This window comes from Piscibacillus salipiscarius JCM 13188 (assembly GCF_001311865.1).
Taxonomy (GTDB): Bacteria; Bacillota; Bacilli; order Bacillales; family Alkalibacillaceae; genus Piscibacillus; species Piscibacillus salipiscarius.
Genome location: NZ_BBCD01000009.1, coordinates 56,777 through 103,784, shown reverse-complemented (window position 1 = coordinate 103,784; position 47,008 = coordinate 56,777). Strand labels below are relative to the sequence as shown.

49 protein-coding genes and 11 pseudogenes (1 of these 60 only partly in view) are annotated in these 47,008 nt (G+C 36.9%); 50 read left to right on the top strand and 10 right to left on the bottom strand.

Features of this window, described 5'->3' with window-relative positions:
* Positions 1–354 precede the first annotated feature (354 nt).
* Complete coding sequence (gene rlmD, locus JCM13188_RS08225) at positions 355–1,740, top strand: 23S rRNA (uracil(1939)-C(5))-methyltransferase RlmD (RefSeq protein ID WP_054753379.1); 1,386 nt, start codon at positions 355–357, stop codon at positions 1,738–1,740.
* A gap of 177 nt (positions 1,741–1,917) precedes the next feature.
* Here rlmD and JCM13188_RS08220 read toward each other — a convergent pair whose 3' ends face one another.
* Both JCM13188_RS08220 and cudC read right to left on the bottom strand, forming a co-directional pair.
* Positions 1,918–2,658, bottom strand: a complete 741-nt coding sequence (locus JCM13188_RS08220; protein ID WP_279401579.1) for a Uma2 family endonuclease — start codon at positions 2,656–2,658, stop codon at positions 1,918–1,920.
* Positions 2,659–2,726: 68 nt separating this feature from the next.
* Positions 2,727–3,298 (bottom strand): annotated as a pseudogene (gene cudC, locus JCM13188_RS08215) (choline uptake/conversion transcriptional regulator CudC).
* Between the two features lie 258 nt (positions 3,299–3,556).
* On the opposite strand from cudC, the gene JCM13188_RS18555 reads away from it, so the two are divergent.
* The 3 genes and pseudogenes from JCM13188_RS18555 to betA all read left to right on the top strand — a co-directional run bounded on the left by JCM13188_RS18555 (position 3,557) and on the right by betA (position 6,700).
* Positions 3,557–4,069 carry an aldehyde dehydrogenase family protein gene (locus tag JCM13188_RS18555; protein ID WP_279401578.1) on the top strand — a complete coding sequence of 171 codons (513 nt, stop codon included), beginning with the start codon at positions 3,557–3,559 and terminating at the stop codon, positions 4,067–4,069.
* A pseudogene (locus tag JCM13188_RS20715) lies at positions 4,032–4,984 on the top strand (aldehyde dehydrogenase family protein). Before JCM13188_RS18555 ends, JCM13188_RS20715 begins: the two are co-directional and overlap by 38 nt.
* Before the next feature lie 30 nt (positions 4,985–5,014).
* On the top strand, positions 5,015–6,700 hold the full coding sequence (gene betA, locus JCM13188_RS08205) for a choline dehydrogenase (protein WP_054753375.1): 1,686 nt from the start codon (positions 5,015–5,017) through the stop codon (positions 6,698–6,700).
* Positions 6,701–7,074: 374 nt separating this feature from the next.
* On the opposite strand, the gene JCM13188_RS08200 is transcribed toward betA, so the two are convergent.
* Positions 7,075–7,293: a hypothetical protein gene (locus tag JCM13188_RS08200; RefSeq protein ID WP_054753374.1), complete on the bottom strand. Its 219-nt coding sequence runs from the start codon at positions 7,291–7,293 to the stop codon at positions 7,075–7,077.
* A 169-nt stretch (positions 7,294–7,462) separates the two neighbouring features.
* Between JCM13188_RS08200 and JCM13188_RS18540 the strand changes: the two genes are divergently transcribed.
* The 5 genes and pseudogenes from JCM13188_RS18540 to JCM13188_RS08180 all read left to right on the top strand — a co-directional run bounded on the left by JCM13188_RS18540 (position 7,463) and on the right by JCM13188_RS08180 (position 10,027).
* Complete coding sequence (locus tag JCM13188_RS18540) at positions 7,463–7,609, top strand: hypothetical protein (protein ID WP_279401577.1); 147 nt, start codon at positions 7,463–7,465, stop codon at positions 7,607–7,609.
* Between the two features lie 336 nt (positions 7,610–7,945).
* Positions 7,946–8,680, top strand: a complete 735-nt coding sequence (locus tag JCM13188_RS08190; RefSeq protein WP_369404897.1) for a DUF899 domain-containing protein — start codon at positions 7,946–7,948, stop codon at positions 8,678–8,680.
* A 278-nt stretch (positions 8,681–8,958) separates the two neighbouring features.
* A pseudogene (locus tag JCM13188_RS08185) lies at positions 8,959–9,369 on the top strand (penicillin-binding protein); the annotation flags it as partial.
* Between the two features lie 17 nt (positions 9,370–9,386).
* Positions 9,387–9,668, top strand: coding sequence for an HAD hydrolase-like protein (locus JCM13188_RS21780; RefSeq protein WP_439646622.1), 282 nt, complete (start codon positions 9,387–9,389; stop codon positions 9,666–9,668).
* A complete protein-coding gene (locus JCM13188_RS08180; RefSeq protein ID WP_439646621.1) occupies positions 9,581–10,027 on the top strand; it encodes an HAD family hydrolase in 447 nt (148 codons plus the stop codon). The genes JCM13188_RS21780 and JCM13188_RS08180 overlap by 88 nt, the downstream gene beginning before the upstream one ends.
* A gap of 54 nt (positions 10,028–10,081) precedes the next feature.
* Here the strand turns inward: JCM13188_RS08180 and JCM13188_RS08175 are convergent.
* Positions 10,082–10,799 (bottom strand): annotated as a pseudogene (locus JCM13188_RS08175) (glycine betaine ABC transporter substrate-binding protein).
* A 708-nt stretch (positions 10,800–11,507) separates the two neighbouring features.
* On the opposite strand from JCM13188_RS08175, the gene JCM13188_RS08170 reads away from it, so the two are divergent.
* The 13 genes and pseudogenes from JCM13188_RS08170 to JCM13188_RS08115 all read left to right on the top strand — a co-directional run bounded on the left by JCM13188_RS08170 (position 11,508) and on the right by JCM13188_RS08115 (position 19,760).
* Positions 11,508–12,074 (top strand): TMEM164-related integral membrane acyltransferase, encoded by a 567-nt coding sequence (locus JCM13188_RS08170; RefSeq protein WP_369404904.1) that lies wholly within the window; start codon positions 11,508–11,510, stop codon positions 12,072–12,074.
* Between the two features lie 48 nt (positions 12,075–12,122).
* Entirely contained in the window at positions 12,123–12,341 is a 219-nt protein-coding gene (locus JCM13188_RS08165; RefSeq protein WP_054753368.1) for a hypothetical protein, read from the top strand.
* A 6-nt stretch (positions 12,342–12,347) separates the two neighbouring features.
* A complete protein-coding gene (locus JCM13188_RS08160) occupies positions 12,348–12,686 on the top strand; it encodes a hypothetical protein (protein WP_279401576.1) in 339 nt (112 codons plus the stop codon).
* Positions 12,680–12,841: a hypothetical protein gene (locus tag JCM13188_RS18535; RefSeq protein ID WP_279401575.1), complete on the top strand. Its 162-nt coding sequence runs from the start codon at positions 12,680–12,682 to the stop codon at positions 12,839–12,841. The genes JCM13188_RS08160 and JCM13188_RS18535 overlap by 7 nt, the downstream gene beginning before the upstream one ends.
* 63 nt (positions 12,842–12,904) lie before the next feature.
* Entirely contained in the window at positions 12,905–13,600 is a 696-nt protein-coding gene (locus JCM13188_RS08155) for a response regulator transcription factor (RefSeq protein WP_054753366.1), read from the top strand.
* Between the two features lie 2 nt (positions 13,601–13,602).
* Positions 13,603–14,538 carry a sensor histidine kinase gene (locus JCM13188_RS08150; RefSeq protein ID WP_054753364.1) on the top strand — a complete coding sequence of 312 codons (936 nt, stop codon included), beginning with the start codon at positions 13,603–13,605 and terminating at the stop codon, positions 14,536–14,538.
* A gap of 142 nt (positions 14,539–14,680) precedes the next feature.
* Positions 14,681–15,600 (top strand): annotated as a pseudogene (locus JCM13188_RS08145) (ATP-binding cassette domain-containing protein).
* Complete coding sequence (locus JCM13188_RS08140) at positions 15,593–16,267, top strand: ABC transporter permease (protein WP_054753362.1); 675 nt, start codon at positions 15,593–15,595, stop codon at positions 16,265–16,267. The pseudogene JCM13188_RS08145 and the gene JCM13188_RS08140 overlap by 8 nt, the downstream one beginning before the upstream one ends.
* Positions 16,268–16,426: 159 nt before the next feature.
* Positions 16,427–17,344, top strand: coding sequence for a class I SAM-dependent methyltransferase (locus JCM13188_RS08135; RefSeq protein WP_054753360.1), 918 nt, complete (start codon positions 16,427–16,429; stop codon positions 17,342–17,344).
* 28 nt (positions 17,345–17,372) lie between these two features.
* Positions 17,373–17,813, top strand: a complete 441-nt coding sequence (locus JCM13188_RS08130; protein ID WP_054753358.1) for a pyridoxamine 5'-phosphate oxidase family protein — start codon at positions 17,373–17,375, stop codon at positions 17,811–17,813.
* Between the two features lie 73 nt (positions 17,814–17,886).
* Positions 17,887–18,346: pseudogene (locus JCM13188_RS08125) on the top strand (DinB family protein).
* Positions 18,347–18,475: 129 nt separating this feature from the next.
* Positions 18,476–18,799, top strand: a complete 324-nt coding sequence (locus JCM13188_RS08120; RefSeq protein WP_054753356.1) for an ArsR/SmtB family transcription factor — start codon at positions 18,476–18,478, stop codon at positions 18,797–18,799.
* A gap of 13 nt (positions 18,800–18,812) precedes the next feature.
* Positions 18,813–19,760, top strand: a pseudogene (locus JCM13188_RS08115) (cation diffusion facilitator family transporter).
* A 46-nt stretch (positions 19,761–19,806) separates the two neighbouring features.
* Here the strand turns inward: JCM13188_RS08115 and JCM13188_RS08110 are convergent.
* Positions 19,807–20,247: a cell wall hydrolase gene (locus JCM13188_RS08110; protein ID WP_054753354.1), complete on the bottom strand. Its 441-nt coding sequence runs from the start codon at positions 20,245–20,247 to the stop codon at positions 19,807–19,809.
* 251 nt (positions 20,248–20,498) lie between these two features.
* Between JCM13188_RS08110 and JCM13188_RS08105 the strand changes: the two genes are divergently transcribed.
* The 13 genes and pseudogenes from JCM13188_RS08105 to JCM13188_RS08060 all read left to right on the top strand — a co-directional run bounded on the left by JCM13188_RS08105 (position 20,499) and on the right by JCM13188_RS08060 (position 30,973).
* Complete coding sequence (locus JCM13188_RS08105) at positions 20,499–20,708, top strand: hypothetical protein (protein WP_054753352.1); 210 nt, start codon at positions 20,499–20,501, stop codon at positions 20,706–20,708.
* Complete coding sequence (locus JCM13188_RS08100) at positions 20,677–21,030, top strand: hypothetical protein (RefSeq protein ID WP_054753350.1); 354 nt, start codon at positions 20,677–20,679, stop codon at positions 21,028–21,030. Before JCM13188_RS08105 ends, JCM13188_RS08100 begins: the two co-directional genes overlap by 32 nt.
* 455 nt (positions 21,031–21,485) lie before the next feature.
* Complete coding sequence (locus JCM13188_RS08095) at positions 21,486–21,797, top strand: hypothetical protein (RefSeq protein ID WP_054753348.1); 312 nt, start codon at positions 21,486–21,488, stop codon at positions 21,795–21,797.
* 93 nt (positions 21,798–21,890) lie between these two features.
* Positions 21,891–22,205 (top strand): DUF6361 family protein, encoded by a 315-nt coding sequence (locus JCM13188_RS08090; RefSeq protein ID WP_054753346.1) that lies wholly within the window; start codon positions 21,891–21,893, stop codon positions 22,203–22,205.
* On the top strand, positions 22,202–23,086 hold the full coding sequence (locus JCM13188_RS08085; protein WP_054753344.1) for a hypothetical protein: 885 nt from the start codon (positions 22,202–22,204) through the stop codon (positions 23,084–23,086). The genes JCM13188_RS08090 and JCM13188_RS08085 overlap by 4 nt, the downstream gene beginning before the upstream one ends.
* Positions 23,079–24,716, top strand: a complete 1,638-nt coding sequence (locus JCM13188_RS08080; RefSeq protein ID WP_054753342.1) for a phospholipase D-like domain-containing protein — start codon at positions 23,079–23,081, stop codon at positions 24,714–24,716. The genes JCM13188_RS08085 and JCM13188_RS08080 overlap by 8 nt, the downstream gene beginning before the upstream one ends.
* Before the next feature lie 126 nt (positions 24,717–24,842).
* The gene (locus JCM13188_RS18530) at positions 24,843–24,968 is read left to right on the top strand and encodes a hypothetical protein (protein ID WP_279401574.1); all 126 of its coding nucleotides are present in this window, start codon (positions 24,843–24,845) and stop codon (positions 24,966–24,968) included.
* A gap of 17 nt (positions 24,969–24,985) precedes the next feature.
* Positions 24,986–25,405 (top strand): hypothetical protein, encoded by a 420-nt coding sequence (locus JCM13188_RS18525; protein WP_279401573.1) that lies wholly within the window; start codon positions 24,986–24,988, stop codon positions 25,403–25,405.
* Positions 25,353–26,336 (top strand): hypothetical protein, encoded by a 984-nt coding sequence (locus tag JCM13188_RS18520; protein WP_279401572.1) that lies wholly within the window; start codon positions 25,353–25,355, stop codon positions 26,334–26,336. Before JCM13188_RS18525 ends, JCM13188_RS18520 begins: the two co-directional genes overlap by 53 nt.
* 31 nt (positions 26,337–26,367) lie before the next feature.
* Positions 26,368–28,104: a helicase C-terminal domain-containing protein gene (locus tag JCM13188_RS18515; RefSeq protein ID WP_279401571.1), complete on the top strand. Its 1,737-nt coding sequence runs from the start codon at positions 26,368–26,370 to the stop codon at positions 28,102–28,104.
* Between the two features lie 62 nt (positions 28,105–28,166).
* Positions 28,167–28,661 carry a hypothetical protein gene (locus JCM13188_RS08070; protein WP_054753340.1) on the top strand — a complete coding sequence of 165 codons (495 nt, stop codon included), beginning with the start codon at positions 28,167–28,169 and terminating at the stop codon, positions 28,659–28,661.
* Positions 28,662–28,745: 84 nt separating this feature from the next.
* Positions 28,746–30,681 (top strand): annotated as a pseudogene (locus JCM13188_RS08065) (DNA/RNA helicase domain-containing protein).
* A complete protein-coding gene (locus tag JCM13188_RS08060; RefSeq protein WP_054753338.1) occupies positions 30,635–30,973 on the top strand; it encodes an NUMOD4 domain-containing protein in 339 nt (112 codons plus the stop codon). Before JCM13188_RS08065 ends, JCM13188_RS08060 begins: the two are co-directional and overlap by 47 nt.
* A 60-nt stretch (positions 30,974–31,033) precedes the next feature.
* Here JCM13188_RS08060 and JCM13188_RS08055 read toward each other — a convergent pair whose 3' ends face one another.
* The 5 genes from JCM13188_RS08055 to JCM13188_RS08035 are packed head-to-tail and all read right to left on the bottom strand — an operon-like array spanning position 31,034 to position 34,684.
* Positions 31,034–31,918, bottom strand: a complete 885-nt coding sequence (locus JCM13188_RS08055) for a fumarylacetoacetate hydrolase family protein (RefSeq protein WP_054753336.1) — start codon at positions 31,916–31,918, stop codon at positions 31,034–31,036.
* 23 nt (positions 31,919–31,941) lie between these two features.
* Complete coding sequence (locus tag JCM13188_RS08050) at positions 31,942–32,385, bottom strand: hypothetical protein (RefSeq protein WP_054753335.1); 444 nt, start codon at positions 32,383–32,385, stop codon at positions 31,942–31,944.
* Positions 32,386–32,402: 17 nt separating this feature from the next.
* Positions 32,403–33,158: a sodium:solute symporter family transporter gene (locus JCM13188_RS08045; RefSeq protein ID WP_054753332.1), complete on the bottom strand. Its 756-nt coding sequence runs from the start codon at positions 33,156–33,158 to the stop codon at positions 32,403–32,405.
* Positions 33,106–33,906, bottom strand: coding sequence for a sodium:solute symporter family transporter (locus tag JCM13188_RS08040; RefSeq protein WP_054753331.1), 801 nt, complete (start codon positions 33,904–33,906; stop codon positions 33,106–33,108). The genes JCM13188_RS08045 and JCM13188_RS08040 overlap by 53 nt, the downstream gene beginning before the upstream one ends.
* A 1-nt stretch (position 33,907) precedes the next feature.
* The gene (locus JCM13188_RS08035; protein WP_054753329.1) at positions 33,908–34,684 is read right to left on the bottom strand and encodes a cyclase family protein; all 777 of its coding nucleotides are present in this window, start codon (positions 34,682–34,684) and stop codon (positions 33,908–33,910) included.
* Between the two features lie 28 nt (positions 34,685–34,712).
* Between JCM13188_RS08035 and JCM13188_RS18510 the strand changes: the two genes are divergently transcribed.
* From JCM13188_RS18510 to JCM13188_RS07965, 15 genes and pseudogenes are all read left to right on the top strand, one after another.
* Positions 34,713–35,045 carry a hypothetical protein gene (locus JCM13188_RS18510; RefSeq protein WP_279401570.1) on the top strand — a complete coding sequence of 111 codons (333 nt, stop codon included), beginning with the start codon at positions 34,713–34,715 and terminating at the stop codon, positions 35,043–35,045.
* A complete protein-coding gene (locus JCM13188_RS08030; protein WP_279401569.1) occupies positions 35,018–35,521 on the top strand; it encodes a YybI family spore inner coat protein in 504 nt (167 codons plus the stop codon). Before JCM13188_RS18510 ends, JCM13188_RS08030 begins: the two co-directional genes overlap by 28 nt.
* Before the next feature lie 86 nt (positions 35,522–35,607).
* Positions 35,608–36,183 carry a TetR/AcrR family transcriptional regulator gene (locus tag JCM13188_RS08025; RefSeq protein WP_279401568.1) on the top strand — a complete coding sequence of 192 codons (576 nt, stop codon included), beginning with the start codon at positions 35,608–35,610 and terminating at the stop codon, positions 36,181–36,183.
* 160 nt (positions 36,184–36,343) lie between these two features.
* Entirely contained in the window at positions 36,344–37,507 is a 1,164-nt protein-coding gene (locus tag JCM13188_RS08020; protein ID WP_279401567.1) for an MFS transporter, read from the top strand.
* 388 nt (positions 37,508–37,895) lie between these two features.
* Positions 37,896–38,431, top strand: a pseudogene (locus JCM13188_RS08015) (glycerol-3-phosphate responsive antiterminator).
* 261 nt (positions 38,432–38,692) lie between these two features.
* A complete protein-coding gene (locus tag JCM13188_RS18505) occupies positions 38,693–39,949 on the top strand; it encodes an alpha/beta fold hydrolase (RefSeq protein ID WP_279401566.1) in 1,257 nt (418 codons plus the stop codon).
* A 28-nt stretch (positions 39,950–39,977) separates the two neighbouring features.
* Entirely contained in the window at positions 39,978–40,712 is a 735-nt protein-coding gene (locus tag JCM13188_RS18500; protein WP_279401565.1) for a hypothetical protein, read from the top strand.
* Positions 40,713–40,775: 63 nt separating this feature from the next.
* Positions 40,776–42,264 (top strand): annotated as a pseudogene (gene glpK, locus JCM13188_RS08005) (glycerol kinase GlpK).
* Positions 42,265–42,432: 168 nt separating this feature from the next.
* Positions 42,433–44,074 (top strand): annotated as a pseudogene (locus JCM13188_RS08000) (glycerol-3-phosphate dehydrogenase/oxidase).
* Between the two features lie 77 nt (positions 44,075–44,151).
* Positions 44,152–45,267 carry an MBL fold metallo-hydrolase gene (locus tag JCM13188_RS07995; RefSeq protein WP_054753327.1) on the top strand — a complete coding sequence of 372 codons (1,116 nt, stop codon included), beginning with the start codon at positions 44,152–44,154 and terminating at the stop codon, positions 45,265–45,267.
* Between the two features lie 136 nt (positions 45,268–45,403).
* Positions 45,404–45,883, top strand: coding sequence for a GNAT family N-acetyltransferase (locus tag JCM13188_RS07990; RefSeq protein ID WP_054753325.1), 480 nt, complete (start codon positions 45,404–45,406; stop codon positions 45,881–45,883).
* A gap of 53 nt (positions 45,884–45,936) precedes the next feature.
* A complete protein-coding gene (locus tag JCM13188_RS07985) occupies positions 45,937–46,197 on the top strand; it encodes a hypothetical protein (protein ID WP_054753323.1) in 261 nt (86 codons plus the stop codon).
* Between the two features lie 322 nt (positions 46,198–46,519).
* Positions 46,520–46,717: a hypothetical protein gene (locus tag JCM13188_RS07975; RefSeq protein WP_279401564.1), complete on the top strand. Its 198-nt coding sequence runs from the start codon at positions 46,520–46,522 to the stop codon at positions 46,715–46,717.
* 16 nt (positions 46,718–46,733) lie between these two features.
* Positions 46,734–46,976 (top strand): hypothetical protein, encoded by a 243-nt coding sequence (locus tag JCM13188_RS07970; RefSeq protein ID WP_054753316.1) that lies wholly within the window; start codon positions 46,734–46,736, stop codon positions 46,974–46,976.
* Positions 46,977–46,997: 21 nt separating this feature from the next.
* A protein-coding gene (locus tag JCM13188_RS07965; RefSeq protein WP_054753314.1) for a phosphotransferase family protein crosses the window boundary here: on the top strand, positions 46,998–47,008 show its 5' portion. It continues 865 nt past the right edge of the window; 11 of the gene's 876 nt are visible here — the first part of the coding sequence; the start codon lies at positions 46,998–47,000; its stop codon lies off the right edge, out of view.

Genomic DNA, 47,008 nt, shown 5'->3' with positions numbered 1-47,008 from the left:
CAAGTCTAGTAGCTTTTTCTTTTGTTTAATCTATTTATTTTTGATAGAACGACCAAGATAGCATTAAAGTATTATTTATCTTTAGGACTGATTGATTGTCGATAGGAACAGAGTGAATGTAGTTAGAAACATGCAAAATAACATTAGAGATCAAAAATAAGATGATTTTTTGTCATTAGTATTCTGAATCATGTACAAAAAATTTTAGCTCATTTATAATTGTAAGAATTGAGATAAGGAAGCTTTTGCGTGCGCGCAAAAGCATCTTTTTAATATCATCTAGAGTTGAAATATGGTATTTTCTATATGTACGATTGGAAAAGCTATTGGTGTGAAGTTAAGGAGGATTTACATATGTCCGATGAAAATAGAGAAGAGTATCAGGCTAAAATCGAAAGCTTAGACAGGAGAGGTTCTGGTCAAGCAGTGGTTTGGCGGGAAAATGAAAAAGGAAATCCGAAGAAATTAAAATTAGTCGTTCCGCAAACTATTCCTGGTGAAGAAGTGAAAGTGGACGCTTTGTATCCAACTAAAAAGTGGAGCAAAACAGAACTAAAAGAAGTGGTAGAAGCAAGTTCCGAACGTACGATTGCGCCGTGTCCTCATTTTGATATATGCGGCGGGTGTGTTTGGCAGCATTGGGAATACTCAGGACAGTTAAAGCATAAAACTGAATACGTTAAAAGAGCGATTGAGAGTCAAGGTTTTGATCCTGAACTCGTGAAACCAACGATCGGTATGGATCGTCCGTGGGATTACCGTAATAAGATGGAATTCACTTTCTCACCTGAAGGTAACATGGGCATGCATGAACAAGGTAATTTTAGAAATGTCTTTGACCTTGAAACCTGCTTAATCGCAAGTGATGATATGGTCAACGCATCGCTAGAAGTCTCCAAGTGGGCTAAAGACCATGACCTAAAAGGTTACGAGAAAGAAGCACACACTGGTTTATTACGACATTTAATGGTTCGCCAGTCCTTTACAACAGGTGAAATCATGCTAGCTTTAATTGCAACTCAGCCACCGAGCGGTGAACTTAAAGAAGCTGTAAACGACTTGGTTGATCGAATCAGTCCATATAAAAAAGTCAAAAGCTTAATGTGGTTAGAAAATACGCTTTGGGCTGACCGGGTTGATGCAGAAGCAATTCATGTGTTAGCAGGTCGTGATTTTATTTACGATGAAATTTATGGTTATCAGTATCGCTTATGGTACGATACATTCTTCCAAACAAATCCGACTCAAGCTAAGAAGTTAATCGACTTAGCATTAGAGATGGGACAACCTAAAGAGCATGAAACGATGATTGATTTATTTTGCGGAGTTGGGACGTTCTCATTACCATTTGCGAGCAGAGTTAAGAAACTTGCGGGTGTTGAAATCGTTGAAAGCTCTATTGAGTCGGCGAAACGAAATGCTGAAGAAAATGGCATTGATAATACTTATTTCTTGGCGCAAGATGCACGAAGAGGAATCGACCATGTATTAGAAGAATTCGGTCAGCCTGATATCTTATTATTAGATCCACCACGTTCAGGTGCAGGTGGAAAAGTTATGCGCCGAATTGGCCGTTCAAAGCCGAAACGAATTGTCTACGTGTCATGTAATCCAAGTTCATTTGCGGAAGATGCTGCTGAGTTAAGGCAGTTTAACTACGAACTAAAATCTGTGCAACCAGTAGATCTGTTTCCTCATACGGTGCATGTGGAATTAGTTAGCATTCTTGAATTAAAATAAATTATTTATTAGAGCATCATAGACGGATTAAGTCTATGATGTTTTTATATACGCGCAGGGTTTTATCATATTGAATTAAATCACTACAAGTGAGTTGATCAAGAATTTATGACAAAGAAAGACCAGAAGTCTTGAATAAGAACTATGCTGTTCTAAATATTTTAAGCAAATCTATTTCTAATCCTGTAAATATAAACGAACTAGCTTTCTCGTCATTTTTATATGTTTTGTATTTTTAATATTAAAATTGTCAAAATGATAAATCATAACTTCTTGGTTATCAGGGTTTACGATCCAATACTCTTTTACACCGCATGACATATAAAGGTTTAGTTTAAAGATTAAGTCTTTCTTTTGAGTTCTCTTTGAAAGTACCTCAACAATTAATGAGGGGACTCCTTTATAATAATCATCTTCTCCAACATGTTGATAAAGATCGCAAATCACCATTAAATCAGGCTGAACCATATTCTTTTCTTCTGTTGATTGCCTTTTGACTTCAATATCAAATGGCGCGACAAATGGTAAACATTCTCCATTATCAAAATAAACTGAGAACATCGTCAGTAATTGAGTAACTGTGTATTGATGAGCAACTTTAGGTGAGGCAAGTAAATAAATGTCACCATCAATATACTCATATCGTCTGTCAGAATCATGTCGAAGCTGTAAGAATTCCTCATATGTAGCTTTATGACCAACTCCATACAATGGTAAATTCTCGTGTACTATCCCTTCAAAATGAGACGATAGCCTTGCCACTTCAACGTCGTCTCGTGTAATAATCACGTCTTCTGTTGAAGCTAACTTTAAATACGTTATAAAGTTTTTCTGTAACTCTTCAACAGTCACTCTCATCACAGCACCTAATTTATTAAGATTAATTTTATTATACAAAGTTTTAATTGTAGCTACCATATTAAAGTACATACTAATTTTACTTAACGAAAAAACAGCCTCTCCACATCTGGAGGGGCTGTTTCGCATTACTCTTTCTTAGATTTTTCCTCATCAATCGGCAAGAACTCAAAAATTTCACCTGACTCAATGGAATCGGCCAGTCGTTCTAGCCAGTGGCAATATTTACGATAATCTTGAAGCTGTTTTAAATCGAGTTCGGCGCGTTTTTGACCTCATCATTGGCCTTCTCATCGTTAAGAACTTGATTAAGTTGATCTTCAGCATGATCAATAGCAGATAGGTTAATCTTAGCTTCGCGTTCCCACTTATCTCCGAAAAAATGCGAGAAGTACTGGAAGAAATCCTTCTCAGCAGTAAATAAATCCTTGCGAGAGCCTCGTTTCCAAACCTTCTTAACAATATTAATTTCCTGCAGCTTTCTTACAGCTGTACTCATACTTGGTTTACTCATGCCAAGATCATCTTTCATATCATCCAGCGTTTGTGGGTCGTGTTTGAAATACATCGTTGCATATAACCGTCCGATGGAAGGCGTCACTCCGTATAAGTCCATCGTCTCGGCGATCGCGTCAATGACAGCCCCTTCAGCTTCTTCAAGCAATTCTTCACTTCGATTGGTTTGATCGCTCAAAGTCATCCCTCTTTTCGTTATTATGTTTTCCAAGTTTTGTTCATTTAACATGTTAAATATAATTTTAAACTACTTTAATTGTAACTATAAACTGATTGTCAGTAAAAGTCAAAAATTAATTTTTATGCAAAAGTCGTTGGTTTACAAAGCATTTTTGCTATGGTATATTAAAATTATTAAATACGTTAAAAAATAATTTAACAAATAAATTTAGGAGGCTCATTCATGAAACAGATGTTTATTAATGGTGAATGGACGGACGCATTGAACGGAAAGACGAGAGAGATTATTAATCCATATAACCAAGAGGTAATTGAGGTAGTTGCTGAAGGCAATGAAGAAGACACCAAGCAAGCGATCAAAGCAGCTCGCGAAGCTTTTGACCATGGTGACTGGAAATCTACGACTGCTACGGAAAGAGGCGAGAAGGTACTTCATATTGCTCAGTTAATCGAACGTGATAAAGAGGAACTAGCCAAACTCGAATCACTAGATACAGGAAAAACATTGACAGAAAGCCGTGAAGATATGGACGATATCGCAGGGGTTTTCAGATACTTTGCAGGTCTTGCAGACAAAGATGGTGGAGAGATCATCGACTCGCCAATTCCGAATAGCCAAAGTAAAGTCGTTCGTGAGCCAGTGGGTGTATGCGGTCAGATCACACCTTGGAACTATCCACTGCTGCAAGCAGCATGGAAAAATTGCCCCAGCACTTGCAGCAGGGAACACGATCGTGATGAAGCCAAGCGAAATTACGCCACTTACAACGATTAAAGTAACAGAACTCATGGAGGAAGTTGGTTTTCCAAAAGGTGTTGTGAACTTAGTTCTAGGTGAAGGCGCAACTGTTGGTAACGAGCTAGCTGTGAGCCATGAGGTTGACCTGATTTCATTTACAGGCGGCATTGATACAGGTAAGAAAATTATGCAAAATGCAAGCGGCAATGTGAAGAAGATTGCGCTTGAACTAGGCGGTAAAAATCCAAACATCGTCTTTGCAGATGCTGACTTTGAAACAGCAGTGGACCAAGCGTTAAACGCCGTCTTCTTCCATGCTGGTCAAGTTTGTTCAGCAGGTGCGCGCTTACTTGTTGAAGATTCGATTCATGATGAGTTTGTCGAAGCGTTAGTTGAACGTACGAAGAACATTAAGTTAGGTAACGGTTTTGACGAAGATACGCAGTCAGGACCATTAATTTCAGCAGAACATCGTGCAAAAGTAGAAGAGTACGTTGAAATTGGCAAAAAGAAGGCGCCAAAGTCTTAGTTGGCGGCGCTCGCCCACAAGACCCTGAACTTCAGGATGGCTTTTTCTACTTGCCAACGATTATGACGAATTGCACATCGGACATGAGAATTGTGCAAGAAGAAGTGTTCGGTCCAGTTTTAACGGTTGAACGATTTAAAGATGAAGATGAAGCGGTTCGTCTTGCGAATGATACGATTTATGGTCTTGCAGGAGCTGTGTTCACAACGGATATCGATAAAGCAGAACGCGCAGCAGCTCAGCTACGTATGGGAACGGTTTGGATCAACGATTTCCACCCATACTTTGCGCAGGCTCCGTGGGGCGGATATAAACAGTCAGGTATTGGACGCGAGCTCGGTAAACCAGGGTTAGAAGAATATACAGAAACGAAGCATATTTTCAGAAATACAAAACCAGAGCCGATTCATTGGTTTAAATAAAAAGAAAAGCATTCAAGGAGGTTTCATAACATGACAGAAAAATTCGATTACGTCGTCATTGGTGGCGGGAGTGCCGGTTCGGTAATGGGTAACCGCCTCAGTGCATACGGAAAAAGCAGTGTATTAATTTTAGAAGCAGGACGTAGTGACTATTCATGGGATTTATTAATTCAAATGCCAGCAGCTTTACCATTCCCAGCTGGCAAGAGCTTATATGACTGGAAGTACGAGTCAGACCCTGAGCCGTATATGAACGGACGCCGCATTAAGCATGCCCGTGGTAAAGTGCTTGGCGGGTCAAGCTCAATTAACGGCATGATCTATCAGCGCGGAAACCCAATGGACTATGAACGCTGGGGTTCAGATAAAGGGATGGAAACGTGGAACTTTGCGCATGTTCTTCCGTATTTCAAACGTTTAGAAAATGCACTAGCTGCTGATTCAGATGATCCTTATCGCGGGTTAAATGGTCCAGTAAAACTTGAACGCGGTCCGGCTAAAAACCCGTTATTCCAAGCATTTTTCGATGCAGCCGTTGAAGCAGGATACAACCGCACGCCGGATGTTAATGGCTACCGCCAAGAAGGATTCGGTCCATTTGATAAACACGTTTACAAAGGGCGCCGCTTTTCAGCATCTCGTGCTTATTTAGATCCAGTTAGACATCGCCGTAATTTAACGATCCGCACACGTGCGTTCGTATCAGGAATCGAATTTACTGGAACGAAGGCAACAGCTGTTAATTACCGCCGAAATGGTAAAGATCATCAGGTTGAAGCAGGAGAAGTGGTGCTTGCAGGTGGCGCAATTAACACACCGCAGCTTCTTCAGTTATCTGGAGTCGGCGACGCTGAGCACTTGAAGTCACTTGGCATTGAGCCAGTAGTTGACCTTCCAGGTGTTGGTGAGAACTTACAAGACCACTTAGAAGCATATATTCAGTACTCATGCCCTGAACCAGTATCAATGCAACCAAGCTTAAACAAATTACGCATGCCTTGGATTGGCCTACAGTGGTTACTTGGACGTACAGGACCAGCCGCAACGAACCACTTCGAAGGCGGAGGGTTTATCCGTTCGAACGAAGATGTTGACTATCCAAACTTAATGTATCACTTCTTACCAGTAGCGGTACGTTATGACGGTCAAAAAGCTGACACGAAGCACGGCTTCCAAGTGCACGTAGGCCCAATGTATTCAGACGCACGCGGATCGCTTAAGATTCGTTCAAAAGACCCGAGGGAGCACCCAAGCATGGTGTACAACTACCTATCAACTGAACAAGACAGACGCGAATGGATCGAGGCTGTGCGCCTAACAAGAAACATTATGGCGCAACCAGCAATGAATCCTTATAACGCAGGCGAAATCTCGCCAGGCCCATCTGTTCAAACAGATGAAGAAATCTTAGAATGGGTAAAAAATGATGCCGAAACAGCACTACACCCATCTTGCACAGCGAAAATGGGACCAGCATCAGACCCAATGGCCGTGGTTGACCCGAACACCATGAAAGTCCACGGACTCGACAATGTCAGAGTCGTAGACGCATCAGCTATGCCATACGTCACAAACGGTAACATCCACGCACCTGTCTTAATGCTTGCCGAAAAAGCAGCAGACTTAATCTTAGAAAAAGAACCACTCGAAGCAGAACATGTTGATTATTACCGCCACGGCGTCGATTCACCAGACGCAGGCGTGGTGACAAACTAATTACCCCCTTATTTATATATAAAGATGAGCATCGATTAGCTAACGCTAGTCGATGCTCATTCTATTATATGGCGATTATCGGCCTCTTTTTGAGGTTATCGGTCACTTTTTGGAATTTATCGATCACTTTTCAAAATATATCGGTCATTTCTTAAAGTTTATCGGTCACTTACGAATCTATTAAATATTCACTACTTCAAAAATGCCACTCAATTATTATTCAGCTTAAACGTCTCACTCTCATCATCCCACTCAATAGTTATCTCAACTTCATCATTTTCATAAGTGACAGCACAACCTGAACACGAACTTAACTTTGAATTCAGAACACCTTGTTCCAATGTAGTATTGGTCCCCTCAGCCTCTCCTGAACTTTAAACAATTCGATAGTCGATGCGTTCTGGCGCCTCGCCCTCACCAATGTATTCGACATAAAGTCTATTCGTTTCTTGATCATCACCCTTAACGGTTGCTGTGTATTCTACTAACCAGTTGTCTGATTCATTTTGAAAAGTTAATTCCTTTGAATCTTCTATACAGGCAGTTAGAACCAATAACGTAAATAGTGCTAAGATTACCCCTTTTATCTTCAAGTTGATCCCCCTCTAAAATATAGTCCATATACAAGAAAAGAATCTATATTTCCTGCGTATATACTATGTTCAAAAGTTATTAGGAATAAATATGGTAAAATAAGTTAAAAGATGTTGTTCTTCTAATGGCAGTAATGTTGAATAAAGTTTATTAGATTGGAGGGTGAGTATGTTTGTAAAAGTTTATCAATATCATATTCAAAAGGATAAAGTGGATGAGTATTTAAGTATTCAAGAAAGAGCATCAGAGATTTATGGAAAGTATTTGGATTTTAATACTGTTTATCTTCAAAGCAAGGATGATAGTACGAAATGATTGGAAATTTCAAAATATAAGGATAAGGATGACTACCAAATAGCATTGACTTAATTAACACAGAGAAAGAAATACAAATATTATTTGGTGAATTTCAATCTTTATTAGTTAGTGAGAAACAGGAGATAATAGAGGAAAACTTTTTAGAAAAGAAAATAATAAATAATTATTAACAAATTCCCTTTTTACTGGGACAATAGTTGAACAACAAGATCAATAGTAAGCTCGTCTTTTTCTTAGTAAAAATATCTGAATATTATGTTAAAATTATTTAAAGAAGGTAAAGATTGGGTTAGTGCTTTGTGTATTCCTTACAATGAAAGGAGTAGATATTCTGTGGAGAATAGTAACAAAGGCGCAACCATGCCTAGAGTCGTTACTCGAGAGGAATGGGAGAAAGCACGCAAGGAACTCTTGGCAAAGGAAAAAGAACTCACTCGCGCAAGAGATGCACTAAATGCCGAGCGTCGTCGACTTCCAATGGTCGAACTTGATAAAGAGTACATCCTTGATGGAAAAGATGGCAAAGCAAAACTAATAGATTTATTTGAAGGGCATAGTCAGCTCATCGTTTATCACTTTATGTTCGATCCAAGTTGGGACAAAGGGTGTGAAGGCTGCTCAATGATTGTTGACAGCATGGGACACCTAGCTCATTTGCAAGCCCGTGATACTTCATTGATATTAGTATCCCAGGCTCCATTTTCCAAAATTGAACCGTTTAAGAAACAAATGGGTTGGAACGTACCGTGGTTTTCATCGTATGACAGCGATTTTAATTATGACTTTGAAGCGACATCTGATGGGGTACAGCATCAAGGGGTAAGTGTATTCTTACGTGATGGTGACAAAATTTATCATACTTATTCTACATATTTACGAGGTGTTGATATACTCTTTACTCCGTTCAACTATCTTGACCTGACACCATTTGGACGTCAAGAAACTTGGGAAGACTCGCCTGATGGTTATCCGCAGAAACCTCCTTATGAGTGGTGGCGCCATCATGACAATTATGATCATTTGCAACATCATCATTCTTGTTGTCATTCGCGAAAGGGAAATTCATAATATTTCCTATAAAAGGAATCAACCATCATATAGATTATAATGAAAAGTTGCTTCTAAAGAAAAAAAGTGATAAATAAGATTCGGGCTTGCCAATGTTTTCAATCATATGCCTACCACAAATACCGCGCGAGATAGTATAGAGAAATAATTTATAGAGATACCCTATTAAGATTCCTTTTTGTAGTTATACGTTGCTCAATTGGCAAACAGAAACTAATGATGCACTAGTGAAAGAAATTATTACTGCAAATGAAGAGGAATCATATAAGATAGGGCAAACGAATGATGGAACAGAATCAAACCTTCATACAACAGCTCGTGAATTTGCGGAATGGGGAAATTTACATCTAAATAAAGGGCTCGTGGAAGGTAAACAAATCGTTCCTAGGGAAGTAATAGAATTAGCTACTCAAATTAAGAGTCCGATCTATAAGAATATTAATCTGCCAAGAAATGGTCTGTTTTGGTACGCTCAAGGTACACCCAGCATTCAAAGTGAGATTGGTGAGAGAGTCCCTAAAGGGTCTTATCAAATCCTTGGAATAACAGGCCCGACTCTATTAGTGATTCCAAAATACAACCTTGTTGTAGCCAAAATGTATAATAAACGTTATAACTATGGAGGTGATCATTACCTACATTATTTAAGAGAGTTTAGTAATCTAGTGGCTGATATATTTAAACCTTAAAATTAAAGGGAAGTGTTATTATTAAAGCTATTATATTTGATTTTGATGGTACTTTAGCTGATACGCTACCGGTTTGTTATTATGCGTTTCAGGCAATATTTAAGGAATTCGATAATGTTGAACTTACATCTGAAGAAATAAAAGTATGTTTGGTCCATCTGAAACGGGAATCATTAGAGAGAATCTTGTTAATACAGATCATGACAAAGCAATTGAGCTCTATTATGAAAAATACAGTGAAAAACATCACGAACTTGTCTTTAAGAATGAAGAGATACAACTGTTGCTACATCAATTAAGTACACAAGGTTATAAATTAGGAATTGTAACTGGAAAAGCGAGAAGAAGCTTACTCATATCTTTAGATCATCTAAAAATGAATGATTTATTTGACGCCATTATCACAGGTGATGATGTTATTGATCCAAAGCCCCATCCAGAAGGGTTGAAAAAGGCATTAGCGTATCTAAACGTCGATCACACAGACGCCATGTTTATAGGAGATAGTGAAGCGGATATTTTAGCGGGGAAACAAGCTAACGTACATACAATTGGAGTGCAGTGGTTATCAACTTATCAAACACTAGAGTTTAGTACTAAGCCAGACCAGATATTTAATCGTGTGGGAGATTTTACTAAGTCAATTCAGAAGATATAATTCGAAGCGTATAAAAAACTGGCCTCACAGCACGTGAGGCCAGCTCTTTATCTATTACTCTTTAGTCCATTCATTAATTAACTCTTGGTTTTCGTTAACCCATTTTTCAGCACCTTTAATAGGTTTTTCTGCGTTTTCAACAGAGTTGATTAATTCACCGATTTGCTTGTCTGTCATTTTCCAGTTCTTGAAGTACTCGCTAACTTTTGGATATTCATCCGCAAAATCAGTTCTTGTTGCGTGGTGGATCTTCTCAACTCCACCGTATACTTTTTCGGATCTTCTAGGAACTTAAGGTCATATTCAGCGAAAATCCAGTGTGGACTCCAAAGTGGCGCAACAATTGGTTCTTTATTTTTAACTGCTTCACCAATTTGAGTGATCATTGCAGGCTCAGAGCTAGATGTTAACTCATAGTCAAGATTATAATCTTTAATTAATTCCTCTGTCACTTCCATCGTACCTGCACCAGGGTCAAAGCCGATAATTTGGCCATTAAACTTGTCTTTGTTTTGTTTAAGTCTTCAATGCTGTTAATATCTTCCATATAAGTTGGAACAACAAGTCCTACTTTAGCATTGTCATACCAAGTAGCGTCTGAGAAATTAACGGTATCTTGATATTCTTTTAAGTAATTCTTATCTTGAACAGGTAGCCAAACTTCTAAGCTTACATCTAAGTCGCCACTTTCTAACGCTTTCATCATCGTACCCATATCAAGTAATTGTAACTTCACGTTGTAGCCTTTTTCTTCTAGAATCACTTTCCACATGTTTGTAACAGCAATGTTCTCAGCCCAGTTAATTTGACCGATTGAAATCTCGTCCTGGTTTACTTCTGAACTAGACTCCTCACTGCTTCCGCCGCAAGCTGCTAATGTAACCACAACTAGCAATGCAATGCTAAGCCCAAGTATTTTCTTCCAACTATTCATAATTAAAAAACTCCCCTTTTTTTAATTTGTTGTTATTTATTTAAAATACTTCAAAACGTTAATTTGTTTAGAAATATTTTAATAAAAGTTTCAAATAAAAACTCATCTCTAACCAGAGATCAGTCACTCGTTACTATAGACATGACTTATCATGATGACTGATGTATGACACTTTAGTGTGAGTCATGCCTGAATCACATCTACTGATTATAATAGTGATTCGGCTTTAATTCAACATAACCAAACGTTTGGTAAGTTTGTTAAATTATTTTTAAACGTTTTTGTACAGTTTTTATGTTAACGTACTGAGATTTAATGTCAAGGGTTAGGATGAATTTAAATTCAGTATAAGTTCATATCAAAAAATACCGAAAATTATGATAAAGTTAACTTAAAATAGATTATATTAGAAGGAATGGTTAATTTGAGCCGTGGCGAATTTATTCCACTCTTTGGATTCGACCATCTCATTTATATAGCCGGGCTAATGTTAATAGGCTTTTGTCTGTTTTTCTTTCGCCATAAAATAAAAAGAAACGAACACTCATCACGATCATCATTCTCATCTTAAGTCTCACGCAGCAGGTGCTACTCTACGGTTCATACGCAGTCATCATGAATTTTGACCTATCCGAATCATTGCCACTACATATTAGCCGCATCAACACAATTTTAGGCATCATTTATTTAATCACCAAGAATGAAAAGTTATTCAAAGTCCTGTGCTTTTTTAGTTTGTATGCGTGGACCAGTTTTCTGTATCCAAGCCGGGTATACGGCATCAGTCATCCATTAGGTATAAGCTTCTTTGTCAATCATGTAATTACATTGTTATTACCTTTTTACGCCATGATTTCCTATCAAGCTAGAGTTAGGTTAAACGATAAATACCTCTCATTCTTATGGTTTATCGTTTATCTTATGGTCGTTTTAATGGTTAACCCATTAGTCGATGGCAATTATTTTTACTTAAAACATAAACCAGTTTTCCCTAATTTGACTGACTGGCTTTACATACCAGGCACACTAATTGTTACGTTCATCTTATTTGGGCTCGGGGAGAAGCTGTATTTGACTGTTCAAGACCGGTTAAAAATTCCTTCAAAGGAGTGATAAAATGAAGAATCTTAGTTTGATGTTTATTTTCTAGGCGTATTGTTAATGGCGCTTAGTGGATTAGAAAAAGTGATCATATTTGCATCATTTAACGGAGAAGTTCACGTGATGCAAGCTGTTAAAAATCTAACTCCAGACTATATCTGGAACATAACCAATATAACGTTTTGGTTAGGGCTGATTGGATTTTTAATTGGACTGATATCGTTTTTTCTGGAAAAGACATTGCGGAAAGGTGGAAGGAGTTTTAGTTACACTTATTGATAGGAGATGATCAATATTAAAAAGGTTGCATTAGTTCTTATCAGTCTTGCATGGATTGTGGTCGGATGCACTTCACAAGAATCAGAGATTCAATTACCTGAAGATGCACCTGAATTCGTAGAGAAGAGCCATTTTGAGGAAATCGATTGGGAGAATAAAGCTGTAAGATTTCAAGGCAATATCATCGGAAATAAAAATAAATCAGGAGTGATAGGTGTTGACATGCCGAGTGTTAATCAAGGTCAGAAGTGGATGTGGCACCTCTGGGGAATTGAAGAACCTCTAGCTGTTGATTTAACGGTGGTAGGTATGCACAAAGCAACAAAGAAGTACACCAAGTGCTGACAAATGGGTGGACGATTGGACTTGCGGGCGAGAATAATGGAGCGGATGCACATTCACCGTCGTCTGTTAATCTACCAGAAGCGGGAGTGTGGGCTATACTGCTTTATACAAACGGTGAACTATTCGATACGTTGATTTATGAGATAGAAAAGTAAATTTTTCTGATAAAGCACTTTATTAGGAGAAACAGTTCTGGACAAAAGGAGTCAAATTTAATTATGAAAAAGAAGATCTTAATAGTAGAAGACGACAAAGAAATAAGTGAACTTGTTACAAGCCATTTAGAACAAGAACATTTTACAGTGATGACTGCTTTTGACGGGGAAGAGGCGCTTCAACTTTTTCAAACTACACAAATTGACTTAGTACTACTTGATTTAATGCTCCCGAAGCTCAATGGCATGGAGTTTCTGAGAAAAATTAGAGAAACAAGCGTTGTTCCAGTACTTATTATTTCAGCAAAAGATAGTGAGTTCGATAAAACGTTAGGTCTCGGTTTTGGGGCGGATGATTATATCAGTAAACCATTTTCCGTAATTGAACTGACAGCAAGAGTTCAAGCTGCTATTCGAAGAGCAACACGCTATGTTTCTGCAGGTGGAAATTCATCTTCAAACATGATTCAATTCAAAGCCCTGACACTTAATTTAGAAACCTTTACTGCACAAGTAAACGGGAAAAATATACAGCTTACCTCTAAGGAATTTTATATCTTAAAGCTTTTTATGATGAATCAAAACAGAGTATTTACAAAAGAGCAACTATATGAGTTGATTTGGGAAGATGATTACTTTGGCAATGAGAATGTGATTAATGTTCACATTCGTAGATTACGAGAAAAAATTGAAGAAGATCCCTCAAAACCGAGTTACATTCAAACGGTTTGGGGGATTGGCTATAAATTAGGGGAGTAACTATGAATTTTTTACTATTTTCAATTATAGTAGTTTTGCTGATCATTATTGGTGCTCAATATTTATCAAATAAACAAACCAATATGCAGCTTATTCAAATACGCGATAATTTATCTCATATCGTTGAGAAGGAAACCTCTGAAAAAGTATTTCTTCAAACAAATAATCACTCTGTTCGAGACATGCTTATTCAAATTAATCGTCTGTTAAGCTATAACCAGAAGGTGGCTGCTGACTTCGCAAGAACAAACGAAAGTTTAAGAAAGATGATTTCAAATATGTCTCATGATTTAAAAACGCCTTTAACCGTTATTTTAGGATATGTCGAGAAATTAAAACATGATGACAACCTGTCAGAAGAAGAGCGAAGAGAACTCGTTGGTCGTCTTCATGACAAAATATTAAGTGTCATCGATTTAATGAACCAATTTTTTGACCTTGTCAAACTTGAGTCAGGTGATGTTGATTTTCCGATGAGTCGTTTATCGATTAACGAAATTTGCCGGAAGAACGTATTAGACTTTTATCATTTAGTGCAGTCAAAAGGTCTTCAAGTTAAGGTCGATATTCCAGAACAGGATTACTTTATTCTCGGTAATGAAAATGCGTTGAATCAGATTCTGAACAATTTAATATCTAACGCAATTCGTTACGGTAGTGATGGTGACGTGGTTGGGTTAACGATTCGAGAACAAGGCGAAAATATAGCTATTGATATTTGGGATCAAGGTAAAGGTATAGCTGAAAAACATCAGAACCGTGTGTTCGAAAGGCTATATACCCTAGATGATGCGAGAAATCCTGAATTTCAGGGTAGTGGTCTGGGCTTAAGTATTACGAAACGTTTAATAGAGGAGATGAACGGTGAGATTAAGCTAGTTAGTAAACCGTTCGAAAAAACGGTATTCACATGCATTTTTAAGCGGGTAACATATTAGAGGTCTCAAAGAGGTGTTCATAAAGAATTACCTCTTTTCTTTATGAATAAATAATAAACTTAAGGAATTTGTAAGGAACAAGTAAGAAAAAAGTTGTTTTTAACCATTATGATTAAGATAGCCGAATGAAAGGGATGAGATGATGGAATATGTCATTCAGACTAATAATCTAACGAAAAAGCCAAAGGGAAGGAACTTGTTTCAGATATAAATATTTTGATTAATAAAGGTGAAATTTACGGCCTTCTTGGTCAAAATGGTGCAGGTAAAACAACGATTATGAAGATGCTTACGGGACTAAACAATCCTTCAAAAGGGGAAATATTGCTATTTAATGAGAGGCTCACCAAAAACAAATTCCTTGCTAACTAAAGTTGGAAGTATTATTGATTATCCAGTATTTTTTGAGCATTTAACGGCATTCGATAATTTGAAGCTACATTGTGAGTATTTAGGATTTTATGATGAAAATGACATGAAACAAGCACTGCAATTGGTAAACTTAAAAGGAATTGAAGACAAAGTAGTAAAGGATTTTTCGCTTGGAATGAAGCAGCGGCTTGGAATTGCGAGAGCCATCATAACAAAGCCTGAATTAATTATTTTGGATGAACCGACAATGGGTTAGATCCAATTGGAATTAAAGATATGCGACACTTAATTCGGATGCTGAATAAGGAATATGGGATGACGTTTGTACTTTCGAGTCACATATTAGGAGAATTAGAGCAAATTGTTGATAGAGTAGGTATAATTCATCAAGGCAAATTACTAAACGAAATAACGATGACAGATGTTCGAAAAGCACGTTCTGACTATATTGAGCTTGAGGTCAGTGATGTCACGCGAGCCGTTTATTTATTAGAGAATGAACTTCATATTCACAACATGAAAGTCTTAGAAAAACGAAAAATTCGTATTTATGATATGACTTATACGCAAAGCGATATTTCAAAAATGCTTTTACTTCATGATTTAGAGATTGAAGAAATTCGGAGACACTCCAACTCGCTGGAAGACTATTTTTATCATCTTATTAATGGAGGTGATATAAATGATTAAATTAATGCAATTAGAGTGGAAGAAACTAAAACAAAAGTCAGTCATAAGTGAAGTGATTATCTATACTTTGATATTAATGTTCTTGCCAGTATTTTTTATAAAAGCTGTTAGTACTGATTTTGGTCAGAACTATGCTACCGTTATTGACTTGATCTCAGAAATTCAAAAAGGTTTTATCTTATTTGGAGCATCATTGATTACCCAGGTATTTATTGATGAATATAAGAATAAAACTATTTCTTTATCTTTTAGGTATCCAATAAGCAGGCAGAAATTATTTGCTGCGAAAATACTTTTTATAGCAACGTTTGTATTTCTTCTCACCATGGTTTCGTATTTGTTAACTGGAACAGTGACTTATTTAATTGATCAAGTTCAGCCAATAATTAAAGGGAATCTGACTCGTACAGACTTAACTACCTTTCTTAATCAGATGATTGTTCGTTCTCTAGTAATTACGTTAATTACTTTTATTCCGCTTTTTTACTTTGGGATTTGGAAAAGAATGACGATTCCAACTGTGATTTGTGCGATTGTCTTGATGCAAACACACTTTGCACAACTGATAAACCTTAATTATGATTTAGTCATTACAGTCCTATGTATAATGGGAGCTCTCAGTATATTTCTTTCAATTATTTCAGCGGATAAAATCGGGGAGATATAAATCTATTGTTAATAATTAGATATTACTTATCACGGTTATAATGAGAAGCGAAATATTTGACAAAATCTATTTATGCTATAATTTACAATTAAATAATAAAAGTATATAATAGGATTCTCCTGGCCAGGGGAATCCTATTTTTGTTTGAGGAGTGTGTCTATGAAAGAAAATAAGTCCAGTATGACCTCATTAATTTCTGCTTTTGGTAGAGCGTATCACAGCCGGTTTGACTCACTTAAAATCTTTGATGATTATGTCGTTAAGGATTTAATCACTCAAGAGGAGTTTAATAACATTAAGGAGAATATGTTACAAGGCGTTCAATTCTTCAACCCAGATATTGCGCAAAAACTAAAAGAGAACAAAGAAGAAATATTAAAATGGATTACTCAAGTTCAGCTTTCCCCAACACCTTTGGCTCGTGCGGCTTACGCAGAAAAAGTATTGCTCAATGAAGTTGATCTCGGCGTAGAACAATATGTAAATTTAGGGGCAGGCTTAGATACGTTTAGCTATCGGCATCCCGAACTGGAGACAACTCTAGACATCTTCGAGATAGATTACCCACCTACACAAGAATTCAAAAAGCATAGATTAAAAGAAGCAGGATTTAACATTCCAAGTCATCTTCACTTCATCCCAATGGATTTCACTAAAACGTTTTCTGATAAAGATCTAATTAATCAAGGATTTGATGTAAATAAAAAGACATTTTTTAGCCTTTTAGGAGTTTCTTATTATTTAACTAAAGAAGAGACCTCGAAATTAATTGCTCATCTGTTTAACAAAGTTCCTAATGGTAGTTCGATTGTATTTGATTATGGCGATGAAACGTTATTTACGGAAAAGGGATATTCTAATAGAGTCGAAAACATGGTTAAAATGGCAGCTGCAAGCGGGGAACCGATGAAAACTAGTTTTTCTTATACAGAATTAGAGAAATTTCTAGAAGCAGTCGGTTTGCTAATCTATGAACATCTTGAGCCGAGTAAAATAAATGAGCTATATTTTAGTAATAGAAACGACTACTTAAAGGCTTTTGAAACCATTCATTACGTTCATGCTGTGAAAAAGTGATGTTTGTTTGACTTGTAAGGGGGTTAAGATGAAAGTTATTAAAGATACTCGTAAAAGCTTTGATTTAGAAGAATTGCTTTCGAAACCTTTGGTGGCCCACTTATCTACAGTTGAAGAAGATACTCCTAAGGATTCACCAGTTTGGTTTTTGTGGTATAACAACAGATTATGGATAATCGGTACTGCTTCAGATACATTTCCAAAAAGGATTAGAAGAAATTCAAAATGTGCTATTGGTATTGTTGATTTTAATCAAGAGACAGGTTCGTTTTTACATGCAGGATTTAGAGGAAGAGCTACGGTAGAAACTTTTGATAGAAAAATTGCTAACCAGTTGCTAGCTCGATACTTGGGTCCAGAGATGGATCAGTGGGATAGACGTTTCAAAAGGTTTGACGAGGATAATGTATTAATCTGTTTTAATCCCGAAACTGTTGTGGTTCGAGACCAATCTTATAAACTATCATGAGTGATAAATATAATTACTTTTCATCTTTGAAAAACTTTTATGAAGCGTGGGCAACAATTAGGGGGTTAAGACAATGATTAAATTTCTTAAATATAACTGGCAGGTTCGAGATGAATGGTTTGATTGGTGCGAACAGCTGACCTTGGAAGAACTGTTAAAAACGAGGTAGGTGGAGTCGGCAGTATTTTGTACACACTTTTTCATATTATAGATGTGGAATACAGCTGGGTACGGGGCATTCAAGGTAAAGGCGATTTAGTCATTCACTTTGAAAATTATAAAACGCCAGAGAAATTAAAATCACTATCAGATGAGTTCCGAAAAGACATCAACGATTTTCTGGAAACAAATCTAGATGACTTAAAAGGTAAAGTAGTCACGGTGCCATGGGACGATGAAGCGTATACTGCTGATGAGATCGTTCACCATATCGTTGCCCATGAAATTCACCATATCGGCCAGCTATCGATCTGGTCAAGAGAACTTGGCCTTAAGCACCATCCGCTAATTTTATAGGAAGAAACATAACTTAAACTTAGAATGAACAGTCTCCTCGTGGGATTGTTCATTTTTTGTATTATTTGACTATTTCGACTATCATTTATAAAATATGAACATATACTAATATACACATATAAGGACCTTAACAGGAGGTTTTAAAAATGTCTAATGAAGACCAATCTGAGTTTGAGTATAACGATTTAGATGAAGAGACGTTATTTGTCGTCTCGCAAACGTTTAAAGCTCTTGGAGACCCGACCCGGGTTCGCATTCTTCATTTGCTTTTTGAAAATGAATATTCCGTGAATCAAATTGCGGAAACGCTCAGTTTAAGACAATCGACCGTTTCACATCAGCTTCGTTTCTTAAAAAATTTACGTCTAGTTAAATACCGAAGAGAAGGCACGACGCTTTATTATTCACATGATGATGAGCATGTGATGAATGTACTTGAACAAACGATTAAGCACGCATTGCACAGTTAAAGGAGGATAAATCATGGGACACGATCATGGTCATGATCATACACATGGTGCCAATAAAAAGCGTTAATGATTAGTTTTTTCATTATTACTGGTTTTATGATCGTTGAAGCGATTGGCGGTTTTATCACAAACAGTCTAGCCCTTTTATCAGATGCCGGGCACATGCTTAGTGACTCCATCTCTCTAGGGATTGGTTTACTTGCTTTTACGCTTGGAGAGAAAGTAGCGGACTATAGTAAAACGTATGGGTATAAACGATTTGAAATCTTAGCAGCTGTCTTTAATGGTGTGACGCTCGTTCTGATTTCGCTTTATATCTTCTATGAAGCTTATCAACGTTTTACAAATCCACCTGATGTTGCGTCAACAGGCATGTTGATCATTGCAACACTAGGTTTGTTAGTAAACATTCTGGTTGCATGGATCTTAATGAGGCAAGGAGATACAGAGGATAACTTAAACTTACGCGCTGCCTTCCTTCACGTATTAGGTGACTTACTTGGTTCTGTTGGGGCAATTACTGCTGCATTACTCATCATCTTCTTTAACTGGGGATGGGCGGATCCAGTTGCGAGCGTTATCGTTGCCATACTTGTCCTAATTAGTGGATGGCGTGTCACAAAGGAATCTATTCACGTGCTGATGGAGGGGACGCCTAAAAATATTGAGTTAGATGATGTGATTAAAACCATTGAAAATGTCAAAGGGATTATGGGCATTCACGACCTGCATGTGTGGAGCATTACAAGCGGGAAAAAACGCTTTATCTTGCCATGCTGTTGTCGACGGACAGTTGTCAATCTACGAGTGCCAAGACCTTCTAACAGAAGTTGAACTTGAACTTCAGCATAAAGATATTGGCCACGTCACGATCCAGTTAGAGTGCGAAGATCATCCTCATGACAGTTCAGTGATGTGTCAGAACAAAGATGAATCAACAGGACATGGTCATCAACATTAATTAAAATTTAACGGAGCAGTGTTTTAAGAACCTGCTCCTATTTAAATTAAAAGCGATAAACACTTGCGCATGTGCCTGCTTGTGGTTCGTAGTAACAATGTTCTTTATACTGCCCTGTAAATGGCTGACCGAACCACGTCGAAGGGCACTGACCATACGGGTTAAAATACCAAAGAGCATACTGAGCAGGGTGCTGTCTCCAGTAATCTAATACCTGCCGAGCCAATTTTTTCTCTGTCCCTCTAGCGCGATAATAAAACATATTCCCTTTTTGAACAGCTTCAAATGAGTAGTTCCCGCCTTGTACTTGATAGATGACATCCTCAATCGACCTTAAATCTTCAAAATCTAAACAATCCGCAGCAGTCCGGTTCACAATCACATTCCCGACCATGAGCATACCTAACCGGCCTTCACCAACAGCTTCAGCTCTCATCATTCTCGCAACTAAATTAACATCATTTTCATTATAAGCCACTCTTGCCAACTTCGATCACCTCAAAATAAAGTGTGTAATATAAAGATAAGAACATAATATTGTATGGTTTAAGATGTGGGGAGGTGAATGGAGAAGTATCGATACATAAATTTTAGACTGTTAGGAGCCTAATAAATAATAAAGGAAATATACATTTTTTGTCGAAGATTGAAAATGCAAGAAATTACATCTGATAAAAATTCGAAGAGTCACAATTTAAGTAATTCAAATAATGATAATCAATTTGGGGGGAGATAAAAATGTTTGAAATAGGTAAAGTTCTAAGTTCATTGTCATCACATAGACCTATTTTTCATTCTGAAGCGGATTTCCAACATGCTTTAGCATGGGAGATTAAACAATATTATCCTGATAGTGATTTGAGACTTGAAACTAAAGTTCACGGTAAAGACTCAAAGATTTATTTGGATTTATTAGTTGTCCATAATAAAGAAAAAAATTGCTATTGAGCTGAAATACAAGACTAAAGCGTTAATTCAAAATGTTAATAATGAAGAATATGTATTAAATCAACAAGGAGCTCATGATACTGGAAGATATGATGTATTAAAGGATTTTCAGAGAGTCGAGCATATGATTGAAAATGGTGTAGTTGATAAGGGGTATGTGATCTTTCTAACGAATGATCCATCCTATTATCAACCACCTAATTCTTATCGAAACACTGTAGACAAGGATTTCCGAATTCATTTTGGGCAAAAAGTTAACGGAGAGCTGAGTTGGGCTGATAACACTGGTGAAGGCACCAAAAGGAAGAGAAAAAGCTATTAGTTTATTAGGTGATTACGAGATGGAGTGGTCGACTTACAGCAAAGTCAATGAGTTTAATAATGGCCATTTCCGCTATATATGTATCCCTATGACTATTAACTCTGATATTGCTAAGTCTGCTTCAAAAATGACGAATCTAATATAAATAACTTTAATGAATTCTCGACTAATGTTCCTTGGTTTGATTCTTTTAAGGAGAAACAAGAAATTCCACAGTCCCAGAGAGATTTAAGAGACCGTTTGGCCAATCACCTTCGTTCATTAGGTTATCAAGTGAGAATAGATTATCCTATGCAAAACCATAAAGTTGATATATGGGCAGATAAAAATGGCCGTAAACTTCTTATTGAAATGAGATTTAGAACTTCTTTGCTTAAAACCATATATAACGGAAACCATATTCACCTAAAAAGCAAGGTGCTCTAGATGTTTCTAGATATGATTTTATTAAAGATGTGAAAAAACTAGAAGATATTACTAAGACAAGAGCTGACTACACTGGTTATGCCTTGTTAATTACAAACGAACATTTATATTGGAAGCCTTCTCCAAAGGGTGATGCAGTAGATAAGGATTTTCATATTCATCAAGATCGCATATTAACAGGTAATTGTTCTTGGGATGAAAAAGCATCAAAAGGAACAACTAATCGCCGAGAAGAGCCTATTCATCTAGTAAATCAATATCATTTAAAATGGAAAGATTATTTAACGCTTGGAACAAGTATAAATGAACAATTTAAAGCGTTGTTAATAGAGGTAAGATAATAAGTTATCTATAACTAATAGATTACAAGTTTGAAATATCTTACTATTCTTTGATTAAATAGAAATAGAGTTAATTTAATTGGGGGTACGACGTTGAATACAATAGAAATCGGTTGGATTGATTATTCAACAGATCATCGTAAAAAGGTTCTGTCTGTTTTACATGCTTTAAGTGAGCCAGGAGCAGTTGATGAGCTAGGAATAGGCATGATTCGTGATGGATTTGCAGATATATTATTTCCTGGAACTTCAACCCTACAAACGCGTGCTAAGTATTTCTTTATCGTTCCATATATCTTAATGGAACTAGAGAAGGAAAACTTAAGTGCTGTTAAATTACAAGAGAAATTAGAACGAACTGAAGTTGAGTTAATAGAGATACTTAAGAAAATAATAAACGTGGTGTGATCGGAGGCCGAGCTGGGACAAGCCTTAAAAGGAAGCCGTCCAGCATTTATTGGAATGGGCTTAGGACATTTGGCTTTTTAAAACATCAAGGGTTGTCTTTAAGTCATTACGCTAGAGCGGTTACCTCACTGAATAAAGATATGGAACTTCTGAAGTCATTAGGGAATGAAGAACAAGATGACTCTGGTTTCTCAAATGAGTTATCAGGGACTTTTTGGCGATGTCTTCTACCACCAAAGGATTGGAAAGAACATATTGATATGGATCTTACATATGAAGAAGCTTTATATCTGAAGCAGCGCATTATGACTTCTCCTCTTTCAAAAGATAGTCTATTCTCACACCTACTGCAATATGACGAGGAGTTCGTCAGACAATTAGAGGGATTTGATTGGATTGGAGAACTAACGAACCTTCCGTCTCACATACAAGAGGACTATTCATTAGCTGAACGTTTTAATCAGTTTATTAAAGGTGCAAATATCAGATATAACGTTCTTCTTTCTAACGGAGAGAACCACAAATCTGTCGATAAATGGGAACAATGGCTGAACAGTGAGTTTGTGTTAAATGAGTTTGGAACGTTTGATTACCATCAAGTACTTAGAAGATTAGGTATTCATAATATGAAGTTAATGCGTTTTCTTGGTAATTGGAAAAAGGCGGTCGCATCTAAAAAACTTGAAGAAATCGACAGTTTGATTATCAAACGTGAAATTGAACTTAAATCAAGAGACCGTGCGAAGCTGAATAATACGAAGAACTATGTCTACAAAGATGAAAACGATTGGGTCGGTTCTGAGAATCTTCATTATCGCTTTAACGATGCGAAAAATATAATGATGGATATTTTTGAGGGGTTGAAACAGGAAGATGCTTAATCCAGGAGAAGATCGGTTAAATTACAGTAAAAAATTAATCCCACCAGAAAGTTACGAATTAGACTTTGCCATGGGGACTACGTTCTCGCTTGACCTAGAGGCATTAGTAGGTGTGCCACTAGCTTTAAGCTTATCGTCAGAATTAGATGATTTTAGCGATGAAAATCCGTACTATATGTTAGAAGCATTACGTAAAAGCGCAGATAAGTTTGCGATCTTTTGTGAAGGTGGTCAGATCCAAGTGCCGCAAAATGCGAACTCAATCTTCTCTTTAATGGAAAACAGTGTATTCGAAGTCATGCTTCCAAATAACAAATCGTTTCATCCTAAAGTATGGCTGATTAAGTATGTAAATTCTGAAGGTGAGTCTTTATTTCGGTTAATCGTCCTATCAAGAAATCTAACCTTTGATCGAAGCTGGGATGTGGCTGTGAATCTTGAAGGGAAGCTCACTAAACAGAAATGGGATAAAAACAAACCATTAATAGATTTCTTCAATTATATTAATACGCATTCAAATCCGGATAAAAGTACGAAAATCCAGTCTCTTTTAAATGAGTTGGAGTATGTCGAGTTTCAGACCGATAAAAACTATCCTGACTTTGAATTCATGCCACTCGGGATTAATGGATATGAAGACAAACATTCAAATCTATTTGACACGTATCATGATTTACTAGTTATTTCGCCGTTTTTAACAAATTCCATGCTTCAAAAACTGAATGATAAGTCTTTATCGAATCCATCTAAAACGTTAATTACGAGACGGTCTGAACTAGCAGGCATAGACGAGGAACTGTTTGAGGAATTTGATATATATGTTTTAAAAGACTTGGTCGTAGAAGGAGAAGGCTCATTAAGTGAGGAACAAGAAGAGCTAGAACAATCACAGTTTCAAGACATTCATGCCAAATTTTATGCACGCTCAAAGTATACGTGGCATGAATTTTATATTGGGTCTGCGAACCTAACGAATAGTGCTTATTACGGGAACGTTGAGTTTCTATTAAAGCTTCAATATCGCAAAAGAGGTTTCCGTATTCAGGAATTAATCGAGGACATCATTGGTGAAGATGAACTGGAATCTCCTTTCGAAAAAGCAGTCAAACCTGACCAAGCAGACGAAACAGAAATGGATCTAACTGAAGAGTTAGAACGAAAGATAAAAGAGTTAACTCGCGTAGAACGAAGAGCTTCAATTGTTGAGCATGATGATGGATATGAACTGAAACTAACTTTTGATTCATTGCCAGAAGATGTGACATTTAAAATTGGCTCAATCAATAGTAAGAAGGATGTGCCATTAGAGCATGAAGTGAGTATGGAGAACCTTAGTTTACTCGAGCTAAGTCAGTTCTTTCGTGTAACGGCTATGGTGGAAGATAAGGAAGTTAAAAGAATCATTAAGATACCGATTGAGGGGCTTCCAGATGATCGAGTCAAAGCCATCTTTAAATCAATTATTCAAGATAAATATACATTCTTAAAATACGTTGCCTTCTTACTCGATGATGAATTCCTCTTATCTATGATTGAAGAGATGGAAAGAAAGCGAAGCGGGAAAGGAAGATGGGATGATGCCTACTCGGATTATCCAGTCATCTATGAAAACATGCTAAACGTCTTCTAGAACTCCAGAAAAACTCGATGATATTCAAAAGGTTATGGAATATATCAATGACAATGACGTCATTCCAGAAGAATTTGAAACATTATACCGAACATTCCTTAAATCAGTTAAAAGGGTGAAAAAGTGATGGATCTAAAGCGTAAAGAAGCGGAAATATTAGATGGTTTAATGGATTTTCAAAGGGCCACAGTTGAGCGTGTTTTTGACTTGTTTAAATCTGACTATTCTAGAGTACTTGTCGCAGAGAAGTAGGGCTTGGAAAGACATTAGTGGCAAGAGGAGTAGTCGCAAAAACGGCTCGTTATTATAAAGAAGATTTAGATGATGATTTATTTAAAGTCGTTTACGTCTGTTCCAATCAAAGCATTGCGGGTCAGAACCTGCAAAAGTTAAAGATTGACGAGAACGTCACCCTAGAATCAATGGAAGATACAAGATTATCCATGCAGCATTTAAAAATCTTTGAACAGCAATTTGAGAAAGATCAATCTTATATACAATTAATTCCTTTAACCCCTCACACATCCTTTAAGATGACAGGTGGCGGGGGAAGTGTGCGCGAGCGAGCATTATTATTTGCGATATTGAAATGGTATAAGCCTATCGAAGAGCATTTAAACGAGATTGATTTACTGCTTGAATATACGGCCACTAAAAGCTGGAATCAGTGGGCTAAAAAACTTCTATGAACAAAAGGTTCAAGAATGTGATGAACTAAGTGATGGCAAGTATTTAAAAACAATTCTTTCTAAAGTAGACCATTACTTTCATGAACATCCTGAAATTTTAACAATGATTAACCAAGTGGCAAACGACATTAAAGAATCAGGCTCAACCAAAAACATCAATAACACTTTAAGGCTCATACATAAGTTGCGGAAGATGATGGCTGAAATCAGCGTTGATTTAATGGATCCAGATTTAGTCATCATGGATGAATTTCAACGGTTTCCTGAACTCATTCGGTCGGATGAAGACAATGAAACGGCACTATTAGCGAATAAATTCTTTAATTCGGAAAAGCAGGATCAGCAAGACATCAAAATTCTATTACTCTCTGCGACACCTTATAAATTGTATTCAACCTTAGAAGAAATCTCTGAAAATGAACAGGATGTTCACTACCGTGAATTTATGCAGTTAGTCGAATTCTTGTTTGAACATCACCCTGATGAACTGAAGCATTTCAAGGAAGTCTGGAACAATTACTCGGTGTCTTTAAGACAATTAGAACTTGAAGACTTCGCGATGGTCTCAGCGTTGAAAAAGGAAGCGGAAGACAAACTTTATAAAGGAATCGCAAGAACGGAAAGAATGTCGGTCCCCAATTCAGATGACTTAATAGATATTAAGCAAAATCACTTTCTTGATATTTCAGAGGGTGATATTCTCTCGTTTATTGAAATGGATCAGATGCTGAATCAAACTGACTTAAAACAAAACTTGCCGATTGATTATGTGAAGTCTTCTCCATTTTTAATGTCATATATGGAGAATTATAAAATTAAGAAGAATCTATTAAACTATTTTAAAGAAAACAAACAAGAATTAAATATCGCGAATAAGCCTAATTTGTGGTTGAAACGTAATCAAATCAAAAAGTATAAAAAAACTTCCTGAAACTAATGCAAAACTGAAGGGATTGCGTGATTTGGCATTTGAAGATGAAGCACATAAGTTACTTTGGCTTCCGCCTTCACTGCCATATTATGAACCACAAGGGCCATACAAACATGCGAAAAACTTCTCTAAAATCTTGGTGTTCTCAGCGTGGGAAATGGTGCCTCGTGCTATCGCGACATTATTATCCTATGAATCAGAGCGTCTATCAATTGGAGAATTAATTAAACGAACGCCGAAAAATAAGAAAGAGAACAGAAGTTATTTTGCGAAAAATAGGTTTCCTAACCCAAGGATTAAGTTTGCGATTAAAGATGATGAGCCAGCTAACATGAATCATTTATGTTTGGCTTATCCGTCTGTTACTTTAATGAACTTATTTGATCCTATTGATGCGTTAAATCAACAGTTATCTTTATCAGAAATTAAAGATAAAGTACGTAACGACATAAAAGACTTATTAGACCAATTAGAAATGCCAGTCATTGAGGATTCTAACAGACAAGATGAACGCTGGTATTACCTCGCACCTATGTTATTAGATTTGGATAACGAAAAGGTTAATGATTGGATTAGATCTGATGAATTTCTATCGACGTTAAGCTTAGAGGATGATTCTCAAGATGAAGCTCAAATTAAGAGTGATAAGTTAGTGTTCATTAAACACTTTGAGAAATTAAAAGACTATTATCTGAATGGGATTCCTGTTCTTGGAAGAAAGCCTGATGATTTAGTAGAAGTGTTAACAGATATGGTACTTGGATCACCGACAATTTCAGCTCTAAGAATGTTTAATCATGTGAATTCAGCGACATTAGGTTATGCCGTCCAAATTGGCAAGTCCATTATAGATCGTTTCAACACCCAAGAAGCAACAGCCGTTGTTGAATTAGAATACGGTAGCCGAAAAGTTCACTGGAAAAGCATCTTAAAATACAGCATCGACGGTAATATTCAAGCCATGATGGATGAATATAGACATATGCTCCTTGAAGAAGGTGGACTTAAAAATGTTGAAATTCATCAGCAAAATCTAGAAGTAACCAAAAAAATGGTTAAAGGCTTAAATGCCCACTCGGCTAGCTATAATGTGGATACGTATCAAGGGTTCAAACAACGAGCCAAAGGCAAGTCAAAAGAACAAGATAGCATGAAAATGCGGACCAATTTTGCTGTAGGATTCTTAAATGTTAAATCTCAAGAATCCAGCGATCAGAGAAAGGATAGTATAAGACTAGCATTTAATTCACCATTCAGACCATTCGTTCTAGCAACAACCTCAATTGGACAAGAAGGACTAGATTTCCATTACTATTGCCGAAAGATCGTTCACTGGAATTTACCGTCTAATCCAATTGATATTGAACAACGAGAAGGTAGAATTAACAGGTATAAAGGACTTGTTATTAGACAAAACATTGCAGAAAAATATAAAGACTTAGAATTTCAATCAGACGCATGGAAAGAAATGTTCGATGAAGCTAACACTCAAGAACGTAATCAAATGACAAGTGAACTTGTCCCATATTGGTGCCTACCTAATCATGAAGGTATCAAAATCGAACGCCATGTTCCCATGTATCCGATGAGTAAAGACGGCGCGAAGTATGAACGCTTAATAAAAATATTGACCTTATATAGATTAAGCTTAGGTCAATCGAGGCAAGAAGAGTTATTGGAATATCTGTTTGAGAATCAAGTGGATGAAGAGAAGTTGAAAGATTTGTTTATTAATTTGAGTCCGTATTATAAAAGGGCAATATTTTAAGTTTAATAAGAAAAAGGTCAAATATTATGGTTCAACTGTGAAATAAAAGGGGGGAGAAACATTTGGTTATACTTGAATGGGTAAATGCAAATGGTTGGATAATGACTGTAATAGCACTACTTGCAGGTGCTTTCTTAACTAAAAGAAGAGAGTTATATCTTAAATTAGCGGAAAAGAAAGGAGAGCATTATTCCAAGTATTTTGATATTTTATATGCACCTCAATTTAATGATAGACTTTATTATTATCAAAAAACTAACATTGTATTATATGGTTCAAGAGAAGTATTAGAAAAACTCGCTGTCTGTGAGAAAAACGGAATAAGTATAACGGATCAAAAAAGAAATCTAGAATTTTATGAATTAATATATGAGATGAAGAAAGACATTGAAAAGCCTAGACTTACTTTATCTTTATTTAAAAGAATTTTTCATAAGAATAATTTAGAAGAAAACGTGAAAGACATTTTATTTGATTATAAAAGAAGTCAAATTAAATATGATTTTGGTGGAACACACCATGCTGCATATAGAGTTTTCAGGTTTTGTATTTTTTGACAAAATGGTACTTCCATGTTTCTAATATCATTTTAAGAGTTTAAAAGTTATAAAACATTATTAAATATTTAGTGAGGGTTAAATATGATAGTATACGAAGCTAGTAAAGAAGAGTTTCTTACACATGTTGATAAAGATGAACTTGTTTCACACATCCTAGACCAGTTTGAATTAAAACTAGGAAGAACTAGTGAGTCTGAGATACGTTCATGGGATAACTCAATGCTACATATGTACCGAGTTCTAAATGATCAATCTATTCCCAATGATGCTGGTGTGGCAATAGAATTTAAGATTCCTTACACATCAAAACGTGTAGATTTCCTTTTGTCTGGTCATGATGGTGACAATGATTCAGTTGTTATTGTAGAGTTGAAACAATGGTCTGAGGTTGAAAAGGTTGAAGGGAAGGAAGCGATTGTTAAGACTGCAATTAACCGAGGCTTTCGTGAGGTAACACATCCTTCTTATCAAGCTTGGTCTTATGCTGTCTTGATTGAAGATTATAATGAAAATGTTCAAGATCAATACATCCAGCTTAAGCCTTGTTCGTATTTACATAATTATCGCAAGCAACAAGATGACCCTTTAACAGACGATTATTATGAATACTATTTGAATTTGGCTCCTGTTTACGCTAAAGGTGACGTAGAAAAATTAAGGAACTTTATTAAGAAGTATATTAAGCATGGAGACAATAAAGAAATCCTATATCAAATTGAACAAGGAAAAATTAGACCTTCCAAATCACTACAAGACTCTTTAGCAAGCATGCTTAAAGGTAATCAAGAGTTTGTTATGATTGATGAACAAAAGGTTTTCTATGAAACAGCTTTAGAACTTGCTGAAAGAGCAGTAAAGACTGATACGAAACAAGTGATGATTGTTGAAGGTGGCCCTGGGACTGGTAAATCTGTCTTAGCTATAAATCTCTTGGTTGCTTTAACCAATCAATCATTGACATGTCAGTATGTAACGAAAATTCTGCACCTAGAAGTGTATATTCGACTAAACTTAAAGGTGACTTCAAGAAAACTCGAATTGATAATTTGTTTAAAGGGTCAGGAAGTTATACAGATACCGAGGAGAATGAACTAGATATTTTAGTTGTTGATGAGGCCCATCGATTAAACGAGAAGTCTGGTATGTTTCAAAATATGGGTGAAAACCAAGTAAAAGAAGTGATACACACTGCAAAATTGTCTGTGTTCTTTATTGATGAAAATCAACGTGTCACCTTAAAAGATGTTGGAAATGTTGACATGATTAAGAAATTTGCAAATGAATATGGTGCCGAAATTACTTATGGTGAATTAGCATCACAATTTAGATGTGATGGTTCTGATGGGTATATTGCTTGGCTAGAAGATGTTTTGCAAATTAGAGAAACAGCAAATGCCAATGATATGGGTTTAGATTATAACTTTAAGTTTTTTCAGATCCACATGAAATGAAGCGAGAAATTCTTGAGAAAAATAAAATTAATAACAAATCTAGAATCGTCTCAGGATATTGCTGGGAGTGGCCAAAAGATAATCGTTCAAAATCTGAGTATCATGATATTAGAATTGAAGAATATGATTTTGGCATGAGTTGGAACTTAGATAACACATCTACTTGGGCTATAGATGAAGAGTCCATTCATGAAGCGGGTTGTATTCATACCTGCCAAGGCTTGGAATTTGACTATGTGGGAGTCATAATTGGTGATGACTTGAGATTTGAAAATGGAGAAGTTATCACTGATCACACCAAAAGAGCTAAGTCGGATCAGTCATTAAGAGGGATTAAGAAGATGTTGAAAGAAGAACCTGAAAAGGCAGAAAAAGTAGCAGATCAAATTATCCGTAACACTTATCGAACACTGATGACTAGAGGACAAAAAGGGTGTTATGTATATTGTACTGACAAGCTGTTAGAAGGTTATTTAAAGACTAGATTAAACCGAGTAAAGTATTATAAAGAGGTTAATCATGGAGATGAACTGGTTGCTGAAGAAAAAGGTAATTATGATAGTTAATATATTATTAACAATTAAGAAAGGACGTTTTACATTGGAAGATAAAAAGACAATAAAAGGTTATGAAGGTCACTATTCCATAACTCAATCTGGTAAAATTTATTCACACAAAAGAAAAAGAACTATGAAAAGATGTGGTGATGAATATGGTTTCCATATAGTGAAACTATCTAAAATGGTGAAGCTACTAATCATAATGTTTTTGAATTATGGAAGAAGCATTATCCTGAGCTTAATGAAAGTGAATTTAAAGGTGCAAGAGAGGCTATTTATTGATAATTTTTACACTTAACTCAAACATAAGCTATGAAAAAAAGCTCCCTAAAATTTTAAATAAGGGAGCTTTACAGCATTATACAACTATATTCTTTAGTTTCCCAATCCCTGTAATCTCAAGCTCAACTGTATCCCCAGGCTCGAGCCACTTACCTTCTGTTCCTAATTCCAAGATGCAACCAGTTCCAACCGTTCCAGATCCGATAATATCTCCTGGATAAAGCGTGACGCCATCTGAAGCTCTTTCGATCATGTCACCAAAGGTATAATGGATGTCTTTGAAGTTTCCTTTTGATAGCTGAGCACCATTCACTCTTGCGACCATGTCTAAGTTATATCGATCACCTAGTTTATATGGTTCTAGTTCATCTTTAGTTACGATATATGGACCAATCGTTGTAGTAAAATCTTTTCCTTTTGCAGGGCCTAAGCCGACTTTCATTTCTTTAGCCTGCAGGTCTCTTGCTGACCAGTCATTAAGAATTGTGTATCCAAAAATATAACTTTCTGCTTCACTTGTTTTAATGTTTTTGCCTTCTTTTCCAATGACACAAGCCATTTCTAACTCATAGTCTAAAGCCACACATTTTGGTGGTCGCTCTATGTGGGCCTGATGCCCTGATACGACTAGATGATTGGTGAAGTAAAAAGCCGGAATTTCATACCATGCTTCTGCCACTTCCATTCCAATTTGTTTAGCTGCGTTGACGATATGTTCTTCAAATGCCATGAAGTCTCTAATACTTGGTGGATTCGGTAAAGGGGCTAATAGATTGACCTCTTCTAGAGAATACGATTTGTCTAGTTCGTTCATCTTTAGTTGAGACATATATTGATCATGGTTTTGTATGAACTCTAGCATCGTTCTAGGGTAATCCGGGCCTAAAGGATACACATGTACCTCATCCGTGATGCCGTATTGAGTGTTTCCTTGTGGGTCTTGAAAGGTCACAAACTTCATCTTTTTCACCTCTATTCTAAATTTTAAGCTGTTGTCGCTTTAATCGAATTCAAGTAATTTTGACCGCTTTCATTGAGCTTGACTTTTCGTCTCCAGATACCACTTTCATGCAAGTAACCTTGTCGGATAAATTTTGATAGAATGACAGATACCTTTAATGAGTCGTATTCGTTCGTTTGAATAAACGTTTTGAAGTTGTCTGTGCCTTTTTCAATTTCTTTCAAGAACATAACGTCTTCGCGAGATAGTTGAGCGACTGTGTCGTATGTTTCGTCGTGTTTAACTAGTTTTTGTCCAGCTTCTGAAATGTAGAATGTGTAGAAGCCAGGGCCTGAGTATTTTTTACGGTAAATAATTTTGTTCTGATCGAGTTTTTCTATAATTTTATTACTGACAGCTGAATCAACTCCTAACATGTCACTCACCTCTGCCATGGTGTTATAACCATTCGCAATGAGGGTTAACACTTCTAATTCTTTCTCATCTAGTTGGTAAGTAGTCGTGTGATTGCCGTTATTTTGCCAATCGGACTGCCCATAATATTTGGAGTGGTTAATAAGCTCACGATCACGGTTGCGAGTATGGTGGTAATTAATCCAACGACACCAATATGAGTATATTGAGATAGCACGAAGATATTTGTGAGTTCTAAGATGGTGAAGAGTGTTGTTAGACCAATACCGACGACAGCACCTGTAAAGGCACCTGCCATTGTGGTTCGCTTCCACCAAATTCCTAGTAAAACTAAGACAGAAGGTGGGCCAAGCCATGCGGTTGAAAAGGCGAATAGAAATAGTGGACCACCCGGGTAAAAGCAAAGTACCCAAACAAGTAGGCCTAACACCATCGTAATAATTTTAGAAGGAACAGTTAATTCTTTTGGTGTGGCATTCGGTCTGTAGTACTTTTGATAAATATCACGAGTTGCTGTACTTGATGCGCCAATTAGGGATGTTGTTGATGTTGAGATTGAAGCTGCTAAAGCACCTAGTAACGCGAAAGCGGCTATCGCAATTGGAAGTCCTTTTAAGACAACCCCAAAGGCGGACATTGGACTTACATCTCCATTAGGTGCGAACGTGTCCGCAAATGCTGTACCTGCATAAAGCCCTGATAAGGTTAAGATTAAGTATGGACCAACTGCTAAAATAATGGCTGCATAGACGAATGACTTTTTAGCTGTTGATTCACTTCTGGTTGATGATACACGTAACCAGTAATAATTGTTCCCCCCAAACAAGGAAACACGCGAATAATATAATAAACGTTAATAAACTAGGATATTGAAGTGAGAATAATGGAAGACTACCATTTGTAATTCCAGAGGTTAAATAACTTAAGTCACCTGGCCAGTTATTGCTGATGAAACTGAACCCACCGTAGTTGGTCATTAACCCGATCAACATCGCAGGGAGGGCGACAAGGCCAATACACATCTGAATAAAGTCTGTCATCGAGATTGCCCAGAAACCACCTACATAAGTGAAAATTAAAAACATGAGGAAGATGGCACTTAACGTGGCGATGAGTGACCAGCCTGTAAAGCCTGTTGTAACTAATGCCATGGATAGAACGTTGTTTGCCATAATACCTAACAACCCGAAAATACTAGATAGCGTAATAAGTATTCTAGTTTTGGAATCGAACCGCATCTCTAGCCATTCTGGTAAAGTATGAGCCCCTGATCTACGGATATATGGGGCAAAAAGCAGGCCATAGAGTGCTAGGCCACCAAATAGGTAAGCCATCCCAAAACCATAGGATCCCCAAAAGCCACTTTGAATCGCTAATCCTGGTCCGAGTGTAATAATGGTACCGGCGAACCCAATCGCCGCAACTCCGAAAATATTATTTAGAACACCAACTTCACGTCCTGCGATAAAGTAATCATTTGAACCTGACACCCATTTCTTTGTGATCCATCCACAGACGACTAAGACGATAGTAAATAGGATAAAGATAATGGAGAAAAAGCCATTAAACCCCATGTTAATCCTCCTTTATAATGGCAACAGGCCTTGCCCAACCTGCACTAGCGCCTTTGACTTTAACTGGGAAGACGGCGACATCAAATCCATAGCTCTGAGGTAATTGTTCTAAGTTTGCAAGTTTCTCAATCTGACAATACTCTTGGTCTTTTCCGACATAATGGGCTGCCCAAAGTACGTCATCTCTTGGATTGCTTTTATAGTCTTGTACTTGGAGGTTTAGTGGGATATCCCATCCCCAGCCATCAGTCCCCATTACCTTGATGCCTTGGTCAATGAGCCATCTAGTAGCATCGGCTGAAACACCAGCATGTTTAAAGGCGTAATGTTCTTCGTACAGCTTTTTATCCGCATCGGTTCTGACTAAGACGATGTCATAAGGTTGAAGCTCGTAATTCATCTCTTCTAATTTTTCTTGTAGATCCTCTGTTTGAATCTCATATCCTTCTGGTTTATCACTAAAATCGAATAGCACACCATTACCATAGAACCATTCTAGTGGCATTTCATCGATGGTTCTGGCGCGTTCGCCTTCTGAGGTTGGCCAGTAGTGCCATGGTGCATCGACGTGTGTGCCTGTGTGAGTGGTGAGTGTGACTTGCTCGTTTGCCCATGCTTTACTCTCAGGAAAGTCTGATGGCTCAAGGCCAAGAAGATTCGCAGCTTGTACAGCCCCTTCTTCGTGCTTCATGTACTCAATCTTAGGTGGCATTGGTTCTTTAACGTCATTGTCTAGTGGTGAGCTCAAGTCTATGATGCGAAAGTTTCGATCGTTCATGTGTATTCCCCTTTCAATTTAAAAAATAATGTCTTTTACTCTATTAGTATTAGACAAGCTAGGTAATCATGAATTTTTAATATACGGCGTTGACGTGCATAAACTATTACACCATGACTTCAAAGGAGAACTGCCTACAATGTATGAGATCGTTGCGATGACTCAAGGGGATGTGACGGGGGATGGGATTTCAGACACTGTGTATGTGATGGGGTTTAGGGAGTCTGATGTGTCGATTATTCGAAAGATGTCGCTGGTGATCAATGACGGAGCGACCAATCTGCTTACGAATATATATTTAGAAGAAGATATGGGTTATGACCCTGGTTTGTTTTGGGTGATTTCACCGGTGATGGCGTGAGTGATATTTTCTTAAACATACCATCTGGTGGAAGTGGGGCGACGAGCTATAATTATATTTATTCGTTTGTGAACCAACAGGCTCGTTTGCTGTTTGACTCGAATGTTTACAATGCGGAGTACTCATATACTGTGACCTACCAAGATGATTACAAGGTCGAAGTGGTCAGTGAGAAAAACCAAGCACGATACATGATTGATTTATCTTTGCGAGATTCAGAGTATTTAAATGAAATCTATTATGAGGATGGGACGTTGAAAGAGCCAATTACGGGGTGGGTGGATCCGGTTAGTGGCTTATATCCCATTGGGTATAGTTCCAGAAGTCCGGTATATTTATTATTAGCCTACCAACAAATCGCAGGAAGATATCACGCTGATTCAATAGGTTATGTCCAAAATAGACTGAAGTGGGATGGAGAGTCGTTTGTATTGGACTTTCAATATGTGGGGATTTTTGGTTCGCAAATAGATTAATGGAAAATTCTTCTGTACAAATCTTTCCATCTTCGTTATAATAATTATGATTGAATAATCAATCATTCGTAAAGGATGTGAAATAAATGCCGTTATCAGAAGAACAAAAAGTCAATATGATGAAAAGACGAGAGAAAATTATGGAAGTTGCAACGGACCTGTTCGCAACTGAAGGGTATGAGGGAACGACGATTAAAAAGGTATCGGAGGCTGCGAATATTAGTTATGGCAGTGTGTTTACATATTTTAAAGATAAAGAAGAGCTTTTTTATAAAGTAATCACTGAGCCGCTCACGGATTTATCGAATGATTTATTTAATTTTAATCCAGATGCAGATGATCCGATTACGGAACTAGAAAAGATGATTGAGAAACATATTAAGATCTTTGCGGGGATGAATACGTATTTAACGTTAGTTGTCTTGATTGTAGGGCAGCACACGCGTTTTCCTAGTGTTTTCGAAGAGTTAGATCAGTTTCATAGTCAGCTATTAGAGAGAATCAGCCAGCTTGTCGAAAATGGTCAAAACAAAGGCTTGTTAGTCGAACAAGATTCGTTTAAAGTTGCAACGTTATACACAAGTTTACTAATCGGCATTCGTTTGAATACGACTGATTCACGTTTAGTGAGCTGTGGGGGAGTTACGTTTCATCAGTCTTAAATCTTTTTGGACCTATTTACAAATAGGTTCTCTTTTTACATTACAAACGATTGATTAATCAATCATTGGTGGGGTGGAGTATGAGGTTCAAATCGTTTGATCAGACGATTCAAATTCGATTAGCTTTAATGTTTATGTCGACGCGTCCATGATGGCCGTCATGCCGTATTTAATCATCTACTTTTCTAAGCAAGTTGGAAGCTTGATCACAGGGGTCCTATTTCTCATCGTGATGATCTCGAATGTTCTTGGATCGGTTTTGGGTGGTTCATGGTCAGACAAAACAGGCCGGAAAAGGATTATTCTTTTGGCAGAGCTGATTATTTTTCTTGGGTATATGGGCGTTGCTTTTTCTAATTCGGTATGGGGAGTTTATCCTTATATCTCGTTCTTATTTTTTGTGCTTATACAGTTTAGCCACGGAATGGTGAATCCAGTGTATCAGGCACTCATTATTGATGTGAGTTCCCCGCTTGAGAGGAAGGCGATTTACACGTATTCCTATTGGCTTCGTAATATCGGAATTGCGATTGGCAGTATGGTCGGTGCCTTTTTATTCTTCCATTATTTGTTTTACTTGTTTTTAGGTGTTGCGGCGGCGACGTTACTTTCATTTTTCATTACCTTATTTTTTATAAAGGAGACTTATGTTCCAGATCAAGACTATGTGAATGAACATAAAGGTAGGCGCTTTAAACTGCTTAAATCATATACGAACATGCTAGGGCATAGAATGTTTGTGGTGTTTTCTTTCGCAAGTCTTCTGATTATTTCAGTTGAAGAGCAGTTAACCAATTACATCGGGGTGCGCCTTGCGAATGAGTTTCCTGAACCTATTCAATTTGTGCCCTTTCTTCCGCTTGAAGTTGATGGCGTTAACTTACTAGGTATTCTAAAATCAGAAAACACAATTCTCGTTGTGTGCTTGACTATGATATTGACAGGACTGTTGCGTAAACGTCATGATCAATCGGTTTTATTAGTGGGATTGGTCTTGTTTTTCATAGGATATACCGTAATTAGTATTAGTCAGTCGCCAGTCGTTTTGATCGTTGCGATGTTGTTTGCATCAATTGGGGAGATTATGTATATTCCTGTTTCTCAGGCGATGTTAGCTAATATGGTGCCGGATCATGCCCGTAGTACGTATATGGCGGTGTATTCGATTGCCATCATGATTGGCGTTAGTTCTGCGGGGATTTTTATGATTATAAGCAGCTGGGTACCGCCGATTGTTTTAACGGGATTAATAGCGTTAATGGGAGTCGTAAGCATTCATTTATTTTATCGTTTGGGTCATAATATGAGTCGTGAAGGGAATTAAGCATCATGTTTACTCTTATACCTCTATGATAGGTGAAATGAAAAGTAGGGTTTCATATTATGACTTTTGGGTCTTGTACACTTAATTTAATGGCAAAGCTATTCCTGCAAAACGGTGGGCATAAAACAATCAGTTCTAACTGACTTTAATTGCCTAAAATCGGAAAGCCCATCGCTCCTATTTTTGCTCACCAATATTCCTCCTATTTTTGAAGGTATTTTCTGAAAGTTTATCAGAGGTGAAGAGTTATGGACAATTATTAGGCCAGGCTTAAGAGTGTTATATTAATGTTTGATTTTGTTTGATAGGTTTAAAGGTTATTATTCTTTCTGCACTCATAAATTTGTGTTAGTATAATGGTCTTATAATTTTGTCTTGGGGTGATTGAATGAACAATTGTGTTATTCCAGCTCTACGCAATATGAAAGATTTTGAGAAAGTTCTTAAGACTGATCATGAATTAATTATTTTCCTTGAGACGCGATTATCTCAAGTCGAAAATATTGTTAAGTATGCTAAAAAGTATAAGAAAAAAGTTATTATGCATGCGGATTTAATTCAAGGTTTAAAAGGTGATGAATACGGTCTTGAGTATTTAGTTCATAATGTGAAGATAGATGGAATTATATCTACTAAAGCAAATGCAGTATCCTTTGCTAAAAAAAACGTAATATTATCGGGATTCAGCGGTTATTTGCGTTAGATAGTCATGCGCTCGATCACAATCTGAATGTATGTAAGAAGATACAACCGGATTATATAGAAGTTTTGCCTGGTATTGTTCCAGGTGTGATGAAGGAAATTAATGAGAAAACAGGGATTAAAGTGATCGCTGGTGGTCTGATTCGAACAGATGATGATGTTGACAACGCAGTTAAAAATGGTGCTTATGCGGTAACCACTTCTAATAGAGAGCTTTGGTAATTTATGAGATTTTAAAATACCTGGGAATTATAAAAAGTATTCATAAAATTGACAACGCTTTCAAAACAATTTATACTATTTATAAAGTTAATATTTTGTGAAGAGATTGGAGACACATTTAAATTCTTTGGGATGCCAAAGTTATTTTAATGTGTCTTTTTTAATCTTTAAACCTTAAGGTAACTGCACTAAGGAGGTGTATCTATTTAGGTTACTATTAGTTATTTGTTCTAAGATTATTAAATTTTAGGGGGAGATTAAATGAGTAAATTTAAGAAACCAAGTATATTGTTAGTCATTTCTTTATTGATTGTTTTTATTGGAAGTTTTATAGCTTATCTGTTTAATAGTTCAAACGGGGATGTAGATGTATCCCGAATTTATTTTGAAACTGAAAGAGGCGAGCTTTCTGGATTACTATATAAGCCAGATGGAGCAGACGATGAAGCTAAGCCTACACTTGTAACAACTCATGGATATTTAAACTCTGCTGAAATGCAGGATGCTCAAGCTATCGAAATGTCCAAAAGAGGTTATGTTGTTTTAGCGTTAGACCAATATGATCATGGTCATTCAACAGGAACGATGGAGAAACCTGTTCCATTCTTTTCCTTCTGGCCAAATGCTATACATGATGCTGTACAATACATGTACGAACAAGATTATGTATTAAAAGATGAAGAGGGTAACGGTATTATTGCTGTTTCTGGCCACTCTATGGGTGGTTTCTCTTCCACACATGCCGTTATGTTAGATGAAATGCAGTATGAAGAGACTGGTATACGTAAGATTTATGCGTCCTTGACCATGGGTTCAGATTATCAGTGGTTAAACGCTATGGACTATACGGATAAAGAAATCAATAGCTTTTACGGACCACGCACATCTGGAAAAGTTGCAGGGCAGTATGATGAATTTTTCTTTGATGCAAAAGCAGCTACTAGTGGAAAAACCGTTGTGAAAAAAGATTATGTTAGTACAAAAGAAGGTAAAGGGTTTTTAGGTAATCCAGAAAATCCTGAGGCCGGTAAGGTTTACGAAGTTGATGGCGGAGAAAGAATTATTTATCAGCCCAATGAAATACATCCTTGGAATCATTTCTCAAAAGAATCAACAGGTTATGCAATAGACTTCTACGATATGGCGTTTGCTGACTTTAGTGATCGGGTTCAAATCGGTGAAGATGGTCAGACGTGGATGTTTAAGGAGTATGCATCATTTATTGCTTTAATTGGCTTCTTTATGTTGTTTATTCCAGTCATCTTATTATTATCAAAGCTACCATTCTTCAGAAACATTTTTACAACGAAGCCAGCTCCATTACCTGAGCCTAAGACTGATGGTGGGAAGCTTGCTAACTATATAATTATCATTCTAGGTGCCCTATTCCCAGCACTGTTTTTCTCAGCTTTATATGGGCAAGATTTCTATGGAATGCGTTTATTAAGGCAAATCAGTATGATCACGATTTCTTTCTCTGGTCTGGCATTGATTTATTCGCTAGTGAAAAAATGTTGATAAACGTATTAAAACAGGTTCGGCTGTCATGGTAGTTTTAGGTGTAGTTCAGTACATTTTCTTAAGAAGTCAGAGTGATTTTATTAAAGTCTCTGAATTCTTTGGAGGACCTACAGTTAATCCAATTGTCTACTGGGCAATTAACGTGGCGCTAGTTATTTTAATGGTTATGGTCGCTCATCACTTTGTATCTAAGAAGCCTGAAAGTGCGACGGTTGAAAACTATGGTATCAAAGCTAGCTTCAAAACAATCATTTCTGCTTTAGTTACTGCAATAGTAGCAGTTGTGGTTGGTTATGCTGTTCTTTACTTAATCGATGCTATATTTAAAGTTGATTTCCGTTTATGGACGTTTGCAGTTAAGACTTTTGAAGGTCAACATGTCTTAGCTTTACTAAAATATGCACCACTATTCTTTATTTACTTCTTTATTGTCGGTATTTCAGTCAATGTTAATACCGCAAGTGAGAAGTATGATGGTATAAAGGGCTACATTATTGCGATTTTACACTTCATTGGAGGTTTAGTGCTATATCTTGTCTATCATTATGGATTATTATTTATGAATGGTACGGCAGGTTACTCAGGTGAATCACTATCTTCTATTCTAGTAATTGGTCTTGTACCAGTTTTATTAATCGCAGCTATCTTTAACCGTTATCTATTCAGAAAAACAGGTAATGTTTATGTTGGTGCATTCTTAAACACTATTCTTATGACGATGATTACGGTTGCAAATACTGCATTGTATACGATTTTATAATTTATTCTGGCGAAATAACTGCTCACAGCATATGACACTTGAGAAATAAGGGAGGAATTTCGATTGGAACAATATATTCTAGCACTCGACCAAGGTACCACTAGCTCAAGAGCGATCTTATTTAACAAAACGGTGAGATTGTCGACATAGCACAACAAGAATTCGAGCAGTTTTTCCCTAAGCCAGGTTGGGTAGAGCATGATGCGAATGAAATTTGGAATTCAATTACGAATTGTATGGCAGAAGTAATTCGGAAGGCAGAGATTGTTCCTTCTCAAATAGCAAGTATCGGCATTACCAATCAGAGAGAGACAACAGTCGTTTGGGACAGACGTACGGGTAATCCGATTTATAGAGCAATCGTTTGGCAATCAAGGCAAACGGAGGATATCTGTCATGACCTTAGAGAACAAGGTTATCAAGATCTTTTCAATAGAAAGACTGGGTTATTACTAGATCCATATTTTTCAGGTACTAAAGTTAAATGGATTTTAGATCATGTAGATGGAGCTCGTGAAAAAGCCGGAAATGGAGACTTACTATTTGGAACGATTGATTCTTGGCTCGTTTATAAATTGACTGGTGGAGAACAGCATGTGACAGACTACTCTAATGCTTCCAGAACGTTAATGTTTAATATTTATGATTTGGATTGGGATGACGAGTTGTTAGATATATTGTCTGTTCCTAGAAATATGTTGCCTGAAGTACGGCAGTCTTCTGAAGTATATGGGCATACGGTCGATTATCATTTCTTTGGCTATAGTGTTCCTATTTCTGGAATAGCTGGAGATCAACAAGCAGCACTATTTGGTCAGGCTTGTTTTGAAAAAGGTATGGTAAAGAACACATATGGTACAGGTTGTTTCATGTTAATGAACACGGGTGACGAAGTCGTTCAGTCTAAACATGGTTTACTAACAACATTAGCCTGGGGAATAAATGGTAAAGTTGAATATGCACTTGAAGGAAGCATTTTTGTGGCAGGTTCAGCTATTCAATGGTTGCGTGACGGTATGCGAATGATAAATCAGACATCTGATAGTGAGGGTTATGCGACGAGAATTGAATCGACAGAAGGTGTTTATTTGTTCCGGCTTTTGTGGGCTTAGGAACACCATATTGGGATAGTGATGCTAGAGGTGCTGTGTTTGGATTAACGCGAGGTACAACAAAAGAACATTTTATTCGTGCCACACTCGAATCTTTGGCTTATCAAACTAGAGATGTGATAGATGCGATGGTATCTGACTCTGGTATTGACTTGGAAACGCTTCGTGTTGATGGTGGTGCGGTTAAGAATGATTTCCTCATGCAATTTCAGAGTGATATCTTAGGTGTTCCAGTTGATCGGCCAGTTGTCAATGAAACAACGGCTTTAGGGGCAGCGTTTTTAGCTGGGCTAGCAGTCGGATACTGGAGCGAAAAAGAAGAAATTGCTAAACAATGGAAAGTTAAGCAAACGTTTAGGGAAAAGTTAGCTGAAGAACAACGTGAAATGTTGTATAACGGTTGGCGTAAAGCTGTAAATGCAACACGCGAATTTAAATAATGTTTATTAACTTTAAGCATTTTCCACAATGTGGTATACTAATGATAAGTTAATATTTTGGGACAGAGACTTTGAGAGACCACTGTAATCTATTTCTTGTTAGATAGATTTGCTTTGTGGTCTCTTTTTTTGCTTTTATAAGATTTCGAACTAGAAAGGACCGATTGTATGGAGTTTACAAACTTAAACAGATCTGCCATTAAAAATACTTTTCAAAGTGATTCTTTAGACTTACTTGTTATTGGTGGTGGTATTACAGGTGCTGGTATTGCTTTAGATGCGGCTGATCGAGGGTTAAAAGTTGGTGTTGTGGAAATGCAAGATTTTGCGGCTGGAACTTCGAGTAGATCGACTAAACTTGTTCATGGTGGTTTACGTTATTTAAAGCAATTTGAGATTGGAGTTGTAGCTGAAGTTGGAAAAGAGCGTGAAATTGTTTATGAAAACGGCCCACATGTCACTACACCAGAGTGGATGTTACTTCCGTTTTATAAAGGTGGGAATTTTGGTCCATTTACGACTAATGTTGGGTTAAAAGTCTATGATTTCCTAGCTGGTGTTAAGAAAAGTGAAAGACGAAAAATGTTAAAACCTTATGAAGTGAGTGATATGGAACCACTTTTAAAGTCTGAGGGATTGAAAGGTGGAGGTTACTATGTTGAATATAAAACTGACGATGCTCGTTTAACGTTAGAAGTTATGAAAAAGGCAGTTGAACAAGGTGCCTTAGCACTAAACTATATGAAGGTGACAGACTTAATCTATGAAGGTAATAATGTCAGTGGGGTTATCTGTGAAGACATGATAGATGGTTCTGTACAAAAAATTAAAGCAAGGAAGGTTGTAAATGCAACTGGTCCATGGGTTGATAATTTAAGAGAAATGGATGGATCTAAGAAAGGTAAAACTTTGCAATTAACGAAAGGTATTCATTTAGTGTTTGACAGTCGGCATTTTCCATTAAAACAGGCCGTTTATTTTGATTCACCAGATGGCCGAATGATATTCGCTATTCCGAGAGATGGAAAGGCTTACGTGGGAACAACCGATACAACATATCAAGGGGATATAGCTCAACCTAAAATGACAGTTGACGATTGTAATTATATTATAGAATCTATCAATCACATGTTTCCTGAGGTGAATATTTCATTTGATGATGTTGAATCAAGTTGGGCTGGTATTAGACCTTTAATTCATGAGGAAGGAAAGTCTCCTTCTGAAATATCTAGGAAAGATGAAATTTTTGAGTCGGATTCAGGATTTATTTCCATTGCTGGTGGCAAATTAACAGGTTACCGTAAAATGGCGGAGAATATTGTAGATTTAGTTACAAAACAGCTTTATGAGGAGTTTGGATTAACCTTCCCGAAATCACAAACGAAGCATATTCCAATATCTGGAGGGGATGTTAATGGTTCTAAAGGGTTTGAATCATTTTTACAAGATCGAATTAAAAAAGGAGTTGAATGTGGTTTGGATAAGTCTGTAGCTAGAAAGCTTGTCTATCGTTATGGTACGAATGTCGATGAAGTTTTTAACAATATGAAAAATACTGATACGGACTTAGATCCTGTTGTTTATGCGTGTTTAAGGTATGCTATCGACCATGAGCAGGCGTATAAACCAGTGGACTTTTTTTGTAAGACGGACCGGTGCATTATTTTTCGAAATTAATTGGGTGCTTGAACATAAAATGCAAGTATTAGCATTTATGAGAAATGAATTTAATTGGACTCAAGAGCAGACTAATATGTATCAAGAAGAGTTGGAACAATTAATTTATGAAGCCACAAATCCAGTGGCGTAATGAATCTTCGTTTGATTTCATACCTTTAGGGGGATGTTATAAATGGATGAAATTATTGATAAACGGAGGGATTCTAAATGTCTATTACAGTAAAAGAAGTGGCGCAGAAGATTTTAAACCATGAAGATGTGTTTATTTTAGACATTCGTAAAGAAGAAGATTTTAGTGATTGGGCCATTAATGGCAAGAACGTTAGTAGTGTAAACGTTCCATTTAAGAAGTTAGAACAGGATTTTGATGAGGTGAAAGATCAGTTTCCAGCAGATCAGCCGGTTTATGTAGTGTGCGCAAAAGGGATTTCGTCGCAGAAGGCGGTGGACTTTTTACATGAAAAAGGGTTAACGGAAGCAACCTATGTTGAAGGCGGCATGACGGCTTGGAGTGAACATTTAGAGCCGGTTAAAGTAGGGAACCTATCAGATGGCGGTGAGCTGTATCAGTTCATCCGAATCGGGAAAGGCTGCCTGTCATACATGGTCATCGCAAATGGTGAAGCAGCTGTCATTGATCCCGTAAGAATGACCGATACGTTCAAGTCATTTGCGGATGAGAAGAAGGTGTCGATTCAATATGTCTTTGACACCCACCTTCACGCCGATCATATTTCGGGCGGGAGAACGCTCGCAAGTGAAGCGGGTGCTGATTATTATTTTCCGTCTAAAGAGGATGAAGGCGTCTCATTTGAATATAAAGACGTTCAAGACGGAACGACGGTTAAAGTCGGTAATTCTGTTGAGATTTCGGCCTTTTATTCACCAGGCCATACGATCGGAAGCACGAGCTATATCGTTGATGAGCAGTATCTACTCACTGGCGATATCTTATTTATCGAATCGATTGGCCGCCCAGACCTTGCGGGTAAGGCAGATGCATGGGTAAGCGACCTTCGCGATACGCTTTATGAACGGTATAAGAAGCTTGCGGATGATCTGGTGGTATTACCTGCTCATTTCGGGGAAATGAAAGAGATTAATGACGATGGCACGGTTAAAGATACGATTAAAAATATTTACGAAAAGAATGATCGCCTTCAGGTTGACAGTGAAGAAGAATTTAAAAGTCTTGTGACTGATAATCTTCCGCCTCAGCCAAATAGCCATGAGGAAATTCGCAAAACGAACATGGGTCAGAAAAATCCAGAAGAAGTTGAACGCCGCGAGATGGAAGTTGGACCAAATCGTTGTGCGGTGTAAGGAGAATAATTTTGAAGCACGTGGATTCTAGTTTAGAGTCCACGTGCTTTATTTTATCTTATAAATGATTAGAAAATTATGTTAATATAAGTGTAAAGTCAAATTTATTTTAGGTCGATTAATTAGGAGGGGCTTTATGTACCAAGTTTCACTCAGGGATATTCAAGAAGATGACCTGCCGATTTTCTTTGAACATCAGAAGGATCCTGTCTCTAGTCACATGGCTGCGTTCACTTCTAAAGACCCAACGGACTGGGGTTTATTTTCGAATCACTGGAATCGTATTTTAACGGACAACAACATCATTAAGAAAAGCATTATTCACGAGAATCAGATAGTAGGTCATGTGATTAGTTTTGAGATGTTCGGTGACCGCGAAGTGACTTATTGGATTAACCGTGAGGACTGGGGAAAAGGTATAGCGACAGTTGCGCTTAAACAGTTCTTGAATTTAGATCCAACACGCCCATTATACGCCCGAGCCGCAAAAGATAATATCGGTTCTAGGCGAGTGCTTGAAAAATGTGGATTTACTATTATAGATGAAGATAGTGGATTTGCGAACGCTCGTGATATGGAAGTTGAAGAGTTTGTTTTTATATTAAAGCATCAATAAATTTACTAGGAAACACAATAATAGATTAACCAATGAAATAGGAGCGAAAATACATGAAAAACTACAGTTTGATTTCTACCACGTGCTTAGGATTATTTATTGTTTTATTCTCATTAATGATTAATAACGTTTCTTTCGGTTCATTTGGCAAGGTCGTCATCATTTCAATGTGCTTACTACCACTGTTAGGAACTATATTTGGCTTAAAAAGTAAAAAGGGTATAAGCAAATGGCTTTTAATCATTTTAAACATAAGTGCATTAATCACAATGTTATACATTCTTGTGCTTGGTTTTGGAATGGGTGAAGTATAAAAAGTAATAAATATTAATTACGTTTTAATGAGTTAGTTGAGAAGCGGAGGAGTTATGATGGTTAAAAAACCTTTTATGCTATCGCTACTTATAGGCTTGGTTGCTTTCTCTTTGACATATTTGGTGACTTATATTATTAACTCTTCCCACCCCTTTTGGGCGAGTATGTTAATAGGTCTTCTCATCTTCGAATTATGTTACTATTATTATTTCCATAAAACTAAGAAACAAGATGAATTTTAATTAACATTAGTATTTGGACATCTGAGGTGATTACATTTTGTTAAAAAGAACTAACTTAATTTACATAATAGGATTGATCTTGATAGTTTCTTTCCTTGTTAGCTGTGAAAATAGTGAAGAAGTCATTAAAAATAATTACTACCTGTCCTTATCTGGCGAAAGTAAAAATTGGGAAGTCGATTCATACGAAGTCGTAATTAAGCCGGATACGTTTAGTGCGGGCAATGGTAAGTTAACGATGAAAAATGATAAAGAAGTAACGTCACATTTTTTTTAGCATTAAAGTTCATGCGGTGATCAATGGACGTGACGAAGTTGTTCAAGGAAAGTCAGTAACTGTGACTGGTGGTGAGGAAAATATCGCTCAAACATCGATTGGAACCATTGAAGGTGGAACCTATTTTAAGGAAAATGGTGATCCCATCACGCTTAAAGATGTTAGTGACATCTACATGATTATTCAGTGGCAAGATGGCAACCAAGACATGGAAGAAAGAGTCGACTTATATAATCAAAAAGAGAAGTTTAGCTTTTAATTTTAAAGGATGTATAGCCCAATGACTCATAA

What these genes read in the sequence shown, in the direction of transcription:
- rlmD (WP_054753379.1), top strand. Translation starts at nt 355, where the DNA reads ATGTCCGATGAAAATAGAGAAGAGTATCAGGCTAAAATCGAAAGCTTA.
- JCM13188_RS08220 (WP_279401579.1), bottom strand. Translation starts at nt 2,658, where the DNA reads ATGGTAGCTACAATTAAAACTTTGTATAATAAAATTAATCTTAATAAA.
- betA (WP_054753375.1), top strand. Translation starts at nt 5,015, where the DNA reads ATGACAGAAAAATTCGATTACGTCGTCATTGGTGGCGGGAGTGCCGGT.
- JCM13188_RS18540 (WP_279401577.1), top strand. Translation starts at nt 7,463, where the DNA reads ATGTTTGTAAAAGTTTATCAATATCATATTCAAAAGGATAAAGTGGAT.
- JCM13188_RS08165 (WP_054753368.1), top strand. Translation starts at nt 12,123, where the DNA reads ATGGCGCTTAGTGGATTAGAAAAAGTGATCATATTTGCATCATTTAAC.
- JCM13188_RS08160 (WP_279401576.1), top strand. Translation starts at nt 12,348, where the DNA reads ATGATCAATATTAAAAAGGTTGCATTAGTTCTTATCAGTCTTGCATGG.
- JCM13188_RS08155 (WP_054753366.1), top strand. Translation starts at nt 12,905, where the DNA reads ATGAAAAAGAAGATCTTAATAGTAGAAGACGACAAAGAAATAAGTGAA.
- JCM13188_RS08150 (WP_054753364.1), top strand. Translation starts at nt 13,603, where the DNA reads ATGAATTTTTTACTATTTTCAATTATAGTAGTTTTGCTGATCATTATT.
- JCM13188_RS08140 (WP_054753362.1), top strand. Translation starts at nt 15,593, where the DNA reads ATGATTAAATTAATGCAATTAGAGTGGAAGAAACTAAAACAAAAGTCA.
- JCM13188_RS08135 (WP_054753360.1), top strand. Translation starts at nt 16,427, where the DNA reads ATGAAAGAAAATAAGTCCAGTATGACCTCATTAATTTCTGCTTTTGGT.
- JCM13188_RS08130 (WP_054753358.1), top strand. Translation starts at nt 17,373, where the DNA reads ATGAAAGTTATTAAAGATACTCGTAAAAGCTTTGATTTAGAAGAATTG.
- JCM13188_RS08120 (WP_054753356.1), top strand. Translation starts at nt 18,476, where the DNA reads ATGTCTAATGAAGACCAATCTGAGTTTGAGTATAACGATTTAGATGAA.
- JCM13188_RS08105 (WP_054753352.1), top strand. Translation starts at nt 20,499, where the DNA reads ATGTTTGAAATAGGTAAAGTTCTAAGTTCATTGTCATCACATAGACCT.
- JCM13188_RS08080 (WP_054753342.1), top strand. Translation starts at nt 23,079, where the DNA reads ATGCTTAATCCAGGAGAAGATCGGTTAAATTACAGTAAAAAATTAATC.
- JCM13188_RS18530 (WP_279401574.1), top strand. Translation starts at nt 24,843, where the DNA reads ATGGATCTAAAGCGTAAAGAAGCGGAAATATTAGATGGTTTAATGGAT.
- JCM13188_RS08060 (WP_054753338.1), top strand. Translation starts at nt 30,635, where the DNA reads ATGGAGATGAACTGGTTGCTGAAGAAAAAGGTAATTATGATAGTTAAT.
- JCM13188_RS08055 (WP_054753336.1), bottom strand. Translation starts at nt 31,918, where the DNA reads ATGAAGTTTGTGACCTTTCAAGACCCACAAGGAAACACTCAATACGGC.
- JCM13188_RS08040 (WP_054753331.1), bottom strand. Translation starts at nt 33,906, where the DNA reads ATGGGGTTTAATGGCTTTTTCTCCATTATCTTTATCCTATTTACTATC.
- JCM13188_RS08035 (WP_054753329.1), bottom strand. Translation starts at nt 34,684, where the DNA reads ATGAACGATCGAAACTTTCGCATCATAGACTTGAGCTCACCACTAGAC.
- JCM13188_RS18510 (WP_279401570.1), top strand. Translation starts at nt 34,713, where the DNA reads ATGTCTTTTACTCTATTAGTATTAGACAAGCTAGGTAATCATGAATTT.
- JCM13188_RS08025 (WP_279401568.1), top strand. Translation starts at nt 35,608, where the DNA reads ATGCCGTTATCAGAAGAACAAAAAGTCAATATGATGAAAAGACGAGAG.
- JCM13188_RS08020 (WP_279401567.1), top strand. Translation starts at nt 36,344, where the DNA reads ATGCCGTATTTAATCATCTACTTTTCTAAGCAAGTTGGAAGCTTGATC.
- JCM13188_RS18505 (WP_279401566.1), top strand. Translation starts at nt 38,693, where the DNA reads ATGAGTAAATTTAAGAAACCAAGTATATTGTTAGTCATTTCTTTATTG.
- JCM13188_RS18500 (WP_279401565.1), top strand. Translation starts at nt 39,978, where the DNA reads ATGGTAGTTTTAGGTGTAGTTCAGTACATTTTCTTAAGAAGTCAGAGT.
- JCM13188_RS07995 (WP_054753327.1), top strand. Translation starts at nt 44,152, where the DNA reads ATGTCTATTACAGTAAAAGAAGTGGCGCAGAAGATTTTAAACCATGAA.
- JCM13188_RS07990 (WP_054753325.1), top strand. Translation starts at nt 45,404, where the DNA reads ATGTACCAAGTTTCACTCAGGGATATTCAAGAAGATGACCTGCCGATT.
- JCM13188_RS07985 (WP_054753323.1), top strand. Translation starts at nt 45,937, where the DNA reads ATGAAAAACTACAGTTTGATTTCTACCACGTGCTTAGGATTATTTATT.